Here is a 54,814-nt window from a genome sequence, read left to right as displayed (position 1 = left end):
GATATCTTGGATGTTATCTTTTCGGAATTCTGCATTGGAAAATGATTCACGTGAAACATATGCGTGAATTAAAACTCTAAAATCTATCTTGGGATAAAAATGTTTCACGTGAAACATTTCAGTGGAATCCATAAATGGCGCTTGACTCATTATAGAGCTTATGAGTCTCCATTCTCCACTATTAAGCCATTATTTTGGCTAGCGCAGTATGAAATATTTCAAAATTTTGATTAATAAGCAGGAGAGCCGTGCAATGAATTGCTCTATCTTTTTTTAAACGAACATGGCAAAGAGTCATTAATCAACTCTTCTAGTCAGGAATTTTTACCATGACTGTATCTTACGACGTCATTATTATTGGTGGCGGACATGCTGGCTGTGAAGCTGCCGCTGCTTCTGCGCGAGCTGGTGCACGCACTGCATTGGTCACGCATAAAGCGGATACGATTGGTGTTATGTCTTGTAATCCTGCCATTGGCGGTTTAGGGAAGGGGCAACTTGTTCGCGAAATTGATGCACTTGATGGATTGATGGGGCGAGTTACCGATCAATCAGGCATTCAGTTCCGTTTGCTTAATCGCAAGAAAGGCCCTGCCGTCCGGGGTCCAAGAACACAGGCCGACAGAAAACTTTATCGCCAGGCCATGCAGCAAGCAATTGCTGAGCAGGATAATCTCGTGGTTATCGAAGGTGGTGCCGACGATATCATTACTCTAGACGGTAAGATTACCGGCGTTAGACTGATGGATGGACGCGAGATTTCTTGCTGTTCGGTTGTCCTAACTTCAGGCACATTCTTAAATGGTTTGATTCATATCGGCGAAATTAATTTTCCGGCTGGTCGTATGGGAGAAAAGCCTGCACTTGGATTAAGTGATACTTTAAAGAAGCTGGGCTTTGCGTTAGGTCGGCTAAAGACGGGTACACCGCCACGGTTGTCCAGTAGAACAATTGATTGGGATAGTTTGGAAAAGCAATCGGCGGATGAACACCCACTGCCATTTTCCATGTTGACTGACCGCATTACAGTACCACAAATTGATTGTGGTATTACCAGAACAACTGCAGAAACGCACAAAATTATTCGTGCCAATCTTCATCGCTCTGCTATGTATTCCGGTAATATCGAAGGAATTGGTCCGCGCTATTGTCCGTCAATCGAAGATAAAATTGTCAAATTCGGCGATAGGGATGGCCACCAGGTTTTCCTGGAACCTGAAGGTTTAGATGATGATACTGTTTATCCAAATGGTATTTCATCATCATTACCGGAAGAGGCACAACTTGCGCTTTTGAAGACTATTCCAGGCCTTGAAAATGCACGCATGCTTCAACCTGGTTATGCCATTGAATATGACTATGTTGATCCGCGCGAACTCAGCCGAACTCTTGAAACCCGTAAGGTTGAAGGACTGTTCTTTGCTGGTCAAATTAATGGTACGACTGGTTATGAAGAAGCTGCAGCGCAAGGGTTGTTGGCAGGTGTGAATGCGGCTAGACGTGCCTCAGGTGATGAGCTTGTTATCATTCAGCGTACCGAAGCCTATATTGGTGTGATGATTGATGATTTAACATCACGCGGTGTGAGTGAACCATATCGTATGTTTACGTCTCGAGCGGAATTCAGATTGTCACTACGTGCCGATAATGCTGATGAACGCTTGACACCACTGGCTGAAAAATTAGGCATTTTATCAACGGTTCGTCGTGTGAAATTTGCTGCAAGACAGCAAGCGTTGACCTTCGCCCGTGATTTAGCTCAAACAATCAATATTAGCCCCAACTTGGCTGCAAGCCATGGTTTGCATTTAAATCATGATGGTGTGCGCCGTAGTGTTTATGATCTGCTTTCTTACCCGAATATTGATATGGATCGTATCATTTCAATTTGGCCTGAATTTGCAAACTTCCCTGAAGTGACGCGCGAAGCTTTGCAAACGGAAGCTCAATATGCCGTTTATCTGGATCGTCAGAAAAATGATATTGTTGCGATGGAGCGGGACGAAAAACTATTTATTCCGGAAAGCCTTAATTATGCTGGTATTTCTGGTCTTTCAAATGAATTGAAACAAAAGCTTGAAACCCGCAGACCGGCAACAATTGCTGAAGCACAGCGTGTTGAAGGCATGACACCAGCAGCTGTCGCACTGTTAATCGCGCAAATACGCAAGCACTTGCGTCGTACAGAAGCACTTGATCAGGCAGTGTAAGTGTTATTGTTAATTGATTTTATTTGAATGAGCAGGGGTAAAATGGGTCACTATTCGCAGTTGAAAACTGTTAGTCCGACTGTTTCACGTGAAACAGTAGAGCGCCTGATTGCCTTCGAACAGTTGTTTATTAAGTGGAATGCAAGTATTAATCTTGCATCACCATCGACGATTGCCGAGTTATGGCAGCGCCATATTATGGATAGCGCACAGCTCTATGAACTGGTTTTGAGCCGTAAAGCTGATGCTAAAAACTGGCTTGATTTGGGCTCTGGTGGTGGATTTCCAGGAATCGTGCTTGGTTGCATGATGAAGGAAAATACTGAAAGCCGGATAATTTTGGTGGAAAGTGTTGTGAAGAAGGCCGCTTTTCTGACCACTGCCACTGGTAGTCTGGATATTCCTGTTGAAGTATATGCAGAACGGATTGAATCTCTTTGGGATCGAATTTCAACACCGGATATTATTACTGCACGGGCGCTGGCCTCGTTGAAAAAACTTTTTTCATTGACAGAACCGTGGATAAAGAATGGAGCTGTGGCTTTTTTCCAAAAGGGCCGAGATTACCAGAGAGAAATTGATGAAACTTTGGATGAATGGGATTATGATCTGGTGAAGCATAACAGTGCTGTCGATGATAATTCAGTTATTCTCGAGATTAGTAATCTGCGTAAAAAAATAAATAATCCGGATCTATCTACGGATAGTGAACAGAAAGCAGCAGGGCGACAGGGATGATGAAACGTTCTCGAATCATAACTATTGCAAATCAGAAGGGTGGCGTTGGTAAAACAACAACTGCCATTAATCTGGCGACAGCTCTTGCCGCAATTGGTGAAACTGTTTTGATCGTCGATCTTGATCCACAGGGTAATGCCAGTACTGGTTTAGGTATTGACCGTTTAAACCGCCCGCTATCATCTTATGATGTGCTGACTCAGGCTGCGTCCGTGCCTGAGGCTGCTGTTGCAACTGATGTCCCTAATCTTCATATTGTGCCATCTACTCTTGATTTGCTCGGCATTGAAATGGAAATTTCGCAAGCTGCAGACCGTACACGGCGATTACGAGATGCGCTGAAATTCGATTCCAGCGTTGCTGAGGCTTATAGCTACATTTTGGTGGATTGTCCGCCATCGCTTAATTTGCTGACTTTGAACGCAATGGCTGCAGCAGACTCTGTACTTGTACCATTGCAATGTGAGTTTTTTGCACTGGAAGGTCTCAGCCAGTTGTTACAGACAGTTGAGCAAGTACGTTCATCACTGAACCCTGATCTGTCGATTCAGGGCATCGTGCTGACTATGTTTGACAGCCGTAACAATCTTGCTTCTCAGGTTGTGGATGATGTGCGTAGCTTTATGGGTGAAAAGGTCTATCGCACTGTTATTCCACGCAATGTACGGGTTTCAGAAGCGCCATCGCATGGTAAGCCGGCGCTTCTTTATGACCTGAAATGTGCAGGTAGTCAGGCTTATTTACAGCTTGCATCAGAAGTAATTCAACGCGAGCGGCATTTACAAGCCGCTTGAATTATCGATTCGACTACGTAACAATTTTTAGAAAGTAGCCGTGACTATGAACGACGATCCTTCCAAAAAACGCCTTGGTCGTGGTTTAGCCGCTTTGATCGGGGATATTGATCGTCCTGTTGAAGAGCGCAAAACGCCAATCTCAGCAGAACACAATGTTCCTATTGAATTTATTACACGCAATCCGCGTAACCCGAGACGTATGTTTGCCGAACAAGATCTTGCGGATCTGGCACAGTCTATTCGTGAGCATGGCGTTGTGCAGCCGATTGTGGTGCGTCCGGCGCCGGGTAATCCTGAGCATTACGAACTGATTGCCGGTGAGCGTCGCTGGCGCGCTTCGCAGCGTGCAGGCCTTACATCCATCCCTGTTATCTTGCGTGATGTGGATGATCGTATCGCATTGGAAATTGCGATCATTGAAAACGTTCAGCGCGCAGATTTAAACTCGATTGAAGAGGCGCTTGGTTATCAACAGCTGATCGATAATCATGAATATACACAGGCTGATCTGGCTCAGGTGATTGGTAAAAGCCGAAGCCATGTGGCTAATACATTGCGCCTGCTGAAACTGCCTTCACAAGTGCAATCATTCATTACTGATGGTGCTTTGTCGGCCGGTCATGCACGCAGTCTGATTACGATGGAAAACCCTGTGGCGATGGCTGAGAAAATCGTTAAGGATGGTTTGTCAGTCCGTCAGGTGGAAGCGCTGGCGCAGGCCGAAGCGCAGGGTGAAAATCCACGCAAAGCTGAAAAAGCGGCACCTGTGGAAAAAGATGCTGATACAAAAGCATTGGAAAAACTGCTTTCAGATGTCACCGGTATGAAGGTGGAAATCAATCACCGTGAACGGGGCGGTGAAGTGCGTATTCGCTATAGCTCGCTGGAGCAATTGGACGAAATCTGTCGTCGCCTGCAAAGTTGATGCAGCTTAAAACTATTATTTAAAAACGGCCGCTGACTTATGATCAAGCAGAGGTCGTTTTTATTTAAAATAATATTTATATTTCAAGGTGTTAAACGATTATCGTGCCCGACTGTTGCGTACGCCTTCCACAACAAGCGCCATCAGACATTGACGTATGATGGGAACAGAAAGATCACTGTTCTGACGACTTTCAAGCACCGCTTTTTGCAAGCGTTCACCTGCGCGTGAAATGGATGGTGCCTGCCAGCGCGACAAAGCTGTTTCCATCAGTTTACGTCTGGTGAAAAAGATTGGCGGACGGGCAGCTGCAATGATCGTTGCTGGTGCTTTACGTTCTACGTCAACGCTATGGCGCATGATTTGCAATTGCTGAAACTGGCGTATGGCCGCATTGAGAATGAGAAAAGGTGCGGTGCCTGAGGTGACAAGTCGATCGAAAGCACTGTTGAAGTTCTTCATGTCACCGATCAAAAGCGCATCGATGACTTCATCGGTTGAAGCGACACTGACATCGCCAACGGATGCGCGAACGTCTTCCAGTTCAATACGGGGTTTATCTTTGGCATAAAGGCAGAGCTTTTCCAGCTCGCCACGGGTGGCTAAGCGGTCACCGCCAAGGCTCATTCGCAGCAGTTGGCGTGCCTCGCCGCTGATTTGCAAATTGGCGGCAGACAGAACATCATCAATCACGCCGTCAATGCCACGTGCATCATCGCTATAGCAGGGCAGAGCCATAGCTGCTGAGCCGTTTTCAGCGGCTGTGCGTAAGGCCGCTCCTTTTTTTAAATCACCAGCTTCAATCAGGATAATGGCATCTTGCGGCGGCTCAGTGGCCAAATGTTTGATAGTATCAGCCATGCTTTTCTGGCTGGAAACATTACGAACCCAGATTAGTCTTTTGCCACCAAACATAGAAATGGTCATGGCTTCATCATAAAGCTTACCCGGGTTTTGATCGACCTCGTCGCCTTCCATACGGATGACGGTAAAAGGATCATCTAAAGGCAGTCCGGTGGCTTTGGCAAAAATCTTTGCACGCTCGCTCACCAAGCCCTTATCGGGGCCATAGAGCAGGATGATTGGAAAGCTGCTGCTTGATCGGTTGATAAAAGCATCAACCTCATGTGATTTTTTCTGAGCCATAAAGCCTGTTTAACCCATTCGGGTTTAAACTTAAACGGCAATTTGCGGCAAGCTCAGACAAGTTTCACGAATAGATCATATTCATAAAAAAGGCCTGATTTCTAATCAGGCCTTTAAGAGCGGTTTAGCCGATGAGCAGGGCATCATCATCAATGTTTTGCCCGCGCACATCGCGGAACATTTTGATGAGATCTTCTACGCCTAAATTCTTGCGCTGATCACCTTCCACATCAAGCAGTACGTCACCGGCATGCAGCATGATGGTGCGGTCGCCATAATCAAGCGCCTGACGCATTGAGTGGGTGACCATCAAAGTAGTAAGCTTGTTTTCGCTGACCAACTTGCGAGTGAGTTCCATGATAAACTCAGCCATGCCCGGATCAAGCGCGGCTGTGTGCTCATCAAGAAGCAAGACTTCTGATTCTGCCAATGTTGCCATCACAAGGGATAAAGCCTGACGCTGACCACCGGAGAGAAGCTCCATGCGATCCTGCATACGGTTTTCCAAGCCAAGCTTTAAGCCGGACACACGCTCACGAAATTCTGCGCGACGATTTGAGGAAAGGGCAGGTGAAAGACCACGCTTTTTGCCACGTGCAGCAGCAAGTGCAAGGTTTTCTTCAATGGTGAGTGTTCCACAGCTACCAGCCAGCGGGTCCTGAAACACGCGCGCTACCAATTTTGCCCGTTCTGCTGTTGCTTGCTTGGTGACATCTTTGTTGTTGATGACAACCTTACCGCTCGTCGGGATAACATCACCGGCGAGTGTGCCGAGGAAGGTGGATTTCCCCGCACCATTGGAACCGATAACAGTTACAAACGAACCTTGCTGCATGGTGAGATTGATGCCGTTGAGCGCTTGTTTTTCAAGCGGTGTACCACGGCCAAAAATCACATTCAGATTAGAAACTTCAATCATTTTCATGCACCTCCGCGGCGAAGACGCGGCAAGATCAGCGCCAAGGTTACAAGCACAGCAGTGACCAGATTAAGATCGGAAGCTTTGAGGCCTAAGAAATCACTGGTGAGTGCCAGCTGGATCGCAATACGGTAGATAATCGAACCGACGACACAGCCAATGAGTGTAACAAGGATAAGGCGTGAGCGCAGCACTGTTTCACCGATAATAACGGCTGCAAGACCAACAACGATAGTACCGACACCGGAGGTCACGTCAGCAAAGCCGTTTGTCTGGGCAAATAGAGAGCCACCAAGCGCCACCAGAGCGTTTGAAAGCGCCATACCGAGGTAGATTTGTCTTTCAGGGCGGACGCCTTGTGCGCGTGCCATACGTGGATTTGCACCCGTTGCACGCATAGCAAGACCGGTGTCACTTTCCAAAAAGCGCCAAACCAGGATCACTGCAATAACGACAAGCACAAAAATGAATAACGGTCGCACATAATATTCAGGCACTCCGTGACCGAAGAACGGCGAAAGCATGGTGTCTTGATTGATCAGTGCAATATTCGGACGTCCCATCACACGCAAATTGACCGAGAAGAGCGCGATCATGGTGAGAATGGAAGCGAGCAGGTTGAGAATTTTAAAGCGGACATTCAATGTGGCGGTGACAAGTCCGGCAAGTGAACCTGCAACCATTGAAATGGCAGCAGCAAGCCAAGGATTAAATCCGGCTAAAATCAGCACGGCTGTGACGGCAGCGCCTAATGGAAAAGAACCGTCAACGGTAAGGTCGGGGAAATCGAGAACCCGGAACGCCAGATATACACCCAGCGCAACAAATGAAAATATCAGGCCTAATTCGACCGCACCCCAAAAGGCGATCTGACTCACAATGCCATTCCTTTAAATCTGGCGTACACACATGCCTAATTGCTTGCGAGTTGGCCGTTCATTTGTCCAGCAAAGTTACTGGTTCTGTGAAACAGTAATTTTGCTTTTATGATTAAATTTTCAGTTGTTTATCAGGCGGACCACAACAACGGAAAACGAAGAAAACGGCTGTACGATTTTTTATCATGCAGCCGATCTATATTAGTCGATCTTTTTGGTTGCGCGGTCAATTACTGCCTGCGGCAGTTCGATGCCCATTTTCTTGGCAGCACCCAAATTAACAACGAGATCGGTGCCTTTAGCAACTTCGACATCGATGTCGCCAGGTTTTTCACCTTTCAGAATGCGGGCTACAACCACACCGGTCTGTTTGCCGACATCATAATAGTTGAAGCCGAGGGCCGCAACTGCACCACGGGTGACGGAATCTGTATCAGCAGTGAAAAGCGGCAGCTTGCCTTCTTCGGCAACAGTTACAGCGCTTTCAAGAGCTGAAACGATGGTGTTGTCGGTTGGCACATACATGGCATCGGCACGACCGATGAGAGCTTGTGCAGCGCCTTTTACTTCAGATGATTTGGTGGCAGCCGATTCAACAATCTCGATGCCTTCACTCGCTGCTGCTTCTTTCAAAACAGCCAGCAGGGACACGGAATTTGTTTCACCGGAATTGTAGAGATAGCCGAGCTTTTTAATATCCGGCATGATTTCTTTAATCAAAGCCACATGTTCGGCAACCGGCGAAAGATCGGAAAGGCCGGTGACATTGCCGCCCGGCTTTTCCATGGTTTTGACGAGCTGTGCGCCGATCGGGTCGGAAGCTGCGGTAAAGACCACTGGAATATCACGGGTGGCAGCAACAACAGCCTGTGCGGAAGGTGTTGAAATTGGAACGATCACATCTGGCGCATCGCCGACAAATTGACGTGCAATCTGTGCCGCGGTTGCAGGATTGCCCTGAGCTGACTGATAGGTAAATTTGTAATTTTCACCGTCTTTATAACCGGCTTCTGCCAGTGCATCTTTAACGCCGTCACGAACGGCATCAAGCGCTGGATGTTCAACAATAGCGGTAACCGCTACCAAAACATCTTTAGCCATGGATGGAGTGGTGGCGATAGCAGTGGCAGCCAACAGTGCCAGAAACATTGAACGCATAAAGATCTCCCTCTTAATCTTTTCATGTTTTGTAAAGAGAATTAATGCAGTTTTCAATCGAAAGCAACGCAGCCAAAGTGCTAAGGTGAAACTCGATATAAATGTAGCGTGCAATAATTTGCGAAGGCGTGAATGGCGGGTTTCACCGGTATCCGGTTGGGGGAAAATTTTTAATTTGGATGGGCGATTAAGAGGCTTGAAGAAGCTGCGCCAAAAGCCAGCCGGATCAAAACGCTGCTGGATAGATTAACGAAAGCAGCTGATAATCAAGCCTAAAGAGGTGGTGATCCCGACTGGATTCGAACCAGTGGCCTACAGATTAGGAATATGATTTCGACGTAATAATATCATAGGTTTAGATATTCATGTCGCGTCCATGTCGCGTTCTAAATACTCAACAGCCTCTTACTGAAGCAATGCAAGCTCTGCTGCTGCCAGTTCTTCATCATCATTGCGTGGGAATAGGTGACCGTAAGTGTCCATAGTCAGGATGATTGACGAGTGGCCTAGACGCTCTTGAACGACCTTTGGCGGTAATCCTAAGCCACCATCTTCACGGCGATTGATACACCATGAAGCATAGAAATGCCGTAGGGAGTGAAAGCCGCTATATTTGGCGGACATGATAGGATTGCCGTCAGCATCCTTCTTACCTGCATCTATGCACACTCCAGCTCTTACCTGTGTAGGCTGGAAACCACGCTGCATAATGGCCGATAGGGTTTCAACCTTTCCCAGACCGTTCGGGAATGCGAGCTGTTCAGGCTTAATCTCTTCTTGGAGGACATTACCGTCAGCGTCCTTCATCTTTGGACGAGGACAGGCTAGGCGCCATTCCTTGAGTGTATTAACGACAAGGGGAGGGATTGGTACTGTTCGCTCACCGGCTTCTGATTTCGGCCGGCCGATCACATTGAACCTGTCAGCTCTTTGATGAACGTGAATTTCACGCTTTTCCAAATCAATGTCAGCCCATCGTAGCCCACGTAATTCAGAGGCTCGAAGACCGGTAAAGATCGCAGTCAGAATAACAGGTCGCCATTTGCCTTCTAGAGCGGCTACTATGGCCTTGATCTCGTCACGGGCAGGTATATCAACCCCAAGCTTCAGTTTGCCCTTCTGTCGACGTTCTAGGCGCTTTTCTTTGCCCTTAACCCGCGTATGGCTCTTTTCTCTGACTGCATTTCGAATCACTAAGCCACGTTCTTGTGCATCGGATAGCAACGAACCAAGACTGACTATGACCTTGCGTGTCATCGAGGCAGACCGCCCTTCGTCAATCATCCAGTCTTCAAAAGCGCGTACAGTTGGCACGTTCAGCCGTGAGAGCAGTGTGGTTCCCAGATATGGGATTATGTGCAAATCAAGGTGCTGGCGATACTGAACGATTGTGCCGCGTTCTAAGCCATTTTGCTCGCCGCGCTTAATCCATAGCTCACCTGCTTCACGAACAGTTGCGCTGGCACTGTCAGCTACATGAATGCCTTCACGCACTTCAACCTTAGCCGTTGCCTCAAAAGCATCAGCTTCCTTCTTACGGGCAAAGGTTTTCAGGCGGCGCTTACCCTGCATGTCCACATAGTCAACGACCCACGCAGATTTCTTCTCGCCCTTTGGAGTTGTCCATTCACGCTTACGGATCGACATGGCTATTTATCGTCGTGATCTGGGAAGCCGGGATCATCATCATAATCTATTTGGGATTGCAGGTAACGAAACTCGGCTGCATCGCGTCTATCTCGTTCTTCCTTTATTTGTTCGTCATACCATTCATCTAGCGTTTGCCGAACTTGTGCTCTTGTATTTTCATCTACATTGGGCACACGGCCAGTAGCTATCGCTTCAACCGTATCCCGAACTGCGTCGGTAATACCGCTTATCGCCCCTTCATAGCCCCTTACTTTACGAAGTGCCGTGAATAGATCGAGTAGATGCTGCAGCTGTGAATCTAAATTCATAGGCTCAGGAAACTCTTTTTCCAAAACCCGGACAATTTCAGTGTTCATAGATCGACCGGTTAGCGACGCGCGATCTTTGATCCGGTCACGGAGCCCGTCAGGGAGTCTAAGGACGTATTTATCTTGGGGTTGTATAGGTTTTTTGCTCATAGTAGCTACTAGCCATAAAATTTTCATTGACACAATACTAGCTATCAGCCATGGTTAACAAGTGGCTACCAGCCATTACTAAAATTACTTTAATCAGGACGGCTTTCAATGGCAGACAGAGACGATAAAATTGAGATGATCTGGGGCATCAACGCAATCGCAAAGTTGATAGGCAGAACGGATCGGCAGGCTTTCCACATGGCAAGCTCTGGGCAAATCCCTGCAAAAAAAGTTGGGGGACGATGGTGTGCTGAACGTGGCGAATTGATCGCCTTCTTCAAGGGAAAAGCAGCATGACCCAGAAAACAAAAGGCTCGGCAGAGGCGGCAACCTCAAAACCGAGCCAAATTGAAATTCCCTGTTCTAAGAAAGAATTCAATATGCAGACAAATACCACGCGGTCACAGCGTGATCAAGTGATGGGTATGGAAGACCCTATCTGTGACATGGAGAGCGCCGTTTCAATTATGAACCGGTTACTACAGGATAACTTCACTGTGCTTCCTACTAAAGTCACTGGTAATCCTGATTATTGGCATCTGACACAACGAGACGTTTCAGACATGTTCTTTGCTGCTGCTTTGATCAGCACTTATAGCGACCAGATCAAAACACATTGGCAGTCAGCGTGTGAGGCAGCACAATGAGCAATGACAAGGCGATTATCTCTAGTCTCAAAGAAATTGAATATGATTTCCGAGCGCTCAAGTGCATGTCCGGCATTCTGGCTGAGTTGTTAGATAGCAGTGTTGGGGCAACGGCTCGATACGATACAAGCCACCGCATCACGATCACACCGGATGAACTAGGGCATCTGTGCTTTGCATGGAATGACGTGGTGAGCAGGTCGGAGAGGCTTGAGCGTGAGTTTATGGCTCGTTTGTACCCGCAAGCAGTTGAGGGCAAACAATGCGCTTAATCCGTGTGACCATAGCCCGTTTTATCCTCAAGGCCGCTCGTCGGCTTGCGCTGGCAATCTGTCCAGCGTTGGGAGGTGAAGCATGATGCTCTTATACATACTCCGTAACCGGTTCTGGCAGTGGCTTGCACTCTGGGCGTGTAAACGTGCTGACCGTGCTTATGCAGCCTTCATTGAGAGGTATGACCGATGAGCAACAAGTTTAAGAGGAAAGGCAAATCTAAATTCATCATGATTGATAGCTACGTGAAGCGTAGCCCTGCATGGAAGGCACTCACACCGGTTGAGCGTGCCGTTTATATTGAGGTGAAGTGGCGGTATGACGGTGTGAATAATGGCCGTATTGGGTTGGGTCTCCGAGAGCTTGCCGAAGAGATCAACATGGGGCGCGATACAGCCGGTCGCGCTCTGGATGCTCTGGTTGGTTACGGCTTCATTGTGAAGACTAAAGCTAGTGCATTCAATGTTAAAAACAGAGCTGCCACTGAATGGCGTTTGACTGAATATACATGTGATGTGACTGGCGAATTACCGACAAAAACATTTATGAAATGGGAGCCGAAGAAAAAACAACAGTCGCATGCATCGGACACACAGTCGCATGCATCGGACTGTACAGTTGAAAAAGTGGCTCAAAAAAGTGCTCACAGTCGCACCCATCGGACTGTGATGCCTATTTTTGACGTTTCACAGTCGCACCCATCGGACACATATATATATACCACAGGGAGTGAGGCTGACACAGTTACTGAGTACGCTAACTCAAGTGGCTCTGGTGATCCTTTTCCCAAGCTAAGTAATCCAGCTGATGCCAAGGCTTTTGTGAAGGCTATGCAAATTCCATCCAAGCATATGGAAATAGCAATTCAGCGCATCATGTCTGGAACTCTTTTCCCACGGGTCGTTGATAATTGGAAACGCGAAGCTAAGGGGGCGGTAGCATGAGCCAGCTAGATCTTTTCACATGGGCAGATGAGAAGCCTTCGAACGTGATTGATGCAATGCCTCGGATTATCCGTAAGGCGGCAATGGAAGTAATCTACGATATCCCAAATTACAAAGGTGACGGGCGAGTGGCTGTATTCCAAGAAAGGAAACGCGCATGACACGTCAAATTAATCCCCGTGTTGTTGAGGCTGGTCAATGGCTGGCTACTATTCCACAGCATCACAAGCCCCAGCCGATCATTCCTGAAATGATGAAGCTGTTTGATTTGACCATGCTGGAAGCAACCGAGGCTGTGGCAGAAGCAAACCTGATCAGAGCGAGGGCATTATGATTGCATATGACCCCAAAGTGAATGAAGCCGCGCATTGGGTGGCAACAACCCGCCATGCTTATGGAACCCCACTTGTGACTGTAATCCGTGAGCGATTTGACCTGACAGGGAAAGATGCCGTTTTGGCGCTGACTATTGCCAGACGCTTGAAGGTGGAGGATTGATTGTTGTGCTGAATTCAGCTATACACATTCGCAGAATTGATCGTTCTGCTCACTGGCTGGCCGGGAGCAAAGACGACAATCACCTTCGGCAGTATCGGCTACCAAACCGAGCGCGAAGCACAAAACGGGCAGTTTGCCCAGTGTTTCCACGTAACCGTAGGTGATAAATGAAAAACCCCCTACATATTAAAAGCTCTGTACAGTCCTTGCGACTGTCACCAACGCTCGAAGTTAAGTTCTCGTCCGGTTCGGAAGCTGGAACCATTGAGGGCTATGCCAGCGCGTTCGGCGGCAACCCAGACAGTTACGGCGAAGTTGTTCAGAAAGGTGCTTTCACTCGTACCCTGAAAGAGCATCGGGCAAACGGCACTATGCCGGCAATGCTCTGGAGCCATAACCAGACACAACCAATCGGCAAGTGGACAGACATGTACGAAGATGACTTCGGTCTGTTTGTTAAGGGTAAGCTCAATCTAGAAACCAGCCACGGAAAAGATGCTCATGCTCATATCGTACATGGGGATGCTACCGGGTTTTCTATCGGGTTTAGGACTGCACCGAACGGACAGCGGAAAGATCAAAATGGCGCAACACTTTTAACAGATGTTGATCTGGTGGAAGTCAGCGCAGTCGTATTTCCAGCTAATCGCCGCGCTCTCGTAACGAGCGTAAAGACGCTTCAATCAAAATCCGAACTGATCGACATGCTTCGCGAAAATGGTCTTTCACGCGCCGCTTCTACACGAATTGCAGCCGGTGGCTGGCAAGCGCTCGCTGGTGCCGATCATGAGAAAGCATTTGAACTGGCCGACATGATTGATCGCGCCACACAGCAATTGAGAAAGTTATAATATGAATCTGATTAAAAATCACACCACCACCGCAGCAATCACCCATCTTGCAGCATCGGCCGCACCACTTCGCATCAAGGATGGCGGCGACCCGCTTGAGAACATTGCGAAGAAATTTGGTGATCATGCCGCTGAAGTTATGACCAAGCTTGGTGCCAGCAATGACCGCATCAAATCGCTTGAAAAATACATGGATGAGATGGCGGTAAAAAATGCCCTTGGCAATGTTCCAGCTCCAAGTCGTGAAGATGATACTATCGGCTATAGCGTTATTCGCGATGAAGACATGCAGAACTTTGCTGAAAAGTCTGTATCGGGTCGTGGCAGCGCAAGCATTCAAATTAAGTCGACACTCACCTCGGCCACAACCGATGCTGCTGGCTCGGTCGGTGCCGGTGTAGTGCCTTACCGTGACAGTGATTATGTTGGTCTGCCAAAGCGCCGCTTAAGCATCCGTGATCTGCTTCCAGTCGTTCAGGTGAGCGGTAACAGCGTTGAAGTGCTGATGCAGGCAGGATCTAATAACAATGCTGCAATGGTAGCTGAAGGTGAGCTTAAGCCAGGCAGTGATATGCAGCTGGCGCTTGCAACGGTTCCAATTCGTACCTTGGCCCATTGGATGAAGGCATCGCGTCAGGTTCTCGATGACATGCCACAACTCATGAGCATCATTGATGGTGAATTGATCTATGGCTTGAAGATCAAAGAAGAAGCGCAATTGCTCTATGGTGACGGTACAGGTCAGAACCTGAAAGGACTTGTGCCAAGTGCAACAGCATTCGCTGCTCCTGCTGGTGTAGTGGCAGGCACTGCAAATAGCATTGATACGCTTGGCCTTGCTATCCTGCAAAACGCATTGGAAGATTTGCCGGCTGACGGCATTGTTGTTCATCCTGCTGACTGGATGCAGATGCGTTTGCTCAAGAACAAGAATGATGAATACCTGCTTGGTAATCCTGCCACGAACCCTGCACGTGTTCTGTTTGGTCTGCCAGTGGTTGATACTGCTTCAATGGTAAAAGGAACCTTCCTCGTTGGACAATTCCAATCAGCGGCCACGCTCTATGACCGCTGGGAAGCACGTATCGAAGTTGGCTATGTGGCTGATGACTTCACACGCAACCTTGTGACTGTTCTTTGTGAAGAACGTATCGGCTTGGCAGTTAAGCGCGGTGCAGCTCTTACGCATGGTTCATTCCCAACAACACCAACAGGCGAATAGCCCACACCTAGCGGGTTGTCATGCCCCGCGTGGGTTATGGGGCGGTGCGGATACTCCTTGGCGCACCGCCCTTTTTTTATTGGAGAATGGGAATGGCTAAGAAACTAAAGATGATCAAACCATTGCTTACGACTATGAAGCCGTTGCTTGGCCCCACACCGGGCAGTCAGCGCAGTCGTGATGAGCATCGAGTAAGGCAAGAGCCTTGGCGGCGGTGGTATCGTGTAGCGCGCTGGCAGAAGCTACGCCTGATGATATTCACGCGTGATCTGTTCACCTGCCAGATGTGCAAGCGCATTGAACCAGACACGTCTCAGCTTGTTTGCGACCACATCCAAGTACATGGCGGCAATGAACGCATGTTCTGGGATGAGACTAACCTGCAATGCCTTTGCAAGTCCTGCCATGACGGCGAGAAACAGCGCCAAGACAATCAGGCAAGGCTCTATCGATGATGGGGGGGGCGGGGGTGAAAGTCTGAAAAGGTCGATCAGCGCGTACCCGCGTTCCCCCCACGGAGATATTTTTTCCTGCTGATCAATTTTGTTAAGTCTGACAGAAATAAAACAACCCAGTTTTAGACTGAAACCCATCATTTGTAGGCTTTCCAGTGTGTTTGCCAGCGTTAAGACTTAACATTTTATTTTCGGCAGACTTAACAACTTAACAGTTACTGATTACTGGCAGTTTATCCGGTTCCAATGCCCCGACTTTTGATCTGAGCGCAGACCGGCGTGGGAGTTTTCCTTTTTCGCGCTGCGACGAGTGAGTGGAATTAACTTAAGTAGCTTCAACAAAAAGAATGAAATTTAAATTCCTTTCAGCATCATTATTAAATAGAGAATCCTGAACTAAATAAATAATAATCTAATTTAGGATGAAGTCAGGGGGAGGCAATGGACGTTAATATTTCGAGCGTAGAAGTCTTTACTCATGTGCGTGTCATTATGGGAATTGTGCTTGGTCTCAGTATTTCACGACTACTAATGGGCGTTGCTCGTATCATTCAACACCCACAGCGAAAGAATATATACCCCATTCATCTAGGGTGGGTTGTATTCACGTTTCTGACTGTCGTTCATTTTTGGTGGTATGAATTATATTTAAACCAGACACTGGTGTGGAGATTTGAGGCTTACCTTTTTCTTATTTTCTTTGCCAGTTTGCATTTTCTAGCCTGCAGCCTTTTATTTCCCGATAGTATGGAAGGCTATTCTGGGTTCGAGCATTATTTCATGTCACGCCGCAGTTGGTTTTTTGGCATTTTGATAGCGATTTTCTTGGTTGATTTTGCTGATACAGCTCTAAAGGGCATGGATCATTTCCATAAATTGGGAATGGGGTATCTATTGCGGAATGGTTTTTTTGTTGTGGTTTTTGGAGCTGCTATTTATGCGCGACAGCAGAGAATGCAATGGCTTCTCCTTATCACGGCAATTGTCTGCCAGATCAGTTTTATTTGGCTACTGTACGATATTATATAGAAAGCTTCGTGATTAGATTGATATTGTCAACTTAATGTATCTGAATAGAATTCTATTGTTCATTAAATGTGGTAGTGTTTATAAAGCCAACATTTAGCGAATAGGCCATATCAACATGATCACAGCTCATGAGCTTTGCGCAGAGTTCGACATAGAGATTATTCCCGCCACCAGATATCCCGAACCTGGTCAGACGAGAGCCTTGGCGACAATCAGCCGGCTGATAGCAAAACACGGTGAAGGCCATGCGCGCATTGTCATGGCTACTCTGGCCGAAACAGCTGGCAAGCAAGGGCTGATCGACCAATACAGCCTATGGGCTGTCAGTGACCTTGTGAGAGCATGTTCTGACTGGATCGAAACAGACATGAGCGGATGGCTTGAGGCGTGGGATCATGTCCCCATGGGCTTTATTATGTGGGAGTGCCGCCATCTGTCAGGATTTGTCGGCCAACGCCAAGGAATAGCTGGAATGCTGTTTCTGATGCTATCCATGCATCGTGAAGGCAAGCGGTCAAATAAAGCCCCCAATTACAAAACACTTATGCGAGCCTATGACAGCGAGAAAGCCCGCCACAGGGCAACGTCAAAGGATTTAGAGGGTATCGCGGCTTAAGTATGCGATATTACTAATGATTGAGATGATCTTTTAGGGTGAGCATTTAGTCGCATTAGAAAAATATATGATCAATTTGAGTTGACATCACACCCGATGTTACATAGCTCTTGTCATAACAGCGCCCAGACCTCTGTTATCGACTTGTTCGGTATCATGTTTGGGCCTTCGTTTTTTTGGCGAGATTTATCTCATATGGCGGCAGGCCCTAAACCATTTAAATCGTATGCTGATCTTTGCACCTTGTTAGAAGCAAGGGGCATGACAACAGCCAATCGCAATCGAATGGAGCGAAAATTAGCACAAGTTGGTTATTACCGCCTAAGTGGTTTTTGGTACCCGTGTCGCAGATTTAAAGTAGATGACTATGGTCAGACTGTCATCTGTAATGTCACTAACGCGCCTCTAAGAGATGATGACTTCACTGAAAACACTACATTTGAGAAGGTATTTGACTTATACCTCTTCGATAAAAAATTACGCATCGCTTTACTAGATGCGATCGAACGTATTGAAGTTCAAGTTCGATCGATTATTGCCCATGAAATGGGTTATCATGACCCTTTAGCATATCAAAACAGCTCCTTTATCAATCCGAAACAAACTAAAAATTTCATCAAAAAAGACGGCTCTATAGGGAATATATATTCTGACTGGATAGCGAGACAGAACAGTCAAGTCGGCCGTTCAAAAGAAGATTATATTCTTTGGCACAGAAGTAATGGTATCGTCATGCCTTTTTGGGTTGTAATTGAAGCTTGGGATTTAGGGACGATTTCGAAATACTTTGAAATATTGAAGGCTAGCCATCAAAACAGAATATGCCGTAGGCTTAATATCTCATCGCCCAAAATATTAGTCTCTTGGTTAAAAGAGATCAATATATTGAGAAATCGGTGCGCACATCATGCCAGAGTATGGAACCAGCGCCAATCAAGTGCCTTGGTTGTACCGAATGGGGACCCATATTTTCAAAAAATAAGTCTTACAACTGATGGGTTAAACCGAATTTATGGAATGATTGCTGTTATCTGGTACTTAGTACGGCAGATAGGACCTAACTCTCATTGGCTACTAGAAGTAGCAGACATTGTGAATAAAAAACCGGATATACCGACATGCCCATTTTCAAGTATGGGCCTCCCGGATGAAAAGGGTTTTCAAGAGGATCTTTTTATTTAGCTCGACGTAGGAACGAGGGCTACTAACTCCAGCCAATCACAGTTTCCTGCATGACCCAGGCTGTTTAACCTCGCACGCTGTCATGAGATTTATGGCGATAGTGGAGCAGGCTTAAACCTGCTCCTTGCATCAAACGGTAATGGCATTATAGAAAGATACTTCCCCGTATAGATCATCGACCTTTGCCACGTCGATCCAAGCGCACATGTCGCCGTTATCGATTTGCAAGAGCCTCTTTACAACACGGAAATAACTTTCATTGAGTTCAATGAGATCACCGACTAATGGTAGGTAGTCCAAGTTTAGAGTGGCAAGCCCACCGTGATCGAAATTGTCGGTATCAAAGAATTTTACCTGCATACTCCCTCCTATTTTATAAAAAGCTGTCAACGGTTTAGTAAATGATCAAAGATTGATGGCGTGCATCACATCCACTCTGTGACAGGGCGTTACGTCTGATTATGCTTGCTTCACTGCCACTTGTTCATCCGTGATGATCACGTTCATCTTGTAGCCAGCCTTGCTCCCACGCCGCTGCTTCTGGGCCAATGTCACCGTCGTAAGGATTTACATTATTTCCTTCGCGGCGATCTTTTGCACCACGTTCGAAAGCTTCTTGAATTAAATCCTCTTGATCTTTTTTAGGCATCATTAACTCCCCTCCGTTTCCCGTAAGCTGGCAGAGGCGCGGCGGGTGGTCAAGGGGGCTCAAACTTGCTCAGTCTATCTATTTTCGTTTGGAGTCATCATAGCTCAATCGTTGTTGGTTTTTTTCATTGAACCATTCAGCCCATGACCGATTTCGTTTGGCGTCGATAAGCATGTAGGCTTCCGCTACTTCAACAAATTCATTCAGTTTTTGGGTTATTTGGTTTCTCGCGCTATGATCGTATGGTGCAAGATAGCTGAGGTTGTAAATCTCATTAAGAATATCGTTAACATCTTTCCCGAATAGAAACCGTCCTTTGGCAACAATCTCATGCGGAAGAGAAATCTCGTTTTGTGGTAATTCTTTCATTTGCAGGTAAATGCTAGCTAAGCGTCTTACATCCATATACACAGCAAACCGTTTATCAAAAATATCCAATAAGATTTTATCCCGGGCAGTGCGCCATTGTCTCCATGCAACATATGCTACTGAGGCACCTATAAAAAGCGGACCGAGGGCTGCAACAATCCTAATAAAGTAAGGTAGATCATTTTCCATTCGTTACCCCTTGGTTCATTGTAAGGACTTGCAGAAGTGGGGAGAAACGTCAATCCATGTCGCTTTCAACCGTACGATTTGATCGTAAGGTTGCCCCGACTTAATGTCACCATGTTGCATTTCATGTCGCGTGGAGCCGCCGCGACTCAGTGTAACCCATTGGAATCTATGGATAGTCATTTGCAACATGTTGCAGCATGATTTTAAGGTGGGTATTTGTTTAAGTAATTGATTTTATTGGTGATCCCGACTGGATTCGAACCAGTGGCCTACAGATTAGGAATCTGTCGCTCTATCCTACTGAGCTACGGGACCATCGAGGCAACACATACTGTGTTTTGTCAATTTCGCCAACCCGAAAACCTGTGCCATCAATGAGAAATTGGCAGCACAGGCCTTGGGAAAGCGTAAATTATCAAGCAGCCAATGCGGTTTCAACAACTTGCACGAAATAGCTGATGCCATAAGGAATGGCATCATCATTAAAATCATAGGCCGGATGATGCAGTCCGGCGCTATCGCCATTGCCAAGGAAAATATAACTGCCCGGACATTTTTCCAGCATATAGGAGAAATCTTCACCTGCCATCATTGGCGGGGTTTGGGTATCCACATTGGCTTCACCAACAATCTGTTTGGCAATGCGGGCAGAAAAATCGGTTTCAGCATCATGATTGAGAGTAACCGGATAATTTTTCTGGTATTTGACTTCAATCGAAGAGCCGGTGAGGGTGGCGATACCGGCAGCGGCTGCGCGGATCGCCTCTTCAGCTTCTATACGGGTGGTTTTGCTTAAACTACGCACTGTTCCGGCAAGGCGTGCTTGCTGCGGGATGACATTATGGGCGTCACCGGCGTGGAACTTTGTCACCGACACAACGAGCGAGTCCAACGGGTTGGTGCGGCGTGAAACAATGGCTTGCAAAGTGGTGATTAATTGTGCGCCCGCTACAACCGGATCAATGGTGATGTGCGGCATGGCCGCATGACCGCCTTTACCGGAGATGATGATGTCGAACTCATCGGTTGCTGCCATGATAGGGCCTTTACAGATGGCAAATTCACCCAATGGAATGCCAGGCCGGTTATGCAAGCCATAGACTTCGCGGATCTGGAATTTTTCCAGTAAACCGTCTTCAATCATGGCAAGACCGCCCGCGCCACCTTCTTCAGCTGGCTGGAAAATCAATGCGACAGAGCCACGGAAATTGCGTGTTTCGCTTAAATATTGTGCAGTGCCGAGCAGCATGGCTGTGTGGCCGTCATGGCCGCAAGAATGCGCTTTGCCGTCTGTTTGGGAAGCCCATTCCACACCGCTGGTTTCCTGAATAGGAAGTGCATCCATATCGGCACGCAGACCAATAACAGGGCCGTCACCGTGGCGGCCTTTGATGATGGCCACAACACCGGTGCGTCCGATGCCTGTTACTACTTCATCGCAGCCAAAGCTTTTTAGCTTTTCTTCGACGAATTTCGCGGTGTTGAAAACATCATAGAGCAATTCAGGATTTTGGTGCAGATAACGGCGCCATTCAGAGACTTCCGATTGCATTTCAACGGCACGATTTAGCACTGGCATAGATGAGCTCCGAAATTGATCAGTAAACCGGCGTGGTCGCCGGTGACTCTTGGGTGGTTTCCCTGCCACAGACTATTACTTTTGCATCAATGAGAGCAATGCCTGTTTGCCTTTTCTATGCCACATGCCTTAGATACGTCATGCTGAATATTTTAAGCGGCACCAGAACGGAATTAAATTAATGTTATTGAAACTGATCAAATGTTGCCTCTCCATAACGGCCTTAACCGCAACTGTATTAAGTTGTGCGGCCTTAAATGGCGCGGTGGCAGCGCCATATATTGTGGTGGATGTGGCAACGGGCAAAGTTTATGACCATGAAGATGCTTTCCAGCGCTGGTATCCGGCTTCGCTCACCAAGATGATGAGCGCTTATGTTGCGTTCCGTATGCTGGAAGCAGGGCAGGTCACACCAGATACGCCGGTGCGTATCAGTGTAACCGCTGCCAAGGAACCGCCAAGCAAAATGGGCTATAAATCCGGCTCAGTGATGACGCTTGATACAGCACTGAAAATCATGATGGTCAAATCGGCCAATGACGTATCAGTGGCGGTTGCTGAAACCTTGGGCGGCAGCGTCAATGGTTTTGCCAAAATGATGAATACCGAGGCTGCACGTTTAGGAATGAGCAGCTCTCATTTTGTTAATCCGCACGGTCTTCCTGATCCGCAAAATTACACGACTGCACGTGATCTGGCGATATTGGGTATGGCACTGCGTCAGCAGTTTCCGCAATATGCGCATTATTTTAACGTTGAGGCGCTCGATTTCACTGATGGTCACCGTCAGGAGCTCAACGGTAATATTCTGCTTGGCCGTTATAATGGTGCAGATGGTATGAAAACCGGCTTTATTTGCGCTTCCGGCTTTAATCTGGTGGCTTCGGCAACGCGTCAGGGCAGAACAGTGATGTCGGTGGTGCTGGGTGCGGAACGTCAGGAAACCCGTGCTGCTAAATCTGCCGAACTGATGGAAACAGCTTTCCGCGGTAATGCAGCCAATGCACCGGATTTGCGAAGTCTGGCACCTTATGGTCAAAACATTAATGTTGCAGCGGATTTGCGGGCGCAGATTTGTAATCAGGAAGCGATTGCAGCGCGCTGGGATGGTCGTGAGGTGGAAGGGTATATGCAAATAAACTCCCCCTATATTCACGATATCAAGCATGAGCCACGCGCAATTACAGTGGGCTTGACGCAAAAGGCACCGGAAACCAAACCGGGCCAGTTGCATATTTCACAAGTGCCGATCCCGCTTCAGCGTCCGGCAAAGCGCGGTTCTTGAAACTGAAGTTTAAATTTTAATGTCCGTCAGGAAGTAAGATCAAGTCATGAGTGCGTTCAGCCATCCTATTCCCGTTTCCGTTCTGACAGGATTTCTCGGTTCGGGAAAAACCACCCTGTTAAACCGATTGCTGAAAGATCCTGCACTCACCGATACGGCTGTGATCATCAATGAATTTGGCGAAATCAGCATTGATCATTTGCTGGTCGAACAATCCAGCGATGGCGTGATCGAGCTTGCTGACGGTTGTATTTGTTGCACTGTGCGTGGTGAGCTGGTCGACACACTGGCCGATCTGATTGACCGCTTGCAAACCGGTCAGCTGAAAGCTTTAAAACGTGTGGTGATTGAAACCACAGGCTTGGCTGATCCGGGGCCGGTTCTGAATGCCATTATGGGGCATCCGGTTTTGTTGCAGGCTTTCCGCTTGGATGGTGTGCTGACAACGATTGATGCTGTCAATGCGATGGCTACCATGGATGCGCATGAAGAAGCGGTGAAGCAGATTGCGATGGCTGACCGTATCATTATCACCAAAACCGATCTGGTTGATGACAAGGTCGCTTATGAGCATTTGTTGCAGCGTATTCGCCTGCTTAATCCATCAGCCGAATTGTTGAATGTTTCAGATCAACGAACCGATTATGCAAACCTGTTTGAATGCGGTCTTTATAATCCGGAAAAGAAAACAGCCGACGTGCAGCGCTGGCTGAATGCAGATGTTTTTGATGATGAGGATCATCACAAACATGATCACGATCATGCGCATGATCATGTTTGTGGCGAAGATTGCAGCCATGAGCATCACCACCATCATCATGATACGGCTATTCGCACTTTTGCATTAAAGCATGATCTGCCGGTGCCGTTTTCTGCTTTCGAGATGTTTGTTGATCTATTGCGCTCAAGCCATGGTGACAAACTCTTGCGGGTCAAGGGTATTGTGCAGATTGCAGAAGATCCGGATCGCCCGCTGGTCATTCACGGTGTGCAAAAGATTTTCCATCCGCCTGCACGTCTGCCGCAATGGCCGGAAGGCAAGCCGCAGACTGTGCTGGTGATGATCGTCAAAGATCTGGATGAAAACTATATCCGCGATTTGTTCAATGCATTCTTAGGCCGGCCTGGCATTGACCAGGCAGATGGGGCTGCAATGACGGATAATCCGTTGGCTATTCCCGGCTTTAGACTGAAGTAAGTTCAGGCTTTTTCAATGCGGAAGATAAAGACAACACCATCATTTTCTTGATGAATGATGGTGTGGCCTTCATTTGTGCAAAAATGCGGAATGTCGAGGCGTGACATTGGATCAGTGGTGTGCACTTCCAGTACATCTTTGCTTGCCAGACCTTGCAATTTACGCCGTGTTTTCAACACTGGAAGCGGGCAGTTAAGCCCGCGTAAATCGTAAATGACGACCTGCTTCTTCTCAGACATATCCATTATTTTTTGAATATGCCCCAGAGGCTTTTTTTCTCAGGTACGGCACCGGTGACAGTTGTATCTGCCGGCTGGTTTGCTTCTTGCACCATAATACTGCCTTCAGCAGCTGCCGGTGTAACTGCCGGATTGCCAGAAGGGACAGGGACGCTCGCCGGAGTTTCGTTTTGAATACTGGCCGGCAGTGGCGCCGGAACACTTGCGGGCGTTGTGGCGGAAGGCGTTGCGGCTGGTGTAGCCGCTGGAACTGAATAGTTTAGGGATGGTGGTTCACGTGAAACTTTTTCACCGCGGGCGCGCGCTGCACTCCAGGTAGAAACCAGTTTAGCCTCAGCCAGTCCTGCAATGGAAGGTGACAGAGGTTTGCCGCTTTTGGTGGTTGCTGCACTAAATGCGGCTTCGTAAGTTTTGTGATAGCTGGTGAAGGCTGTGCTGATTGTTTCCGATTGCATGGTCGGCGGGCAGGCAGCCGTTGCCGGACTACCGCTAGGAATAGCATTATTATTGAAGACATAGCGCTTTTCGCACACATCCACTTTTGGCGGCACTTTGGTCACTTCAAAAGCATCATAGCCTTGCTTGAGCATTTTCCAGAATTCATAATTAGGATCGTTGCGATAGCGCGCCATATTGGCGGCAGTCATCCGGAAAGGAAATGCCTGAATTTGGAATGCACGCTGACCACCGACAAAGGCATCGCGGCCAAAGGCGTAAATTTCTGAAACTTGCTCATCGGTCATTGAATAGCAACCGGCTGACGAGCAGGCGCCATGTACCATCAAATGCTGACCGGTGCGGCCATGGGCACGATCATAAGCATTAGGGAAGCCCATATTAAAGGCCAGATAATATTGTGAGTTCGGATTCATCTGGCCTGGATAAACGGTGTAGAAACCTTCCGGCGCCTGACGGTCACCTTCCACAAATTTAGGGCCGAGTTTGCCCGACCATTTACAGATTTCATAGGAAGAAATCATGTCGTAGCGGCCATTATTTTTCTGTTTCCAGACCTCTAAAACACCTTCTTCTTTGAAAATACGAACCATGACAGGCGAAGTGCGGGTCATGCCCTTTGCCTTCATTTGATTGACGATTTTCTGCGGTAGCGGCTTTTCAGCTTTACGTGCGACATCGTCAAATACAGAGCCCTGACAACCGGCTAAAAGCACGGAAGCCATCAAGCTTGCAAAAATTGCGGTTCTGATTTTCATACCCGTCATGCCTACTTAACTCGTGCGACACATCATCAATATGACCGATTGATCGGCCTTTGGAAAGAAAAAGTCTAGCCTGAAAACCTTTCAGTTAGGTTGACAAACCGCTGAATTAGTTAGCCAAAGAAAGCTTTTTTAGCAATTCCCGCTATTTTTGGTTATTCCGGCGTAGTTTCTCATCCATAGTTTAAGTCTAAGTAATAATTGAATATTACGCAAATTAGACAAATCTATGAGCGATAATAAGCGAGGTAACAGTTTGTAACAGGCTGATATAATCGCATAAAAAAGCCCGGTATTGTGACAATACCGGGCTTTTTTAAATTTTAAATGGATAGGCAGAGATTAGATGTTTCTGCCTATTTCGAGGAACTTCTTGCGGCGTTCCTGCTTCAATGTTTCACCATCAACACCCTTCATCGAGCGCAAAGATGCGGCAATGATTTCGCCGGTGGCATCCATTGCTGCAACACGGTCACGATGCGCACCGCCCATAGCTTCAGGGATAATGCCGTCAATAACTTTCAGCTCGAACAGATCCTGCGCGGTGATACGCATATTGGCTGCTGCATCTTTAGCACGCGTCGAATCATGCCACAGAATGGAAGCTGCACCTTCCGGTGAAATAACCGAGTAGATGGAGTTTTCCAGCATGTAAACGCGGTTGGCAACAGCGATTGCAATCGCGCCACCCGAACCACCTTCACCAAGGATGATGGAAATCATCGGCACTTTCAGATTGAGGCTGGCAGCTGTTGAACGCGCAATGGCTTCTGCCTGACCGCGTTCTTCCGCGCTGATGCCCGGATAAGCACCTGCCGTATCAACAAGGGAAATAACCGGCAGACCAAAACGGTCAGCCATTTCCATCACGCGCACAGCTTTGCGATAGCCTTCAGGACGAGCCGAACCAAAATTGTGCTTCAAGCGGGTTTTGGTGTCATGGCCTTTTTCCTGACCAAGCACCGCAACAGCTTCACCGTTGAAACGGGCAAAACCAGCTTGCAATGCGTCGTCATTGGCAAATTTACGGTCACCGGCCAGCGGCGTGAATTCGGTGAACAGATGATTGATGTAATCCAGGCAATGCGGACGATCTGGATGGCGGGCAACTTGTGTTTTCTGCCATGGTGTCAGCTTGCGATAAAGATCGCGCAAAGCATCTGAAGAACGCTTTTCAAGGCGTTTGATTTCGTCGCTCATATCGACGCTGCCATCTTCTTCACTGAGCTTTTTCAGCTGGAGAATTTGACCTTCAAGATCGGCGACTGGTTTTTCAAAATCGAGGTAATTGTACATATGGCCTGACTGTGTATGCGTTTTTCAAAGCAAACGTGTTGGGTCTCATGAGGACTGAGCCTCGACAAGTTATAGATATTCATTCTTACCCCAAAGTGCAAATCCGAGGCAAAAGTTTTTTCTTCTCATACCTTCCGCGAGCTCAATCGGCAAGCGGGTGGTGATCATTTACAAGTTTGTGCAGTCTTTCTTCGAGAACATGGGTGTAAATTTGTGTCGTAGAGATGTCCGAATGTCCTAATAATTGCTGAACCGCGCGTAAATCAGCGCCATTTTGCAATAAATGACTGGCAAAAGCATGGCGAAGAACGTGAGGCGATACACTATTTGCAGAAATACCGGTGCGTGCGGCCAAGGCTTTTAAATCACGGGCAAAGACCTGACGCGCCAAATGGCCGCTTTCGGATGGTGCCGGAAAAAGCCAGGGATTATCTTCATAATCAGCACGTGCACCGCGCAAATCCAGATAAAACTGTAAAGCATCACGCGCTTTTGATGATAATGGGACGATCCGTTCTTTGGAACCTTTACCGCGTACCAGCAAAAAACGCTGGTCGGAACGCGCCACACTCACCGGCAGACTAACAAGTTCGGAAACGCGCAAACCTGTCGCGTATAGTGTTTCAAGCAACGCATAAAGGCGCACGCATTGAAACTTTGTCAGCGGTGGCGGTGGTGTTTCAGCCTCTGCTTGCGCGCGATCCAGCAGTTTGGAAACCGTATCTTCGCTCATGATTTTAGGCAAAGACATTTGTTTTTTCGGCGCATCGAGCGTGCCGGTCGGGTCATCGCCACGCAGGTTTTCTGTATAAAGAAAGCGGAAGAACTGTTTGAGAGACGAAAGACGGCGCGCCTGCGAACTGGCTGCAAAACCCAAAACTGCCATTTGATTGAGGCAATCGCGCAAATCCTGCGGCTGTGCTTCTACCAGATTGACGGACTTTTCCTTCAAAAAGTCTGCACAAGCCTCCAGATCGCGCCGATAGGATTCAAGCGTGTTTTGTGCAGCACCTCGCTCGGCACTCATCATTTCCAGAAAGCTTTCAATCGCAACAGCTGCACGCATGTTCAATCTTTTTCCTCAGATAAAGTATCATCTTCATCATTACTTGAAACTGGTGCAACAGGGGGAGAAAGTGGCACAGGATTAAGGTCTTTAGCCGGAATTTTAATGGTGATATCAGTTTGTACCGGTTTCACATAGGTAACCAACGCCAACATGATACCATAAACGGCAGCGGCGATCAGAGCGAGAACCAGAACCAGACGTGTCAGTGTGGGCATAAGGTTTTTATGCTCGCAAGCTCTTCGGAAAGCAAGGCTCTCTATTATTGAACCGTATTATAATGCGTTTTTGCGGCGAAAGCCCGATAAAGCAATTGACGTAGGCTGTGTTTTCATGTGGAACCAAATCAGCAGACCGGATGAGGGCAATGACAAGCAGTAATAAAAATACACATCTCCATGAGAATGCTGAACGGGTAAAAGAATTGCTCGGTTCTCGCGTTCTGGTTCTCGTGGGGCTTATGGGAGCGGGCAAGTCCACTATCGGCAAAAAGATAGCGACGATGTTGGGTTTGGCTTTTAAAGACGGCGACAATGAAATTGAAGGCGCTTCACGTATGAGCGTGACCGAACTTTTTGAAAGTTACGGTGAGGTGGAGTTTCGTGATCTGGAACGTCGCGTGATCCTGCGTTTGCTGGAGGCAGGCCCGATGGTGCTGGCCACCGGTGGTGGCGCTTATATGAATGCTGAAACCCGTCAAAGCATTGCAGATCACGGCATTTCTTTATGGCTTGATGCCGAGCTTGATGTGTTGATGGAGCGTGTTTCAAGACGCCAGAACCGGCCGCTTTTGAAAAATGCCGACCCGCGTGGTGTGATGAGCCGCCTGATTGATGAACGCTATCCGGTTTATGCACAGGCAAATTTGCGTTTCATGTCGCGAGAAGACCGCAAAGACGTGATTGCCAGCGAAGTAATCGATCTGTTGCTCGAACATCTTGAAGCTGAAAAGAACTGAATAAGACAGCTAACTGCCCCAGAGGAGACACAAGAATGAATGCCCCGCATACAGACGCAACAAATAACAATGTTGATACCGTGACAGTTCCGGTTGTGCTGGGAGATCGTTCTTATGACATTATCATCGGTGACAAGCTGATTGAGCGCGCGGGCGCGGAAATCGCGGCACGTCTTGGTAAAATCCGTGTTGCCGTGGTGACAGATGAAAATGTCGCCAAACATCATCTGGAGCGGTTGACTGCAAGTCTTGCGCATAAAGGTATTGAGGCAACGCCGATTATTGTATCTGCGGGTGAAAAATCCAAAGCTTTTGCCACGCTGGAAACTGTTACCAATGCTGTTCTGGCGGCACGTCTGGAGCGCGGTGATGCCGTAGTCGCCCTTGGCGGCGGCGTGATTGGTGATTTGAGCGGCTTTGTTGCGGGCATTGTGCGTCGCGGCATGAAGTTCATTCAAATCCCGACATCTTTATTGGCGCAGGTCGATTCTTCCGTTGGCGGAAAAACCGGCATCAATACGGCGCATGGTAAAAATCTGGTCGGTGTTTTCTATCAGCCTCAATTGGTGCTGGCCGATACCGGTGTTTTGAACACTTTATCCCCGCGCGAATTTCGTGCCGGTTATGCGGAAGTGGCCAAATATGGTCTGATCGACCGCCCAGATTTCTTTGCATGGCTAGAGCAGAATTGGAACGATGTGTTTGCCGGTGGTACAGCGCGTACCCATGCCATTGCGGAATCCTGCCGCTCCAAGGCTGCCGTTGTGGCGCGTGACGAGCGTGAACATGGTGACCGGGCTTTGCTGAATCTTGGCCATACATTCGGCCATGCGCTGGAAACAGCAACCAATTACGACTCATCCCGTCTGGTTCATGGAGAAGGTGTGGCAATTGGTATGGCGCTGGCCTATCGTTTTTCTGCCCGTATGAACCTATCTTCGGTGGAAGCAGCCGAACGTGTGGAAGCTCATTTGCAGGCTGTGGGTCTGCCGACAAAGCTTTCACAGGTGCCGGGTGGTTTGCCGGACGCGACAAGCCTGATGGCTTCCATTGCGCAGGATAAAAAAGTGTCGCGCGGTGCACTGACATTTATTTTGACCCGCGGCATCGGTGAGAGTTTCATTGCCAAAGATGTGCCACACTCTGCCGTATTAGAGTTTTTGAAAGAAAGCCTGAACCGTTAAATTCTGCTTTTTTACTGCTTTGTAAATGTTGTTTTTGTATTGCCGCAGTTGCTGCGTTAAAACCAATTGAGCCAGCAAAGCTCATGAATACGGAGAATTCCGATGACGGCCACATTATGGATCATGTGCGGTATTATCCTTTTATGTGTGATTTTCTCAGGCTTTTTCTCAGGCTCTGAAACGGCACTCACCGCAGCTTCACGTGCTCGGATGTTGGGTTTCGAGCAGCAGGGTGATGAACGCGCCACAATCGTTCAGCGTTTGATTGCGCGGCGCGACCGTCTTATCGGTGCATTGCTGATCGGCAATAATCTGGCTAATATCTTGGCGTCTTCTTTGGCGACCAGTATTTTTATGAGCCTGTTTGGTGATGCAGGCGTGGCTTATGCAACGATTGCTATGACGATCATTCTGGTTATTTTTGCAGAAGTGTTGCCAAAATCATGGGCAATTTCCACACCTGATCGGTTTGCTTTAGCTGTAGCCCGCCCAACCTCAGTTGTGGTTAGCATTATTGGCCCGCTTTCCAGTGTGGTGAACTGGATTGTCCGTGTGATTTTAAAACTTTGCGGCGTTAATCTGGCGACTGGCAGCTCGATGCTTTCTCCGCAGGAAGAGCTGCGCGGTGCGGTGGAAGTTTTGCACCGTGATGGCTCAGTGATCAAATCCGACCGTGACCAGTTGGGCGGTTTGCTCGATTTGCGCGAGCTGGAAGTCAGCGATGTGATGGTACACCGCACCGCTATGGGTACAATCAATGCCGATGATCCGGCTGACGTTTTGGTGAAAGAAATTCTGGCCAGCTCGCATACGCGTATGCCGTTATGGCGCGATGATATTGATAATATTGTCGGCATCATTCACACCAAAGATCTGGTGCGTGCGCTTTATGATGTCGATAATGACTTTTCCCGTATCGACATCATGAAAGTTGCTACAAAACCGTGGTTTGTGCCGGATACAACCACATTGCAGGATCAGCTCAACGCCTTTTTGCGCCGCAAAGCCCATATAGCCATTGTCGTGGATGAATATGGTGATGTGCAGGGTCTGGTCACATTGGAAGATATTCTGGAAGAGATTGTCGGCGATATTGCCGATGAGCATGATATCGATATGCAGGGCGTGCGTCCGCAGCCGGACGGCTCATATATTGTTGACGGTTCATTGCCGATCCGTGACTTGAATCGAGCGCTTGACTGGTCATTGCCTGATGAAGAAGCCACAACCATTGCAGGTCTCGTCATTCATGAGACGCAGTCCATTCCGGATGTGAAGCAGGCTTTCACATTCCACAACAAGCGTTTTACCGTTTTGAAGCGGGAAAAGAACCGGTTGGCGCGATTGCGAATCGTGGCACTGGATGCAGAAGGCAAGCCGACCAATGCCAATCAACCGGCTGAATATGAAATCTGAGGGAGCTTGCATATCAGCTCCCTTAAGGTAAATGTTTGGAAAATTAGCGGCGGGTTGCTTCACCCGGCGCGCTTGGTTCAAGCGCTAAAGCATGAACGCCATTGTTGAGCTCGTCGCTCAGTAACTCGTTGATGGCACGATGGCGGGCAATACGGGAAAGACCGATAAATTTATCAGTGATGATAATGACACGAAAATGTGTCTCTCCGGTGCCGTCATAGGTCTCATGATGGCCGTTTTCTTCGTGATGATGGCCAGCATGCAGGTGGCTTTCATTGCGTACTTCTAGAAATTCAGGAGAGAAAGCCTGATTAAGTTTCTGTTCAATGGTAGTTTGTATGCTGTTATTCATGGACATTTGCTCAACTTCTCCCCATATAGGTACTAACTCCCATATAAGTGACGTGATTACGTCTTGATGTGGGGCAAATCCGCACAGGAAGCAGATGTTTCGTCCTCGCTTTATCATGAATCTGCATCATGATAAAAAGTCAATTCTTGTTTGAAAACTCTTTATCCGCATAATTTGACATCATGACAATCAATTCAAAATATTTCGACAGCATTCGTATTGGTGGTAAGAAGAAGGCCGAGGCTAAGTCGTCGGTGCCTGATTGCCGATGGGATGGATGCCTCAAACCTGGAACGCATAAAGCGCCGGTCGGACGTGATCGTGAAGGTGAGTATTTTCATTTTTGTATCGATCATGTCAGGGAATATAATAAGAGCTTTAACTATTTCTCCGGCGTTTCAGACGGTGAAATTGCACGTTTGCAAAAGGAAGCTCTGACCGGCAACCGGCCTACTTGGACAACCTCGTCTAACTCAGCATCCGGTGCTTCCCGCACTTCGCCCGATATGGCACGAATGCGCTCAGGGTCGGCGGCTTATCACAACCGTATACGCGATCCTTTCAACTTGTTTAAAGACCAGAAGGATAATGCCCGCGCAGCGGCACAATTGCGCAAACCACGTGCTTTGGAGGCAAAAGCGCTTGGGACATTAGGATTGGATGCCAGCGCTTCAAGCGATGACATCAAAACCAAATATAAGGAATTGGTGAAGCAGCACCATCCCGACCGTAATGGCGGTGATCGCGCTTCGGAAGACCGCTTCCGTGATGTTATTCAAGCCTATCAATTGTTGAAGTCATCGGGTTTTTGCTCGTAAAAGCTTCAATAATGAATGTAACACTGCTTTATATTTGAGTATTTATTGCTCTTTTGGTTAAAACAGTGAAATAAATATCTGATCACGGCACGAGTTCAGCTTGAACCGTGACAGTTCAGACGTTAGAAAAAATGTGAAGTACAGACGGACATTTTTTGTCGCATAGCGTTATCTACAGCTCATGCCAAGATGCCCGCATTATTTAACAGGGCATCCCGTTGTTTAAAAAACGCGGATAGCTTGCGAGAAAGCAAAAGGAATGAGCGGCTGGTTCTCCTCCCCTGCCGCTTTGGAGGCATGATGAATAAGGTTGAGCGGGATATCACCAATTTGCCGGATACAACAGTATCGGTACGCGAAGTATTCGGGATTGATTCCGATTTGCAGGTTCCTGCATTTTCGATGACTGATTCGAATGTGCCGGACATCGATCCTGATTATCTATTTGATAAACAAACAACATTGGCGATCCTTGCAGGCTTTGCCTATAACCGCCGCGTTATGGTGTCGGGCTATCACGGTACTGGTAAGTCCACCCATATCGAACAGGTTGCAGCACGCCTCAACTGGCCTTGTATCCGCGTCAACCTCGACAGTCATGTCAGCCGTATTGATCTCGTCGGCAAAGATGCAATCGTTGTCAAAGACGGTATGCAGATTACCGAATTTAAAGATGGTATTCTGCCTTGGGCTTATCAGCGCAATGTTGCGCTGGTGTTCGATGAATATGATGCCGGTCGCCCTGATGTGATGTTCGTGATCCAGCGCGTGCTGGAAGCTTCAGGCCGTTTGACACTGCTCGATCAGAGCCGCGTCATCAATCCGCACCCATCTTTCCGTTTGTTTGCGACCGCCAACACTGTGGGCTTGGGCGATACGACCGGTCTTTATCACGGTACACAGCAGATCAACCAGGCACAGATGGACCGTTGGTCAATCGTGACCACCTTGAACTATCTGCCGCATGACAATGAAGTTGCAATCATTTTGGCCAAAGCCAAACATTACCAGAATGAAGAAGGCCGCGACATCGTCAATAAGATGGTGCGCGTTGCCGATATGACCCGTCAGGCTTTCATCAATGGCGATTTGTCCACCGTGATGAGCCCGCGTACAGTAATTACTTGGGCTGAAAATGCTGCAATCTTCAATGATGTGGGCTTTGCTTTCCGCGTAACATTCCTTAACAAATGTGATGAGCTGGAACGCGCGATTGTGGCTGAGTTCTACCAACGTGCATTTGGTGCTGAATTGCCAGAATCGGCAGTTAACGTCGCTCTGGCTTGAAAGCGGTGAATTGTGATGGCCGGAATAGGGGCAGGTGCAGGCGATAATTCGCGGCAGAGGCGGCAAACGCCAATCGATTCGGAACCGTTCAAACGGGCAGTAACCGCATGTATGCGGGCTATTGCCGGTTCCAACGAGTTCGAGGTCGGTTTCAGTAATGATCGTCCGGCTTTGACCGGCAATCGTGCCAGATTGCCGGATCTGCCGAAGCGACCAACCGCGAATGATATTGCTATCACGCGTGGTTTGGGCGATTCGATGGCGTTGCGTCAAGCGCGCCATAATCCGCGCATTCATGCAGGTCTGGCACCGGAAGGCAAACAGGCGCGCGCTATTTTTGACGCGGTTGAACAAGCGCGCGTTGAAGCCATCGGCGCACGTGCCATGGTTGGTGTCGGCGATAATTTAAGCTCTATGCTGGCCGATAAATATGCTCGCGCCAATTATACAGCTGTCATGGAAAAAGAAGAGGCTCCTCTCGAAGAGGCTGTTTCTTTGCTGATCCGTGAAAAGCTGACCGGTCGTGAGGCGCCGAAAGAAGCCGGCAATTTGCTGGATTTGTGGCGCGACTGGATCGAAGACAAAGCCGGTGCGGATATCGAGCATTTGGTCGAAAACCTAGAAGATCAGGATGCGTTTGCGCGTGTTGTGCGCAATATGCTGGCTTCGATGGAAATGGCGGAAGACTTATCACAAAATCCTCAAGACGATAATAATGAGGAACAGAGCGACGATACGCCAGACCCGGAAGAAAACGAAGACGGCGGTGCTGAAGAGCAGGAAGGCTCTGACCAGACGGAAAACGAAGAATCGGAAGATTCCAGTGATGACGGCGAACAGGGCGAAATGGAAGCCACTGACGCTAATTCGGACGATCTGGATGACGGCGAGGAAATCGATGCCGAAACGCCGGGCGAAGCCCGTCGTCCGGGGCAACCGTTTGATAATCTGGCGCAGCAGCTTGATTATAAAGTTTTCACCCGTGAGTTTGACGAAACGGTGGAAGCAACCGATCTGTGCGATGAGGCAGAGCTTGAGCGCTTGCGCGGTTTTCTCGACAAGCAGCTTGCCAATTTGCAAGGCGTTGTTGGCCGGCTTGCCAACCGTTTACAACGTCGTTTGATGGCGCAGCAAAACCGTTCATGGGATTTCGATCTGGAAGAGGGCTATCTTGATACCGCACGTTTGATGCGTGTGGTGATCGACCCGACTCAGCCGCTTTCTTATAAATGGGAACGCGATACGGATTTCCGCGATACAGTGGTGACACTGGTGATTGATAATTCCGGCTCAATGCGTGGTCGTCCGATTACTGTCGCAGCAACTTGCGCTGATATTCTGGCACGCACTCTGGAGCGTTGCGGCGTTAAAGTCGAAATTTTGGGCTTTACCACCAAAGCATGGAAGGGCGGTCAATCGCGTGAAGCATGGCTTGCGCGTGGCAAGCCAGCAGCACCAGGTCGTCTGAATGACCTTCGCCATATCATTTATAAGGCTGCAGACGCCCCGTGGAGACGTGCACGTCGCAATCTTGGCCTGATGATGAGGGAAGGGCTGCTGAAAGAGAATATCGACGGTGAAGCGCTTATTTGGGCACATCAGCGTTTGCTGGCGCGTTCTGAGCAGCGTAAAATACTGATGGTAATCTCTGATGGTGCGCCGGTTGACGATTCTACGCTTTCGGTTAATCCCGGCAACTATCTTGAACGTCATTTGCGTGGCGTGATTGAAGAGATTGAAACGCGCTCACCGGTCGAGCTGATTGCAATTGGTATCGGCCATGACGTGACCCGTTACTATCAGCGCGCGGTGACGATTGTCGATGCCGAAGAACTGGCGGGCGCGATGACCGAACAGCTTGCTTCACTCTTTGAAGAACAGGGACATAAAGGCGGTTCAAAACGCTGATCTGAGTCTCAGACCTATTAAAAAAGCCTCCGGAAGCAGTTCGTTTCCGGAGGCTTTTTTATGTTTCAGTCTTTAATTCACGCTTGTTGGCGTGTTGAAGCCAGCACAATTTCCCGGATACAAACACCCTGCGGTTGCTCATAAGCATAGAAAATGGCACGCGCGACATCTTCAGGACTCAACACGGATGCACCCATATTTTTCTTCCAGTCTTCATAGCCGGCTTTGATGATTGTGCCATGCTGACGCTTAACCATTGAGCCTGCCACCGCATGGATGCCATTAAGCAATCCTTTGACATTGACCTCCAGCATACGATCCCATTCATCAGGGTTTTGATTGGTCATATCGCCCAGCAACATGACGCCTGCATTATTGATGATTACATCGGCTGCACCATAGAGGCTTTCAGCCTGTTTAACCGCCTCAATCAAGCCTGCGCGATCAGTCACATCCACAGCCTTGCATAGGATGTGCGGCAAATGCAGCGCTTCCATGATTTCAAGACGGCGCGCCAAGAGCACCAACGGATAACCGCGCTTTGCAAACAGTTTCGCCGTGGCAAGGCCAATGCCGGAGCTGGCACCGGTTATAATCACGAGACGAAGCTTTTGTTTGTGCAAAGACATTTAAAAAAATCCTTATCTGAAAAAAGAAAACCGGTGCAGAAACATTTGATTGAAAGCTCTAGTAAAGCGTAAAATCAGCGTTTCGGCAAACCGGTTTGGAAATTTCATCAGATAAAGAAGGAAGAGCCGCTATTTTGAAACAAGCGGCTGAGAATGTATTTTTAACGGGTTTTGTCAGGTGAATAAACCGCTGGCATGAAGATTGCCAGAATCGCGCCATAAGGCACCAGCATCAGCGTGCCCATGATAACTTTGATGAGGAAATCACCAATCGCCAGCGACATCCACAGCGCTACCGGCTGGCCTAGAAATGGCACAATTTCGGTGAGTGAAGAATCAGTGTGGCCGGTCATCTGGTCGATCCACGCAAATTGCGCGGCAAAAGCGATGGAGAAAAACAAAATAGTATCCAGCACCGAGCCAAGCATAGCGGCGGCAAAGGGGGCTTTCCACCATGATAAACGGCGCAAACGGTCAAAGACGCTGATATCGAGCATTTGCGCGAATAAAAATGCACTGCCGGATGCAATAGCGATTCGCGGTGTTGCCAGCCAGATCGACATAATCACGCCAAGCACAAAACCTGCCAACACCACTTTACGCGCAGCCTGCGGGCCATAGCGGCGATTGGTGAGGTCATTGACGAGGAACGCCAGCGGATAGGTGAAGGCACCCCAAGTGAGAATATCGCCAAGTCCGAAATAGTTGAACTGATACTGGACAAGGATATTGGAGGCGGCAACAGATACGCACATTGCCAAGATAGCCGGCAGCAGAGCCAAAACAGCTGGAATCAAAGTGCGGGTATTTAAAGTTCGTTCACTGAACATTTTTTTATCCTGGGTAATGGAACCAGTTGCAGATCTGGGATCTTAGGACAGCAAAAAGGGTCGACCAAGGCCGACCCCGCGATTATTTGGCCATAAAAGGCTTAAATATTAAGCGCTTACAGCTTCAGCTTGCTTTTTAGCAATCTGGCGCTTCAGAAGACGTGCGCGCTGTGACAGCTCTTTGTCGTCTGATTTAGCAAGGAATGAATCCAAACCACCGCGATGTTCTACGGAACGCAGAGCATGGGCGGAAACACGCAAACGATAGCTCATGCCCAAAGCATCGGACATCAGGGTTACGTTGCAAAGGTTTGGCAAAAAGCGGCGACGCGTCTTGTTGTTCGCGTGGCTGACATTGTTGCCGTATTGGACCGCTTTACCGGTCAATTCACAAGCGCGGGACATTTTGGTCTCACCTTCAAAATTCTGTTTCTCAAGGCCCCGACCTGAATGCCCGAACTAATACACATCACAGCTAAAACTGCTGCTGGCGCGCAATATCGGACAGGCGGCCTAAAGGGAAAGTTGCGTTTCTATAGTGTCCGGAGCGCAAACAGTCAAGTCGCTTTGCAACGTCAAGGCTATTTTGCTTGGTCTTACTTGCCACAAAAGATCGGCTTGACGCTCTTTATGCGGGATAAGTTAACGAAACATAACTTTGCCTATTTTAGCTGTTTCACACTTCAATACAAGTTTTAAAGGATAAATTTGCTGCAAATATGGTTTGAATCACCGAACGGAGGCCTCTTTATGTCGATTATAAAATTTTTATTGGTGGGGTCTGTCGGTTTTGCAAGCTTAATGTCGCAAAATGCTTCAGCGTATGCTGATGATGTTTATGCCACCCAATACAGGATTTCTATCATTGGTTTGACGATTGCCCGCGCCAATACGCAGACCCATATTGGCCAGAATGATTATATTTTGAAAGGTGATTTTGCCAGTTCGGGAATCGCTCGTATCTTCGATCAGACCGATGGCACCTTGTCGATCAACGGCAAAATGGCTAAGGGCAGTTTTTGGCCAAGCTCTTATCATTTGCAATATCAACATAAGAAAAAAGCCAAATCGACGACGATCCGTTTTGCTAATGGCCGTGTAACAGATACCAAAAATTCACCGGCAGTAAAAAAACGCGATCCTTGGGTAGCGCTGACCGAAGTACATTTGAAAAACATTTCCGATCCGATTTCAGCGATGATGATTAGGGCAAAATCACCGCAGGATGTTTGTGCACAAGTCTTGAAAACCTTTGATGGTCAGACGCGGGCTGATTTACGTTTGACCTATTCGGGAAAGGGCAAATATTCCACTAAAGGTTTTAAAGGTGAAACCGTGGAATGTACCGCTCGCTTTGTGCCGCTGGGTGGTTATCAAAAGGACAAAGAATCAATTAATTATCTGGCCAATAAGAGTAAGATCAGTATAAGTTTTGCAACACTTGGAAATTCAGGCATTTATGCCCCGGTAGAAGCACGCATCGGCACAAAAATAGGAACGGTTAAAGTTTCAGCCACGCGTTTTGAAAAAGTAAACTGATCGCATTCCAGTCAGTGAACTGACAACACAGGGGACGTGTGGTCAGGGGGAATTGAAACGGGAGGGGACGTGGCAACTCTGGTTGGCTTTGCAGCCATTCTTATGTGGGCTTTGCTCGCTTTATTCACGGCTGCGTCAGGTCAGGTGCCGCCATTTCAGCTTTCAGCCATGAGCTTTGCTATTGGAGCTTGTTTAGGGATCATTTCCTGGATTTGGCGACCGCAAGCGATCAAAAATCTTCGCCAGCCAGCTGTTGTGTGGCTGGTGGGCGTGGTCGGGCTGTTCGGCTACCACTTTTTATATTTTACCGCATTGCGCAATGCGCCGCCCGTCGATGCCAGTCTGATCGCTTATCTGTGGCCACTCTTGATCGTTGTTGGCTCTGCTTTGATGCCGGGTGAGAAATTGAAATATTATCACATTGCCGGAACGCTGCTGGGGCTTGGCGGTATGGTGCTGGTGGTGACCAAAGGTGGCGGCATTGGCTTTGATGCCCGTTATGGCTTTGGTTATCTGGTGGCGGCACTTTGTGCGGTGACGTGGGCCACCTATTCATTGTTGTCTCGCCGCTTCAAGCAAGTGCCCACCGATGCTGTGACCGGCTTTTGTGCAGCAACTGCGGTTTTATCACTGCTTTGCCATTTGATGCTGGAACAAACCGTCTGGCCGGAAAATACCAGCCAGTGGGTGGCCATTTTGGGCTTGGGGCTTTTGCCGGTGGGGGCGGCCTTTTATGCATGGGATTATGGTGTCAAGCGCGGCAATATTCAGGTCTTGGGTGCAGCCAGCTATGCAGCGCCTCTATTATCCACGCTTGTGTTAATTGTGGCGGGTGCTGCCGAACCGAGCTGGCGTATTCTGGCCGCTTGTTTACTCATTACTGCCGGTGCGGTTCTGGCAGCAAAGGACATGATTTTCAAACGTAAATCATGAGGATTGGTGGTGAATGCACTCGTCATGATTGCTTAAAACTTCAATGACACGGCATTCATCCACGCGGCCATGAGCACAGCTTTCCAGCATTTTTTGCAATTCTGCTTTTAAAGCCATTAATTTAGCAATGCGCTTCTCCACATCAATCAGCCTTTCACGCGCCAATTGATCTGCAATGGTGCAGGGCTGACCGGGATTATCCTGCAAGTGCAGCAAAGCACGGATAGCTTCGACTTCAAAGCCGAGCTCACGCGCGTGCCTGATAAAGATCAATCGGCGAATATCGGCCTGTTCATAAAGACGGCGGTTGCCTTCACTTCGTTCCGGTGCCGGCATAAGACCGGACTGTTCATAATAACGGATTGTCGGCACTTTGACGCCGCTGCCAGCCGAAACTTCTCCAATAGTGAAATTTGCCATTTTTACTCTTGCTCCTCTAGTCACTAGAGGAAGTAGGCTGTCTCCAATTAAGATTCAAGGAGTAGTCATTATGGCAGGGGATTCGAGCAGAAGCAGCCAGCAAATCCGCTATCAGATTGAAGGTATGGATTGTGCATCCTGCGCAACCAAAATTGATACAGCCGTGCGTCGTGTTGAAGGCGTGGAGGATGTTTCGGTGTCGGTCACGAGTGGTTCCATGAAGGTTAGCACTCAGGGTGACCGTGACGCTGAGATCATCCGTAAAGTGGAAAGTCTTGGCTATAAAGTCAGCCGCGATGCACCACAGACAAGCGGCATTACTGAAAAGCGTTTTCAGATCGAGGGCATGGATTGCGGATCCTGTGCTGGTAAGGTGGAAACAGCCGTGCGCCGCATTAAAGGCGTTGAGGCAGTTTCGGTATCGGTTACCAATGGTTCGATGACCATCAGCACAGACGGCAATCTGGATGCCGAGATTATGAAAAAAGTGCAAAGTCTGGGCTATAAAATTGCTCTGACCGATTCGCCTCTTGCCAAGACAAAAAAACAACCACATTGTCACGATCACGATCACGATCACGATCACGATCATGGCCATTTACACGCGACAATACCTGTCGTCGCGGTGGTCAAAAAAATACCGCCAAAATGGTGGCAAACGGCCAAAGCCAAGCTGATGTTTATCAGTGGTGGTGGTCTGGTCGGGGCTTATATTATCGGTCTTCTTTATCCGCCTGTTGCACTCTATGCGTTTTTGGCTGCCATGCTGCTGGGGTTGGTGCCGATTGCCCGTCGTGCGGTAATGGGTGCATTAAATGGCACTGTCTTTTCCATTGAAATGCTGATGACGATTGCCGCTGTCGGCGCGATCTTTATTGGTGCGGCAGAAGAAGCCGCAGCCGTGGTGTTTCTCTTTCTGGTGGGTGAATTGCTGGAAGGTGTGGCAGCCGGTAAGGCGCGCGCCAGCATTCAGTCTTTGAGCGATCTGGTGCCTAAAATTGCTTATCTGGAGCAGGGCTCTGCAACGGTTGAAGTTCCTGCCGATCAGTTGCAGCCAGGCAATATGATTGTCGTGCGTCCGGGCGATCGTATTCCCGCCGATGGTGAAATTGTCGCTGGTGAAAGCGCCATTGATGAAGCCCCTGTAACCGGTGAAAGTACGCCGGTGAATAAAGGCGAGGGCGAAAATATCTTTGCCGGCACGATTAATGGTGACGGCGTTTTGCGTGTCCGTGTAACCGCTGCGGCAGCTGACAACACTATTGCGCGTGTGGTGAAGCTGGTGGAAGAGGCACAGGATGCCAAGGCACCAACCGAGCGTTTCATCAACCGCTTCTCTACTTATTATACACCCGGTGTTGTGGTTGTTGCAGCTTTGGTAGCAATCATTCCGCCATTGTTTTTTGGCGGGATTTGGAATGAGTGGGTCTATAAAGGTCTGGCAATTTTGCTGATCGGTTGCCCGTGTGCACTGGTGATTTCAACCCCGGCTGCCATCGCAGCCTCGCTTTCATCAGGCGCCAAGCGTGGGCTATTGATGAAGGGTGGCTCGGTGCTGGAAACCATCGGCAAAATCACCGCTGCCGCTTTTGACAAGACCGGAACACTCACCGAAGGAAAACCTAAGGTGACCGATGTGGTGGCCGGTGAATTGTCTGAAGATGATGTGCTTCGCTTAGCAGCCGCCCTTGATGCAGGCTCCAGCCATCCGCTGGCGATTGCTATCGTCAGCGCTGCTGAAGCCCACAGCCTGACATGGCCGGATGTGGTCGAGGGCAAGGCGATTGGCGGCAAGGGCGTGGCAGGTCAGGCGCAGGGCATGGAATTGTTCTTGGGCTCGGCCAAGGCAGCACGGGCTCAGGCCACGATGAGCGATGCGTTTGCAGCACAGCTTACAGTTTTAAACGATGACGGTAAAACTGTCTCTGTGTTGGTGGCTGATGGTAAGATTGCTGGTGCGATTGCCATGCGTGATGAGCCGCGTGCTGATGCGCTTGCGGGGCTGAAGCGCTTGAATGCTGCCGGTATCCGCACCATCATGCTGACGGGTGATAACCGCCGCACGGCAGAGGCGGTTGGCCGCGATATCGGCATTGAAGTGCGGGCAGAATTGCTGCCGGAAGACAAGCAGAAGATCATTGCCGATTTGCAAAAAGAAGGGCTGATCATTGCGAAAGTCGGTGACGGCATCAATGACGCGCCAGCGCTTGCCACCGCTGATGTGGGTATTGCTATGGGGGGCGGCACCGATGTGGCGCTGGAAACCGCTGACGCTGCCGTCTTGCATGGCCGTGTGTCGGATGTGGCCGAGATGGTGGATCTGTCGAAGCGCACCATGCGTAATATCTTCCAGAATATCACTATTGCTCTTGGGTTGAAGGCGGTGTTTCTGGTGACAACCGTGATGGGAATTACCGGCCTTTGGCCTGCCATTTTGGCTGATACCGGTGCAACCGTTTTGGTAACCATGAATGCGTTGCGACTGTTGCGAGCCCGTTAAACATTAAAAGCGGGCATGAAAAAGCCGCCCTGAATTTTCTGTTCAGGGCGGCTTTTTATGGCGCAAAACTTATTCGCCCAATAATTGCAGGATACGCTCCTGATAGAGCTTGGCAAATTCCACATGTTCCGGATTGATACCTTTCAGCTCATCAACCATTTGCTCTTCATCTTCGGCCTCGGCACCGGCCAGACCGCTCATCAAGGCAAAATAGCCGGTAATGTAATCATGTGCCGACAGTTCATTTTGATTGAGGATCGCTATAATTTCCGGCTTGGCCTCAACCCCTTTAATCAGCATGGCGATACTTGGGTCTTCTTCGCTGTCCGGCTCAGCCATAGCCGATAAATCAAGCCCGTTGAGTGCTGTCTGCACCGCTTCCATTTTGCTTAAAAATTCCGGTGTCAGTTTAAACGCATTGACCTCTGCCGGAATAGGTGGCGGAGCAACTTCGGAAAAGCTTTGTGCCTGTGCTGTTAAAGGCACAAATGACAGGCTGGCAGAGCTAAGCATGACGGCTGTAAAAGCATGAAGCAAGAATGATTTTTTCAGCATGGGATTTCTCTTAAAAATGATCTTTTAAAGCACGGATGCGGGTAAAAACTTGTTCATCGCTGGCATTAATCATTGAAAGATGAGCGCGGATTTGAGTGTCTGATGCGCGCAAGAATGGATTGGTTGTCAGTTCCTGCGCCATGCTTGTTGGCAATGTCAGTTGATCTTCCGCACGCAGGCGCGTGATTTCTGCGGCACGCTGTTGCAAGGCTTTATTGTGCGGATCAATAGTCAGTGCAAAACGGGCATTGCTGGCGCTATATTCATGGCCGCAATAAATGGCAGTATCGGCGGGAAGCGCGCTTAAAATTTTCAAAGATTGGAACATTTGCGCTGGTGTTCCTTCCAGCAAACGGCCGCAACCAAGCGAAAAGAGTGTATCGCCGGTAAAGGCGACTTTGGCTTGGGGAATATAGTAAGAAATTTCGCCCCTCGTGTGGCCGGGGGTGCTGAGCACCTGCACTTCAAACTGGCCGAAACGAAATGTGTCACTACCATCTAAAGCCACATCAATATCTGGGATTTTATCACTTTCCGCGCTTGGACCATAAATTTTCAGGTCGAATTTTTGCTTTAAAGCAAAATTGGCTTCCACGTGATCATTGTGGTGATGGGTGGTGAAGATATAATCCAGCTTCCAGCCGCGACGTTGCAGCGCTGCCAGTATCGGGGTTTCTTCCGGCGCATCAATGGCAGCGGTCAGATTATTGATCGGGTCGTGGATCAGCACGCCGATATTATCGCTGCGGCAGATGAATTGTTCGATTTCGAGGACGCCCATTTCCATCTCCGTTCAATGTTTTTCAGCGGCTCACCTGAACCGCTGAAATCTGACAAGCCGAAATGGCTAATCTGTGGCGAAAAAATTAGTTTTTCACTTCTTCCGGAATTGTGTGTTTTTGAATAAGCGGCATCTGGAACAGGGTGAATAAAACCGTGATTGGCATAATGCCCCACACTTTGAACCATACCCATGTGTCAGTGGAAAAGCCGCGCCACACCACTTCATTGACCACGGCTAAAAAGATGAAAAATACACCCCAGCGAAGCGTCAGTTTGCGCCAACCTTCGGCATCCAGCTTGAAAGCGGAGGCAAAAACATAGCCGAGCAGCGATTTTCCAAAGGCAAGACCACCAAGCAAAATGACACCAAACAAGGTATTGACGATGGTCGGCTTCATTTTGATGAAGGTATCATTATGGAGGTAAAGTGTGAGCGCGCCAAAAACCAGCACGACAATACCAGATACCAAAGGCATCACCGGCAGGCTGCGGGTGAGCACCCATGAAATGGCCAGAGCAATAATGGTTGCGCCCATAAACAAAGCCGTTGCCATAAAAATCGGTTCGCCGATGGAGGCTAAAATCGGGAATTTTTCCCGAAGCATTTCACCACGCGCATTGGTGAAGAAAAACACCAGCAACGGGCCGATTTCCAATGCGAGTTTCAACAGCGGATTGATATCTTTATTGTCTTTGCCTGCTGTTTGCGAAGGATCGCGCTCAAAAATAGGCTGGTTCATGACGCTACTCCTGCAATTGCATTGGCAAAATCTTTGGCGGCAAATGGTTCAAGGTCATCGATACCTTCACCCACCCCAATAAAATAAACCGGTAATTTATGTTTGGCGGAAATTGAAACCAGAATACCGCCGCGCGCCGAGCCGTCCAGCTTGGTCATGACAAGGCCGTTAACGCCTGCGATATTCTTGAAGATTTCTACCTGATTAAGGGCGTTTTGACCTGTGGTGGCATCCAGTGTTTGCAACACGGTATGCGGGGCTTGCTCGTCATGCTTGCCAAGAACACGCACCACTTTGGCAAGTTCTTCCATCAGCTCGGCTTTGTTTTGCAAACGGCCGGCTGTGTCGATAATCAACACGTCACTGCCGGCTTCTTTGGCTTTTTCCCATGCATCATAAGCAAGGCCTGCCGCATCGGCACCAAGCTTGGAGGAAACAACCGGAGAACCGGTGCGCTCACCCCAAATATGAAGCTGTTCAATCGCTGCTGCACGGAAGGTGTCACCGGCGGCAAGCATGACTTTCAAGCCGCCAGCGGTGAGTTTTGCCGTCAATTTGCCGATTGTCGTTGTCTTGCCGGTGCCGTTGACGCCGACAACCAAAATAACATGCGGCTTGTGCGACAGATCAAGTTCCAGCGGTTTGGCAACAGGTGTCAGCACTTTTTCGATTTCTGCGCTCATAATGGCGCGCACTTCATCGGTGGAGACATCTTTGCCGTAGCGGCTGGCAGAAAGGGCATCGGTCACGCGCATCGCTGTTTCAAGGCCAAGATCGGCTTGGATCAACACATCTTCCAGCTCCTGCAAGGTGTCTTCATCAAGTTTGCGCTTGGTGAAAATGCCGCCGATCGAATCGCTTAAATTGCTGGAAGAGCGTGCCAGACCTTGGCGCAAACGTTCATACCATGAGAGTTTCTTTTCAGGTGCAGCGACTGGTTCCGGCTCATCTTGCTTGACGGCAACAGCTTTGCTGACCTGCACTTTTAGCGGCTTTGGAGCGTCCGGTGTCGGTGCTACTGGCGCAGGTTCGGGTTGTGGATCCAGCTCCTCAACAGGTTCTTCTGCCTCAGAGATAATCGTCTCAGTGCTAGCTTCCGGCTCAATCTTCTCTGGCTGTGGTTCTGGCGCGTGCGTGACAGAGGGAGCTTTGGCAACGGTTTCTTCAACCTCACTTGGTGCAGGAGCAGGGGCTTGTTCTTCAACAGCTGCCGCATTTTCTGTAACAACACGATCATCGACTTGTTCTTCAACAAGTTCAGCCTCCTTCTTGCCGAAGGAAAACATTTTTTTGATAAAGCCGATTGCCATGTTCTGTCTTTTTCTTGTTCTCTTGAAGCTGCTGTTTCACACTCTTTAAAGGGTGCTGGCTTTAAAGGGTGTTTGTCAGCAGCTTATCTTTATCATGTCCGATAATGCGGCGCTCGATGATTTTACCCGGCACATTCTCAGCATCATCTGCCATAAATACCGCCATGGTAAAGCCTTCTGTGCGACCGATACCAGCTTGTCCGTTGATGCTTTCCCGTTCAATCAGCAATTTCTGCACACTGCCGTTCAAAGCCTTCAAATGTGCAGCATAAGCACGATCTGCCTGCCCACGCAAACGCGCAGCGCGTTCTTTGACGATATCACGTCGTACTTGCGGCATTCTTGCTGCCGGTGTGCCTTCACGCGGGCTATATGGAAACACGTGCAGATGAGTTAGACCGCAATCTTCAACGATCTTTATCGAGTTTTGGAACATGGCTTCAGTTTCGGTCGGGAAACCGGCAATAATATCAGCTCCAAACACAATATCAGGGCGGATTTGGCGCACTGTTTCGCAAAACTGGATAGAATCATCACGTAAATGGCGGCGTTTCATGCGCTTTAAAATCATGTCGTCGCCCGATTGCAGCGACAAATGCAGATGCGGCATCAGGCGGCTTTCATTGGCAAGTGCGTCCATCAGATCATCATCGGCTTCGATAGAATCAATGGAGGACAGGCGAAGACGTTGCAAATCCGGCACTTGGGTAAGAACGGTTTTGACCAGTTTACCAAGGCGTAGATTGCCCGGTAAGTCAGGGCCATAGGAGGTCATGTCAACGCCGGTGAGCACGACTTCTGCATAGCCATTATCAACGAGACGCTTGACCTGATCGATAACGCCGCCCATCGGCACCGAGCGGGAATTGCCGCGGCCATATGGAATGATGCAGAAGGTGCAGCGATGGTCACAGCCATTTTGCACCTGCACAAAGGCACGCGCGCGGCCTTCAATAGCATCAACCATATGGGAAGCGGTTTCGCGCACTTCCATGATATCGTTGACACGTACTTTTTCAAACTGGTTGACGCCAAAATCCGGCAACATACGGTAGGAATTGGATTTCAGCTTTTCTTCATTGCCGAGCACCATATCCACTTCGCCCATGGCGGCAAAGTTTTCTGCCTCTGTTTGTGCAGCACAGCCGGTGACGATAATACGCGCTTCCGGATTTTCACGTCGGGCTTTGCGGATGGCTTGGCGAGCTTGGCGCACAGCCTCGGAGGTGACCGCGCAAGTGTTGAAAATAATCGCGCCGTCTTTCAGCTCACCCAAACCGGCTGCATCGGCTTCGCGTTTCATCACTTCGGATTCATAGGTATTGAGACGGCAGCCAAAAGTTACGATTTCTACAGCCATTACGCAGTACCTTTATTCGTCAATTGTCCAAAACGGCCGGAGGGTGAGGAGGCAGCAGAGGACTGCTCATCCTTACTCCAGTGGCCGGTTTGCGGATCAAAGAGGCCGGAGAATTCCCATTCAGCCGGCCCTGTCATGATGATGTGATTATCATCGGGCCATTCAACGGTTAAATCACCGCCCGGCAAATGCATGGTCACATGTCGTTTTGTTTTATTTGTTCTGACCGCAGATACCGCCGCCGCACAGGCCGCAGAGCCGCAAGCGCGTGTCAATCCGGCGCCGCGCTCCCATGTGCGTAAAATGATGTCGTGCTCTGATGTGACTTTTGCAATCGAAACATTGACGCGCTGCGGAAACAACGGGTCATTTTCAATGATTGTGCCAAACTCTTCCAACGGATAAGACCAGACATCATGATCCACCCAGAAAATGATATGTGGATTGCCGATTGAGGCAAGGGCGGGCATTTGCAGGCCGTATTTTTCACGTAAATCTTTGAAAATTTCGGCTTGCGCTGTGTCGCCTAGCTCATGGCTCAACGGCAAATCCTGCCAGCCAAAACGCGGGCAACCCATATCAACACTGATTTGAGTGTCGTCCTGCATATGGGCGGTTAAAACACCGGCAAGCGTTTCGAAGGTGAATTTTGTCTGTTGGTTTTCCGCATGGAGTGCCTGCACCACACAGCGTGTGCCATTGCCGCAAGCTTGTGCTTGGGTGCCGTCACAATTGATGATCTCGATATAATGATCGGTGTTTGCTGTGCGGGCATCATGGATCGCCATGATCTGATCAAATCGGGTGGCGGGATCTTGCGCTAAATAAACGGCAGCAGCAGGCGTGATGCGATCGGCACGTCCGCGCATATCGGCAACAATAATTTGATTGCCTAATCCATTCATTTTGGCAAAAGGCGCCATCTTGTTCATTTAGATTTCCGGTTTGATGATGAAAACAGGCTTCTATATGGGGGAAAAGACATGAAATTGCCAGTGTCTTGAATAGGCTTTGACAGGATCGCCAAGCTTGATTCTGAGATAAAAACCGTTTTTGGCGACAAAATTGCTTTTTTGAGCTTGCGGGACTGTGGCGGTTAAGCCCCAGTTGGTTTCAAAAATAGCGATCTGACCGTTAAGTCCGGTTTCGGCCTTAAAAAACCCATCAACACTGTTGCATTTTTATCTTATGCCTATTTTATTAGTAACTTGTAGATTATGGCAGGTGGAATATCATTCCTCTGACGCAATGGAGATCCGTATGGGAATTTCAAAAGCTAGTTTGCTCACTGTTGCAGTAGCGGGCATCCTGATGGCCGGTTGTCAAAGTTCCCGGTTTGATAATCAGAATTCAAACTATCCGGCAGCACCATTGCGACCTGCTCCTTCGGGAACAGTGCAAAAGCAACCTTTGACACCTGCCGATCCGAATCAATTTCCGACTGCCCCGACCACCGGTATGGATGGCAATATGAATGCAGGTCTGCCTGAAGGCGGCCAGCAGGTTGCAAGCCTGCCGCCGGAAACAGCACCAACACTGACCGCTGGCAGCGTCGCCGGTGTATGGAATGCAAATCTCGGTGGTCAGAGCTGTAAGATTGCGACACCACAAACCAAATTTGGGCAGGGCTATCGCGCCGGTCCGCTGCGTTGCCCGGGTGAGCTGGCAAGTCTGGCCTCATGGGCCGTGAACGGCAAGCAACTCAACCTTTATAATGCAAATGGTGACACTGTGGCCTCGCTTTACTCAAGCGGTTCAAGCCGTTTTGATGGACAGACTTCCAGTGGTCAGCCTCTTAGCCTTTCACGCTAATATCGCTTGTCGATTGGCTGTGTGAAAACAAAGCAAAAGGTTGTCATGTCAGGGAGCTTTCATTCGTTCCCTGAAATAGCACAAATAGGGCACTAGTTTTGATATGTCTTTTGATGGCAATTTGAAGGCTTTCCCTTCTGTGCGCGAGCGCTATGAAGCAATGGTTCAAGCCGGTGATGTGGATATGGATCCCGCCCAGCTTGAATTGACCGATCTTTATGATCAGCTGATTATAAATATTTGCAATAAGCGATTATCACGCAAATCGAGTGCGCTTGGATGGTTGTTCGGGCGCAATAAACAAACGCAGGCCATTATTCAGGGGCTATATGTCCATGGAGAAGTCGGGCGTGGCAAAACCATGCTGATGGATATGTTCTTTCAGCTTTTGCCGGTCGAGCGTAAACGTCGTGCGCATTTTAATGATTTTATGGCGGATGTGCATGATCGTATTCATGCTCATCGTCAGGCATTTAAAAACGGTACTACCAAAATCGAAGACCCGATCCCGCCGGTGGCTGGTGCGCTAAGCGAACAGGCATGGGTTTTGTGTTTTGATGAATTTACTGTCACCGATATTACCGATGCGATGATTTTGTCGCGTTTGTTTGCAGCCCTTTTCGAGCGTGGTGTGGTGCTGATTGCCACTTCCAATGTGGCACCGGATAATCTTTATCGTAATGGCTTGAACCGGCAGCTCTTTTTGCCGTTTATCTCTTTGCTGAAGCAATATGTGCGGGTGATCAATTTGGATTCACGCACCGATTATCGTTTGGAAAAACTCGATCTCCAGCCAGTTTATCTCTCGCCCTTAAGTAGCGATGCTGACATGCAGATGGATGCAGCATGGGAAGCGCAAAAAGGCGGGGCAAAGGAAGAACAGGCGATTATCCGCATCAAAGGGCGTGAAATTGTAGCTTCACGCAGTGTTGACGGTGCTGCACGGTTTTCCTTTGATGAATTGTGCGCCAAGCCATTGGCTGCTGCTGATTATATTGCCATTGTCAGTAAATTTCCGACTATATTTCTCGATCACGTGCCGGTGCTGGATTTGCCCAAGCGCAATGAAGCCAAGCGCTTCATTCTGTTGATCGATACTTTATACGATCATCACGCAAAATTGTTTGTCTCGGCTGATGCCGCGCCTGAGAAACTTTATGTTGCCCGTTCCGGCACGGAAGCTTTTGAATTTGACCGGACAGCATCACGTTTATTTGAAATGCAGAGTGCGGAATATCTAGCAGCAGTTGAGCTCGCATAGACCAGAATTGCAGCCTGAATGACTGTAAAAGCAGGTTGAGCGGAGCAGGGTGCCCGCCGGTTGTGATTTTATGCTAACTGCTCTATTCTACGAAAAATAAATTTGCCCAAGAGCCGGTTTTTCCGTCTTTTTGGCATGTTTTATCAATGTCGTGAATGACTGAGCCTAAGCGCTTTGGCTGATGCTGGAGCGCGGCAGCTTTATTATACTGATAGTGCTGTAGTTTTTAAAAGACAAAGGCCGGTTTCATATTTGTCTTATAAAGCTGCTTTAATGCTTTGGTCGGGCTGGAATTTATTCCAGCTTTATCGGATGTATAGCGTTGTCCGGCATGGGCGCGTGCTTGCAGGAGGTTTGTAAGCAGCGTTTTAAAGTTTGGATGTATGGAAATCGAAGTTTTGCGGTTTTTATACGGGAGTTGAAACATCAGTCAGGGTGCAAGCCACAGATTGATTGGAATTTGAGTGGGATGTCACGTAAAAATTCCATTTTGAACTTGGGAGGTCTGAGCAATTCGAAGATCTGCTAACAGCATGAAACAGCTGTCTGTTTCAGATTTTGAACCCGTCCGGAAAGATGTCCGGAGGTCACAATTTTGCTGAAATTTTCCCGCACCACTTCGATGGAAATTTTGAAATCCGACACAGAAAAATGCTGTTTGGAGAATCAAAATTTTGACGTTTACGTAAGAACTAATAAATCTAACCGATTGAAATCATTGAGGTGAAATTTATTAGTTGAGTTATTCCCGGAAAGGGCTTAGTGAGCATCAGCGCTAAAGCTATTTCCGGGCTGTCGCCGGAGCATGTTTCGGCGTTTCTGTGAATCACAGCTTGAGGAAGAAACTGACATGGCACGCAGCAAGATTGCCCTAATTGGTTCTGGTATGATCGGCGGTACGCTGGCTCACTTGGCCGGCCTGAAAGAACTCGGTGATGTCGTATTGTTCGATATTGCTGAAGGTATCCCGCAGGGTAAGGGGCTTGATATTGCAGAATCGTCACCTGTTGATGGTTTTGATGCGAATTATTCCGGTACCAACGATTATAAGGACATCGCAGGCGCTGATGTTGTAATCGTGACCGCAGGTGTACCACGTAAGCCAGGCATGAGCCGCGATGATCTTTTGGGTATCAACCTGAAGGTTATGGAGCAGGTTGGTGCCGGCATTAAGCAGTACGCACCCGGCGCTTTTGTTATCTGCATCACCAACCCGCTCGATGCGATGGTTTGGGCATTGCAGAAATTCTCCGGTCTGCCGGCCAACAAGGTTGTAGGTATGGCCGGTGTGCTGGATAGCGCACGTTTCCGCTACTTCCTTTCCGAAGAATTCAAAGTTTCCGTTGAAGACGTCACAGCATTCGTGCTGGGCGGCCACGGCGACACCATGGTTCCGCTGACCCGCTACTCCACTGTTGCCGGTATTCCTTTGCCGGATCTGGTGAAGATGGGCTGGACAAGCCAGGAAAAGCTGGACCAGATCGTTCAGCGTACCCGTGACGGCGGTGCGGAAATCGTTGGTCTGCTGAAGACCGGTTCTGCATTCTACGCGCCTGCTTCTTCTGCCATCCAGATGGCTGAATCCTACCTGAAGGACAAAAAGCGCGTTCTGCCTGTGGCAGCACAGCTTACCGGTCAATATGGCGTCAACGATATGTATGTCGGTGTGCCGACCATCATTGGTGCCAACGGTGTTGAGCGCGTTATCGAGATCGAAATGAACGAAGCTGAAAAAGCCGAGTTCGAAAAGTCGGTCGCTTCCGTTGCCGGTCTTTGCGATGCTTGTAAGGGTATTGCGCCAGCACTCAAGTAATTTGCTGAAAATGGCCGGTGGTATCGCTGGCCATTTTTAAGCTTTTTCTGAAACGATCCTTGAAAACAAGGGATCGGGAAATCCGCAAAGGACATCCAGATGAATATTCATGAATATCAGGCCAAGCGTCTGCTGCACTCGTTCGGCGCGCCAATCGCCAATGGTGTGGCTGTTTATTCCGTTGAACAGGCGGAAGAATGGGCAAAAACGCTTCCTGGTCCGCTTTATGTGGTCAAGAGCCAGATCCACGCAGGTGGTCGCGGTAAGGGCAAGTTCAAAGAACTTGGGCCCGATGCAAAGGGCGGTGTACGCCTTGCCAAATCGGTTGAAGAAGTTGTTGCCAATGCCAAAGAAATGCTCGGCAATACACTGGTAACCGCCCAGACCGGTCCTGCCGGTAAGCAGGTTAATCGTTTGTACATCGAAGATGGTGCAGACATTGAGCGCGAATTGTATCTCTCGATCCTGATTGACCGCACCGTTGGTCGTCCTGCATTCGTGGTTTCCACTGAAGGCGGTATGGATATTGAAGCTGTTGCAGAAGCAACACCTGAAAAAATCATCAATGTTGCGATTGCACCTGAAGATGGTGTGACTGCAGAAGATGCAAACAAGCTTGCTGATGCGCTGAAGCTTGAAGGTGAAGCACGTGAAGATGCACTGAAGCTCTTCCCTGTTCTTTACAAAGCCTTTACTGAAAAAGACATGAGCCTGTTGGAAATCAACCCGCTTATCGTCATGACAGACGGCCGCATGCGCGTGCTGGATGCCAAAGTATCGTTTGATGGCAACGCTTTGTTCCGTCATGCAGATATTCTGGAACTGCGTGATACAAGCGAAGAAGATGCCAAGGAAATCGAAGCATCGAAATATGATCTGGCTTATGTAGCGCTTGATGGCAACATCGGCTGCATGGTCAATGGTGCAGGCCTTGCAATGGCCACCATGGATATCATTAAGCTTTACGGTGCAGAACCTGCAAACTTCCTCGATGTTGGCGGCGGCGCTACCAAAGAAAAAGTAACCGCAGCTTTCAAGATCATCACAGCTGATCCGGCTGTTGAAGGCATTCTGGTCAACATCTTCGGCGGCATCATGAAATGCGATATCATCGCAGAAGGCGTGATTGCGGCTGTTAAGGAAGTTGGTCTGAAAGTTCCTCTCGTTGTTCGTCTTGAAGGCACCAATGTGGAACTGGGTAAGAAAATCATCAACGAGAGCGGTCTGAATGTTATTTCAGCTGACGATCTCGACGATGCGGCGCAGAAAATCGTCGCAGCAGTGAAGGGAAATTGAGGCATGTCCATTCTGATCAACAAGGACACCAAGGTTCTCGTACAGGGTCTGACCGGTAAAACCGGTACATTCCACACCGAACAGGCGCTGGCTTATTACGGCACCCAGATGGTTGGCGGTATTCACCCGAAAAAGGGTGGTGAAACCTGGACTGGTGCAGGTGGCGAAACTCTGCCGATTTTTGCGAGCGTTGCAGAAGGCAAAGAGCGTACACAAGCTGATGCTTCCGTGATTTACGTTCCGCCGGCAGGTGCCGCTGATGCTATTATCGAAGCCATTGAAGCTGAAATCGGCCTCATCGTCTGCATCACCGAAGGTATTCCGGTTATGGATATGGTACGTGTGAAGGATCGTCTGATCCGTTCAAAATCACGTCTCATCGGCCCTAACTGCCCGGGCATCCTGACCCCTGAAGAATGCAAAATCGGCATTATGCCGGGCAATATCTTCAAAAAAGGTTCGGTTGGCGTTGTGTCGCGTTCGGGTACACTGACTTATGAAGCCGTGTTCCAGACCTCCAATGAAGGCCTCGGCCAGACAACTGCTGTTGGTATTGGCGGCGACCCTGTGAAGGGTACTGAATTCATCGACATGCTGGAAATGTTCTTGGCTGATGATGAAACCAAGTCGATCGTCATGATCGGTGAAATCGGTGGTTCGGCTGAAGAAGAAGCTGCACAGTTCATCGCTGACGAAGCCAAGCGCGACCGTAAAAAGCCAATGGTTGGCTTTATTGCAGGCCGCACCGCACCTCCAGGCCGCACCATGGGTCACGCCGGTGCCGTCATCTCCGGCGGTAAAGGCGGAGCGGAAGACAAGATTGCTGCGATGGAAGCTGCGGGTATCCGGGTATCACCATCACCGGCACAGCTTGGCAAGACGCTCGTTGAAGTGCTGAAGGGCTGAGGATGAACGGCTCTCGTTAAATATTTCCCGGTTCCGGCTTTTAAGCTGGTGCCGGGATTTGCGCAATAAAGCGAGATTTCTCAGTTTCGGACTAACTATTTGAATATCTATATGAAACTGCCCTTAAATCGGCCTGATTTTTGAAGTTTTATATAGTCTTGATGTCAGGGGTGCCGCACAGTTCCGCCCTGACCGCGTGAGGGGAGAAGATTTCAACCCGCGCGAAGATGAACTGCTAAGAGGAGACGGGGCTCGGCCTCCGGATAAGTTATGGCAAGGCAAGAACAGGCTAACGACGTTTTCGCCCTCACTTCGTTCCTTTACGGCGGCAATGCCGACTATATTGAGGAACTATACGCTAAGTTTCAGGATGATCCGAACTCTGTCGATCAGCAGTGGCGTGATTTCTTCTCAGAACTGAATGATGATGCTGATGATGTGCGCAAGAATGCGCAAGGCGCATCATGGACAAAGCCGAATTGGCCTTTGGCTGAGAGCGGCGAATTGGTTTCAGCGCT

Annotated in this window: 60 protein-coding genes, 1 tRNA gene and 2 pseudogenes (2 of these 63 running past the window's edge); 36 read left to right on the top strand and 27 right to left on the bottom strand. The window is 48.7% G+C overall.

Annotation, left to right across the window (positions count from 1 at the left end):
* The 5 genes from mnmE to ACI0FR_RS00940 form a co-directional block, all read left to right on the top strand.
* On the top strand, window positions 1-45 hold the final stretch of the coding sequence (gene mnmE / locus ACI0FR_RS00960) for a tRNA uridine-5-carboxymethylaminomethyl(34) synthesis GTPase MnmE (RefSeq protein ID WP_404906778.1). It extends 1,290 nt beyond the left edge of the window; only the last 45 of its 1,335 coding nucleotides appear in the window; the start codon falls outside the window, past its left edge; the stop codon is at window positions 43-45.
* Window positions 46-329: 284 nt separating this feature from the next.
* Entirely contained in the window at window positions 330-2,210 is a 1,881-nt protein-coding gene (mnmG, locus tag ACI0FR_RS00955; RefSeq protein WP_404906779.1) for a tRNA uridine-5-carboxymethylaminomethyl(34) synthesis enzyme MnmG, read from the top strand.
* A 42-nt stretch (window positions 2,211-2,252) separates the two neighbouring features.
* Window positions 2,253-2,948 (top strand): 16S rRNA (guanine(527)-N(7))-methyltransferase RsmG, encoded by a 696-nt coding sequence (gene rsmG, locus ACI0FR_RS00950; protein WP_404909735.1) that lies wholly within the window; start codon window positions 2,253-2,255, stop codon window positions 2,946-2,948.
* A complete protein-coding gene (locus tag ACI0FR_RS00945; protein WP_374828835.1) occupies window positions 2,945-3,742 on the top strand; it encodes a ParA family protein in 798 nt (265 codons plus the stop codon). Before rsmG ends, ACI0FR_RS00945 begins: the two co-directional genes overlap by 4 nt.
* Window positions 3,743-3,788: 46 nt before the next feature.
* The gene (locus ACI0FR_RS00940) at window positions 3,789-4,670 is read left to right on the top strand and encodes a ParB/RepB/Spo0J family partition protein (RefSeq protein WP_404906781.1); all 882 of its coding nucleotides are present in this window, start codon (window positions 3,789-3,791) and stop codon (window positions 4,668-4,670) included.
* Window positions 4,671-4,769: 99 nt separating this feature from the next.
* Here ACI0FR_RS00940 and holA read toward each other — a convergent pair whose 3' ends face one another.
* The 6 genes from holA to ACI0FR_RS00910 all read right to left on the bottom strand — a co-directional run bounded on the left by holA (window position 4,770) and on the right by ACI0FR_RS00910 (window position 10,879).
* Window positions 4,770-5,816 carry a DNA polymerase III subunit delta gene (holA, locus tag ACI0FR_RS00935; protein WP_404906782.1) on the bottom strand — a complete coding sequence of 349 codons (1,047 nt, stop codon included), beginning with the start codon at window positions 5,814-5,816 and terminating at the stop codon, window positions 4,770-4,772.
* A 124-nt stretch (window positions 5,817-5,940) separates the two neighbouring features.
* Window positions 5,941-6,735 carry an ABC transporter ATP-binding protein gene (locus ACI0FR_RS00930; RefSeq protein WP_404906783.1) on the bottom strand — a complete coding sequence of 265 codons (795 nt, stop codon included), beginning with the start codon at window positions 6,733-6,735 and terminating at the stop codon, window positions 5,941-5,943.
* A 2-nt stretch (window positions 6,736-6,737) separates the two neighbouring features.
* Window positions 6,738-7,613 (bottom strand): ABC transporter permease, encoded by an 876-nt coding sequence (locus tag ACI0FR_RS00925; RefSeq protein ID WP_374828831.1) that lies wholly within the window; start codon window positions 7,611-7,613, stop codon window positions 6,738-6,740.
* 201 nt (window positions 7,614-7,814) lie between these two features.
* Window positions 7,815-8,771: an ABC transporter substrate-binding protein gene (locus ACI0FR_RS00920; protein WP_374828830.1), complete on the bottom strand. Its 957-nt coding sequence runs from the start codon at window positions 8,769-8,771 to the stop codon at window positions 7,815-7,817.
* Window positions 8,772-9,176: 405 nt separating this feature from the next.
* A complete protein-coding gene (locus ACI0FR_RS00915) occupies window positions 9,177-10,418 on the bottom strand; it encodes a tyrosine-type recombinase/integrase (protein ID WP_404906784.1) in 1,242 nt (413 codons plus the stop codon).
* Between the two features lie 2 nt (window positions 10,419-10,420).
* Complete coding sequence (locus tag ACI0FR_RS00910; protein ID WP_461667866.1) at window positions 10,421-10,879, bottom strand: Arc family DNA-binding protein; 459 nt, start codon at window positions 10,877-10,879, stop codon at window positions 10,421-10,423.
* A gap of 108 nt (window positions 10,880-10,987) precedes the next feature.
* Here ACI0FR_RS00910 and ACI0FR_RS00905 point away from each other — a divergent pair, with 108 nt between their 5' ends.
* The 13 genes from ACI0FR_RS00905 to ACI0FR_RS00845 all read left to right on the top strand — a co-directional run bounded on the left by ACI0FR_RS00905 (window position 10,988) and on the right by ACI0FR_RS00845 (window position 18,596).
* Window positions 10,988-11,176 (top strand): DNA-binding protein, encoded by a 189-nt coding sequence (locus ACI0FR_RS00905; RefSeq protein WP_404906786.1) that lies wholly within the window; start codon window positions 10,988-10,990, stop codon window positions 11,174-11,176.
* On the top strand, window positions 11,173-11,526 hold the full coding sequence (locus ACI0FR_RS00900; protein WP_404906787.1) for a hypothetical protein: 354 nt from the start codon (window positions 11,173-11,175) through the stop codon (window positions 11,524-11,526). Before ACI0FR_RS00905 ends, ACI0FR_RS00900 begins: the two co-directional genes overlap by 4 nt.
* Window positions 11,523-11,798: a hypothetical protein gene (locus ACI0FR_RS00895; protein ID WP_404906788.1), complete on the top strand. Its 276-nt coding sequence runs from the start codon at window positions 11,523-11,525 to the stop codon at window positions 11,796-11,798. The genes ACI0FR_RS00900 and ACI0FR_RS00895 overlap by 4 nt, the downstream gene beginning before the upstream one ends.
* A gap of 189 nt (window positions 11,799-11,987) precedes the next feature.
* Window positions 11,988-12,743, top strand: a complete 756-nt coding sequence (locus tag ACI0FR_RS00890) for a hypothetical protein (protein WP_404906789.1) — start codon at window positions 11,988-11,990, stop codon at window positions 12,741-12,743.
* Window positions 12,740-12,904: a hypothetical protein gene (locus ACI0FR_RS00885; RefSeq protein WP_404906790.1), complete on the top strand. Its 165-nt coding sequence runs from the start codon at window positions 12,740-12,742 to the stop codon at window positions 12,902-12,904. Before ACI0FR_RS00890 ends, ACI0FR_RS00885 begins: the two co-directional genes overlap by 4 nt.
* The gene (locus tag ACI0FR_RS00880; RefSeq protein ID WP_404906791.1) at window positions 12,901-13,077 is read left to right on the top strand and encodes a hypothetical protein; all 177 of its coding nucleotides are present in this window, start codon (window positions 12,901-12,903) and stop codon (window positions 13,075-13,077) included. Before ACI0FR_RS00885 ends, ACI0FR_RS00880 begins: the two co-directional genes overlap by 4 nt.
* On the top strand, window positions 13,074-13,241 hold the full coding sequence (locus ACI0FR_RS00875; protein WP_404906792.1) for a hypothetical protein: 168 nt from the start codon (window positions 13,074-13,076) through the stop codon (window positions 13,239-13,241). The genes ACI0FR_RS00880 and ACI0FR_RS00875 overlap by 4 nt, the downstream gene beginning before the upstream one ends.
* A gap of 167 nt (window positions 13,242-13,408) precedes the next feature.
* Window positions 13,409-14,092, top strand: coding sequence for an HK97 family phage prohead protease (locus tag ACI0FR_RS00870; protein ID WP_404906793.1), 684 nt, complete (start codon window positions 13,409-13,411; stop codon window positions 14,090-14,092).
* Between the two features lies 1 nt (window position 14,093).
* The gene (locus ACI0FR_RS00865) at window positions 14,094-15,314 is read left to right on the top strand and encodes a phage major capsid protein (protein ID WP_404906794.1); all 1,221 of its coding nucleotides are present in this window, start codon (window positions 14,094-14,096) and stop codon (window positions 15,312-15,314) included.
* A 92-nt stretch (window positions 15,315-15,406) separates the two neighbouring features.
* Window positions 15,407-15,769: an HNH endonuclease gene (locus ACI0FR_RS00860; protein WP_404906795.1), complete on the top strand. Its 363-nt coding sequence runs from the start codon at window positions 15,407-15,409 to the stop codon at window positions 15,767-15,769.
* A 441-nt stretch (window positions 15,770-16,210) separates the two neighbouring features.
* Window positions 16,211-16,798: a hypothetical protein gene (locus ACI0FR_RS00855; RefSeq protein WP_404906796.1), complete on the top strand. Its 588-nt coding sequence runs from the start codon at window positions 16,211-16,213 to the stop codon at window positions 16,796-16,798.
* Between the two features lie 115 nt (window positions 16,799-16,913).
* Window positions 16,914-17,414: a hypothetical protein gene (locus ACI0FR_RS00850; RefSeq protein WP_404906797.1), complete on the top strand. Its 501-nt coding sequence runs from the start codon at window positions 16,914-16,916 to the stop codon at window positions 17,412-17,414.
* Between the two features lie 195 nt (window positions 17,415-17,609).
* On the top strand, window positions 17,610-18,596 hold the full coding sequence (locus ACI0FR_RS00845; protein ID WP_404909737.1) for an Abi family protein: 987 nt from the start codon (window positions 17,610-17,612) through the stop codon (window positions 18,594-18,596).
* Between the two features lie 129 nt (window positions 18,597-18,725).
* Here ACI0FR_RS00845 and ACI0FR_RS00840 read toward each other — a convergent pair whose 3' ends face one another.
* The 5 genes from ACI0FR_RS00840 to ACI0FR_RS00820 form a co-directional block, all read right to left on the bottom strand.
* Entirely contained in the window at window positions 18,726-18,956 is a 231-nt protein-coding gene (locus tag ACI0FR_RS00840; RefSeq protein WP_404906799.1) for a hypothetical protein, read from the bottom strand.
* Window positions 18,957-19,080: 124 nt separating this feature from the next.
* Window positions 19,081-19,248 (bottom strand): ribosome modulation factor, encoded by a 168-nt coding sequence (locus ACI0FR_RS00835; RefSeq protein ID WP_404909739.1) that lies wholly within the window; start codon window positions 19,246-19,248, stop codon window positions 19,081-19,083.
* Between the two features lie 75 nt (window positions 19,249-19,323).
* Window positions 19,324-19,803, bottom strand: a complete 480-nt coding sequence (locus ACI0FR_RS00830) for a hypothetical protein (protein ID WP_404906801.1) — start codon at window positions 19,801-19,803, stop codon at window positions 19,324-19,326.
* Between the two features lie 238 nt (window positions 19,804-20,041).
* Window positions 20,042-20,118, bottom strand: a tRNA-Arg gene (locus ACI0FR_RS00825).
* A 100-nt stretch (window positions 20,119-20,218) separates the two neighbouring features.
* Window positions 20,219-21,382 carry a M20 aminoacylase family protein gene (locus ACI0FR_RS00820; RefSeq protein WP_404906802.1) on the bottom strand — a complete coding sequence of 388 codons (1,164 nt, stop codon included), beginning with the start codon at window positions 21,380-21,382 and terminating at the stop codon, window positions 20,219-20,221.
* 181 nt (window positions 21,383-21,563) lie between these two features.
* Between ACI0FR_RS00820 and ACI0FR_RS00815 the strand changes: the two genes are divergently transcribed.
* On the top strand, window positions 21,564-22,667 hold the full coding sequence (locus tag ACI0FR_RS00815; protein ID WP_404906803.1) for a D-alanyl-D-alanine carboxypeptidase family protein: 1,104 nt from the start codon (window positions 21,564-21,566) through the stop codon (window positions 22,665-22,667).
* A gap of 46 nt (window positions 22,668-22,713) precedes the next feature.
* Window positions 22,714-23,865 carry a CobW family GTP-binding protein gene (locus ACI0FR_RS00810; RefSeq protein ID WP_404906804.1) on the top strand — a complete coding sequence of 384 codons (1,152 nt, stop codon included), beginning with the start codon at window positions 22,714-22,716 and terminating at the stop codon, window positions 23,863-23,865.
* Window positions 23,866-23,867: 2 nt separating this feature from the next.
* Here ACI0FR_RS00810 and ACI0FR_RS00805 read toward each other — a convergent pair whose 3' ends face one another.
* From ACI0FR_RS00805 to ACI0FR_RS00785, 5 genes are all read right to left on the bottom strand, one after another.
* Window positions 23,868-24,104, bottom strand: coding sequence for a sulfurtransferase TusA family protein (locus tag ACI0FR_RS00805; RefSeq protein ID WP_404906805.1), 237 nt, complete (start codon window positions 24,102-24,104; stop codon window positions 23,868-23,870).
* 5 nt (window positions 24,105-24,109) lie between these two features.
* The gene (locus ACI0FR_RS00800) at window positions 24,110-25,318 is read right to left on the bottom strand and encodes a hypothetical protein (protein ID WP_374828825.1); all 1,209 of its coding nucleotides are present in this window, start codon (window positions 25,316-25,318) and stop codon (window positions 24,110-24,112) included.
* 348 nt (window positions 25,319-25,666) lie between these two features.
* Window positions 25,667-26,620: an acetyl-CoA carboxylase carboxyltransferase subunit alpha gene (locus ACI0FR_RS00795; RefSeq protein ID WP_374828824.1), complete on the bottom strand. Its 954-nt coding sequence runs from the start codon at window positions 26,618-26,620 to the stop codon at window positions 25,667-25,669.
* Window positions 26,621-26,762: 142 nt separating this feature from the next.
* Window positions 26,763-27,686 carry a site-specific tyrosine recombinase XerD gene (gene xerD / locus ACI0FR_RS00790; protein ID WP_404906806.1) on the bottom strand — a complete coding sequence of 308 codons (924 nt, stop codon included), beginning with the start codon at window positions 27,684-27,686 and terminating at the stop codon, window positions 26,763-26,765.
* A gap of 2 nt (window positions 27,687-27,688) precedes the next feature.
* On the bottom strand, window positions 27,689-27,904 hold the full coding sequence (locus tag ACI0FR_RS00785; protein WP_374828822.1) for a recombinase: 216 nt from the start codon (window positions 27,902-27,904) through the stop codon (window positions 27,689-27,691).
* Window positions 27,905-28,053: 149 nt separating this feature from the next.
* Here ACI0FR_RS00785 and ACI0FR_RS00780 point away from each other — a divergent pair, with 149 nt between their 5' ends.
* The 3 genes from ACI0FR_RS00780 to ACI0FR_RS00770 all read left to right on the top strand — a co-directional run bounded on the left by ACI0FR_RS00780 (window position 28,054) and on the right by ACI0FR_RS00770 (window position 31,244).
* Window positions 28,054-28,644 carry a shikimate kinase gene (locus ACI0FR_RS00780; RefSeq protein ID WP_374828821.1) on the top strand — a complete coding sequence of 197 codons (591 nt, stop codon included), beginning with the start codon at window positions 28,054-28,056 and terminating at the stop codon, window positions 28,642-28,644.
* 35 nt (window positions 28,645-28,679) lie between these two features.
* Window positions 28,680-29,828, top strand: coding sequence for a 3-dehydroquinate synthase (aroB, locus tag ACI0FR_RS00775; RefSeq protein ID WP_374828820.1), 1,149 nt, complete (start codon window positions 28,680-28,682; stop codon window positions 29,826-29,828).
* A gap of 102 nt (window positions 29,829-29,930) precedes the next feature.
* Entirely contained in the window at window positions 29,931-31,244 is a 1,314-nt protein-coding gene (locus ACI0FR_RS00770) for an HlyC/CorC family transporter (RefSeq protein WP_404906807.1), read from the top strand.
* A gap of 43 nt (window positions 31,245-31,287) precedes the next feature.
* On the opposite strand, the gene ACI0FR_RS00765 is transcribed toward ACI0FR_RS00770, so the two are convergent.
* On the bottom strand, window positions 31,288-31,602 hold the full coding sequence (locus ACI0FR_RS00765; protein WP_374828818.1) for a BolA family protein: 315 nt from the start codon (window positions 31,600-31,602) through the stop codon (window positions 31,288-31,290).
* Between the two features lie 176 nt (window positions 31,603-31,778).
* Between ACI0FR_RS00765 and ACI0FR_RS00760 the strand changes: the two genes are divergently transcribed.
* The 3 genes from ACI0FR_RS00760 to cobT all read left to right on the top strand — a co-directional run bounded on the left by ACI0FR_RS00760 (window position 31,779) and on the right by cobT (window position 35,609).
* Window positions 31,779-32,414 (top strand): J domain-containing protein, encoded by a 636-nt coding sequence (locus ACI0FR_RS00760; RefSeq protein ID WP_374828817.1) that lies wholly within the window; start codon window positions 31,779-31,781, stop codon window positions 32,412-32,414.
* Window positions 32,415-32,714: 300 nt separating this feature from the next.
* Window positions 32,715-33,701, top strand: coding sequence for a cobaltochelatase subunit CobS (gene cobS / locus ACI0FR_RS00755; protein WP_374828816.1), 987 nt, complete (start codon window positions 32,715-32,717; stop codon window positions 33,699-33,701).
* A gap of 15 nt (window positions 33,702-33,716) precedes the next feature.
* Window positions 33,717-35,609, top strand: a complete 1,893-nt coding sequence (cobT, locus tag ACI0FR_RS00750; protein WP_404906808.1) for a cobaltochelatase subunit CobT — start codon at window positions 33,717-33,719, stop codon at window positions 35,607-35,609.
* 77 nt (window positions 35,610-35,686) lie between these two features.
* Here cobT and ACI0FR_RS00745 read toward each other — a convergent pair whose 3' ends face one another.
* From ACI0FR_RS00745 to rpmB, 3 genes are all read right to left on the bottom strand, one after another.
* Window positions 35,687-36,238, bottom strand: coding sequence for an SDR family oxidoreductase (locus ACI0FR_RS00745; RefSeq protein WP_404906809.1), 552 nt, complete (start codon window positions 36,236-36,238; stop codon window positions 35,687-35,689).
* Between the two features lie 161 nt (window positions 36,239-36,399).
* Window positions 36,400-37,068 (bottom strand): queuosine precursor transporter, encoded by a 669-nt coding sequence (locus tag ACI0FR_RS00740; protein ID WP_374828813.1) that lies wholly within the window; start codon window positions 37,066-37,068, stop codon window positions 36,400-36,402.
* Window positions 37,069-37,176: 108 nt separating this feature from the next.
* Complete coding sequence (rpmB, locus tag ACI0FR_RS00735) at window positions 37,177-37,473, bottom strand: 50S ribosomal protein L28 (protein ID WP_343802514.1); 297 nt, start codon at window positions 37,471-37,473, stop codon at window positions 37,177-37,179.
* A gap of 345 nt (window positions 37,474-37,818) precedes the next feature.
* Here rpmB and ACI0FR_RS00730 point away from each other — a divergent pair, with 345 nt between their 5' ends.
* Entirely contained in the window at window positions 37,819-38,607 is a 789-nt protein-coding gene (locus tag ACI0FR_RS00730; RefSeq protein WP_374828812.1) for a DUF3108 domain-containing protein, read from the top strand.
* Window positions 38,608-38,709: 102 nt separating this feature from the next.
* Window positions 38,710-39,540, top strand: a complete 831-nt coding sequence (gene yddG / locus ACI0FR_RS00725; RefSeq protein ID WP_404906925.1) for an aromatic amino acid exporter YddG — start codon at window positions 38,710-38,712, stop codon at window positions 39,538-39,540.
* Here the strand turns inward: yddG and ACI0FR_RS00720 are convergent.
* Window positions 39,535-39,960, bottom strand: a complete 426-nt coding sequence (locus ACI0FR_RS00720) for a MerR family transcriptional regulator (RefSeq protein ID WP_374828811.1) — start codon at window positions 39,958-39,960, stop codon at window positions 39,535-39,537. The two genes, yddG and ACI0FR_RS00720, sit on opposite strands and share 6 nt — an antisense overlap.
* A gap of 70 nt (window positions 39,961-40,030) precedes the next feature.
* Between ACI0FR_RS00720 and ACI0FR_RS00715 the strand changes: the two are divergent.
* Together ACI0FR_RS00715 and ACI0FR_RS00710 are read left to right on the top strand one after the other, a co-directional pair.
* Window positions 40,031-40,249, top strand: a pseudogene (locus ACI0FR_RS00715) (cation transporter); the annotation flags it as partial.
* A gap of 39 nt (window positions 40,250-40,288) precedes the next feature.
* Window positions 40,289-42,460, top strand: a pseudogene (locus ACI0FR_RS00710) (heavy metal translocating P-type ATPase); the annotation flags it as partial.
* 69 nt (window positions 42,461-42,529) lie between these two features.
* Here ACI0FR_RS00710 and ACI0FR_RS00705 read toward each other — a convergent pair.
* The 6 genes from ACI0FR_RS00705 to dapF all read right to left on the bottom strand — a co-directional run bounded on the left by ACI0FR_RS00705 (window position 42,530) and on the right by dapF (window position 48,140).
* Complete coding sequence (locus ACI0FR_RS00705) at window positions 42,530-43,015, bottom strand: hypothetical protein (protein WP_404906810.1); 486 nt, start codon at window positions 43,013-43,015, stop codon at window positions 42,530-42,532.
* A gap of 10 nt (window positions 43,016-43,025) precedes the next feature.
* The gene (gene gloB, locus ACI0FR_RS00700; RefSeq protein ID WP_404906811.1) at window positions 43,026-43,796 is read right to left on the bottom strand and encodes a hydroxyacylglutathione hydrolase; all 771 of its coding nucleotides are present in this window, start codon (window positions 43,794-43,796) and stop codon (window positions 43,026-43,028) included.
* Window positions 43,797-43,881: 85 nt separating this feature from the next.
* Window positions 43,882-44,538, bottom strand: coding sequence for a septation protein A (locus tag ACI0FR_RS00695; protein ID WP_404906812.1), 657 nt, complete (start codon window positions 44,536-44,538; stop codon window positions 43,882-43,884).
* The gene (gene ftsY, locus ACI0FR_RS00690) at window positions 44,535-45,848 is read right to left on the bottom strand and encodes a signal recognition particle-docking protein FtsY (protein WP_404906813.1); all 1,314 of its coding nucleotides are present in this window, start codon (window positions 45,846-45,848) and stop codon (window positions 44,535-44,537) included. Before ftsY ends, ACI0FR_RS00695 begins: the two co-directional genes overlap by 4 nt.
* Window positions 45,849-45,909: 61 nt before the next feature.
* A complete protein-coding gene (gene mtaB, locus ACI0FR_RS00685; protein WP_404906814.1) occupies window positions 45,910-47,208 on the bottom strand; it encodes a tRNA (N(6)-L-threonylcarbamoyladenosine(37)-C(2))-methylthiotransferase MtaB in 1,299 nt (432 codons plus the stop codon).
* Window positions 47,208-48,140, bottom strand: coding sequence for a diaminopimelate epimerase (dapF, locus tag ACI0FR_RS00680; protein ID WP_404906815.1), 933 nt, complete (start codon window positions 48,138-48,140; stop codon window positions 47,208-47,210). Before dapF ends, mtaB begins: the two co-directional genes overlap by 1 nt.
* Before the next feature lie 328 nt (window positions 48,141-48,468).
* Between dapF and ACI0FR_RS00675 the strand changes: the two genes are divergently transcribed.
* From ACI0FR_RS00675 to ACI0FR_RS00650, 6 genes are all read left to right on the top strand, one after another.
* On the top strand, window positions 48,469-49,020 hold the full coding sequence (locus ACI0FR_RS00675; protein WP_374828803.1) for a protease inhibitor Inh/omp19 family protein: 552 nt from the start codon (window positions 48,469-48,471) through the stop codon (window positions 49,018-49,020).
* A gap of 103 nt (window positions 49,021-49,123) precedes the next feature.
* Complete coding sequence (gene zapE, locus ACI0FR_RS00670) at window positions 49,124-50,281, top strand: cell division protein ZapE (RefSeq protein WP_404906816.1); 1,158 nt, start codon at window positions 49,124-49,126, stop codon at window positions 50,279-50,281.
* 850 nt (window positions 50,282-51,131) lie between these two features.
* Complete coding sequence (mdh, locus tag ACI0FR_RS00665; protein WP_404906817.1) at window positions 51,132-52,094, top strand: malate dehydrogenase; 963 nt, start codon at window positions 51,132-51,134, stop codon at window positions 52,092-52,094.
* 99 nt (window positions 52,095-52,193) lie between these two features.
* Window positions 52,194-53,390, top strand: coding sequence for an ADP-forming succinate--CoA ligase subunit beta (gene sucC, locus ACI0FR_RS00660; RefSeq protein WP_374828801.1), 1,197 nt, complete (start codon window positions 52,194-52,196; stop codon window positions 53,388-53,390).
* A 3-nt stretch (window positions 53,391-53,393) separates the two neighbouring features.
* Window positions 53,394-54,296 (top strand): succinate--CoA ligase subunit alpha, encoded by a 903-nt coding sequence (gene sucD / locus ACI0FR_RS00655; protein ID WP_404906818.1) that lies wholly within the window; start codon window positions 53,394-53,396, stop codon window positions 54,294-54,296.
* A 270-nt stretch (window positions 54,297-54,566) separates the two neighbouring features.
* Window positions 54,567-54,814, top strand: partial view of a 2-oxoglutarate dehydrogenase E1 component gene (locus tag ACI0FR_RS00650; RefSeq protein ID WP_374828799.1) — the 5' portion only. It continues 2,743 nt past the right edge of the window; only the first 248 of its 2,991 coding nucleotides appear in the window; its start codon is at window positions 54,567-54,569; its stop codon lies beyond the right edge, outside the window.

It is taken from the genome of Paenochrobactrum sp. BZR 201-1 (genome assembly GCF_044987585.2).
In the GTDB taxonomy this organism is placed as follows: domain Bacteria; phylum Pseudomonadota; class Alphaproteobacteria; order Rhizobiales; family Rhizobiaceae; genus Paenochrobactrum; species Paenochrobactrum pullorum.
This window is presented reverse-complemented; position numbering and strand designations above follow the sequence as displayed.

What these genes read in the sequence shown, in the direction of transcription:
- ACI0FR_RS00765 (WP_374828818.1), bottom strand. Translation starts at nt 31,602, where the DNA reads ATGTCCATGAATAACAGCATACAAACTACCATTGAACAGAAACTTAAT.
- ACI0FR_RS00730 (WP_374828812.1), top strand. Translation starts at nt 37,819, where the DNA reads ATGTCGATTATAAAATTTTTATTGGTGGGGTCTGTCGGTTTTGCAAGC.
- ACI0FR_RS00820 (WP_404906802.1), bottom strand. Translation starts at nt 21,382, where the DNA reads ATGCCAGTGCTAAATCGTGCCGTTGAAATGCAATCGGAAGTCTCTGAA.
- ACI0FR_RS00795 (WP_374828824.1), bottom strand. Translation starts at nt 26,620, where the DNA reads ATGTACAATTACCTCGATTTTGAAAAACCAGTCGCCGATCTTGAAGGT.
- mtaB (WP_404906814.1), bottom strand. Translation starts at nt 47,208, where the DNA reads ATGGCTGTAGAAATCGTAACTTTTGGCTGCCGTCTCAATACCTATGAA.
- ACI0FR_RS00890 (WP_404906789.1), top strand. Translation starts at nt 11,988, where the DNA reads ATGAGCAACAAGTTTAAGAGGAAAGGCAAATCTAAATTCATCATGATT.
- ACI0FR_RS00850 (WP_404906797.1), top strand. Translation starts at nt 16,914, where the DNA reads ATGATCACAGCTCATGAGCTTTGCGCAGAGTTCGACATAGAGATTATT.
- zapE (WP_404906816.1), top strand. Translation starts at nt 49,124, where the DNA reads ATGTCTTTTGATGGCAATTTGAAGGCTTTCCCTTCTGTGCGCGAGCGC.
- ACI0FR_RS00855 (WP_404906796.1), top strand. Translation starts at nt 16,211, where the DNA reads ATGGACGTTAATATTTCGAGCGTAGAAGTCTTTACTCATGTGCGTGTC.
- ACI0FR_RS00875 (WP_404906792.1), top strand. Translation starts at nt 13,074, where the DNA reads ATGATTGCATATGACCCCAAAGTGAATGAAGCCGCGCATTGGGTGGCA.
- ACI0FR_RS00770 (WP_404906807.1), top strand. Translation starts at nt 29,931, where the DNA reads ATGACGGCCACATTATGGATCATGTGCGGTATTATCCTTTTATGTGTG.
- ACI0FR_RS00910 (WP_461667866.1), bottom strand. Translation starts at nt 10,879, where the DNA reads ATGAGCAAAAAACCTATACAACCCCAAGATAAATACGTCCTTAGACTC.
- ACI0FR_RS00830 (WP_404906801.1), bottom strand. Translation starts at nt 19,803, where the DNA reads ATGGAAAATGATCTACCTTACTTTATTAGGATTGTTGCAGCCCTCGGT.
- rpmB (WP_343802514.1), bottom strand. Translation starts at nt 37,473, where the DNA reads ATGTCCCGCGCTTGTGAATTGACCGGTAAAGCGGTCCAATACGGCAAC.
- dapF (WP_404906815.1), bottom strand. Translation starts at nt 48,140, where the DNA reads ATGAACAAGATGGCGCCTTTTGCCAAAATGAATGGATTAGGCAATCAA.
- cobT (WP_404906808.1), top strand. Translation starts at nt 33,717, where the DNA reads ATGGCCGGAATAGGGGCAGGTGCAGGCGATAATTCGCGGCAGAGGCGG.
- ACI0FR_RS00870 (WP_404906793.1), top strand. Translation starts at nt 13,409, where the DNA reads ATGAAAAACCCCCTACATATTAAAAGCTCTGTACAGTCCTTGCGACTG.
- ACI0FR_RS00860 (WP_404906795.1), top strand. Translation starts at nt 15,407, where the DNA reads ATGGCTAAGAAACTAAAGATGATCAAACCATTGCTTACGACTATGAAG.
- ACI0FR_RS00810 (WP_404906804.1), top strand. Translation starts at nt 22,714, where the DNA reads ATGAGTGCGTTCAGCCATCCTATTCCCGTTTCCGTTCTGACAGGATTT.
- ACI0FR_RS00675 (WP_374828803.1), top strand. Translation starts at nt 48,469, where the DNA reads ATGGGAATTTCAAAAGCTAGTTTGCTCACTGTTGCAGTAGCGGGCATC.
- ACI0FR_RS00945 (WP_374828835.1), top strand. Translation starts at nt 2,945, where the DNA reads ATGATGAAACGTTCTCGAATCATAACTATTGCAAATCAGAAGGGTGGC.
- holA (WP_404906782.1), bottom strand. Translation starts at nt 5,816, where the DNA reads ATGGCTCAGAAAAAATCACATGAGGTTGATGCTTTTATCAACCGATCA.
- ftsY (WP_404906813.1), bottom strand. Translation starts at nt 45,848, where the DNA reads ATGGCAATCGGCTTTATCAAAAAAATGTTTTCCTTCGGCAAGAAGGAG.
- ACI0FR_RS00900 (WP_404906787.1), top strand. Translation starts at nt 11,173, where the DNA reads ATGACCCAGAAAACAAAAGGCTCGGCAGAGGCGGCAACCTCAAAACCG.
- ACI0FR_RS00840 (WP_404906799.1), bottom strand. Translation starts at nt 18,956, where the DNA reads ATGCAGGTAAAATTCTTTGATACCGACAATTTCGATCACGGTGGGCTT.
- ACI0FR_RS00745 (WP_404906809.1), bottom strand. Translation starts at nt 36,238, where the DNA reads ATGTCTTTGCACAAACAAAAGCTTCGTCTCGTGATTATAACCGGTGCC.
- ACI0FR_RS00940 (WP_404906781.1), top strand. Translation starts at nt 3,789, where the DNA reads ATGAACGACGATCCTTCCAAAAAACGCCTTGGTCGTGGTTTAGCCGCT.
- ACI0FR_RS00865 (WP_404906794.1), top strand. Translation starts at nt 14,094, where the DNA reads ATGAATCTGATTAAAAATCACACCACCACCGCAGCAATCACCCATCTT.
- ACI0FR_RS00920 (WP_374828830.1), bottom strand. Translation starts at nt 8,771, where the DNA reads ATGCGTTCAATGTTTCTGGCACTGTTGGCTGCCACTGCTATCGCCACC.
- xerD (WP_404906806.1), bottom strand. Translation starts at nt 27,686, where the DNA reads ATGCGTGCAGCTGTTGCGATTGAAAGCTTTCTGGAAATGATGAGTGCC.
- ACI0FR_RS00805 (WP_404906805.1), bottom strand. Translation starts at nt 24,104, where the DNA reads ATGTCTGAGAAGAAGCAGGTCGTCATTTACGATTTACGCGGGCTTAAC.
- ACI0FR_RS00845 (WP_404909737.1), top strand. Translation starts at nt 17,610, where the DNA reads ATGGCGGCAGGCCCTAAACCATTTAAATCGTATGCTGATCTTTGCACC.
- mnmG (WP_404906779.1), top strand. Translation starts at nt 330, where the DNA reads ATGACTGTATCTTACGACGTCATTATTATTGGTGGCGGACATGCTGGC.
- ACI0FR_RS00880 (WP_404906791.1), top strand. Translation starts at nt 12,901, where the DNA reads ATGACACGTCAAATTAATCCCCGTGTTGTTGAGGCTGGTCAATGGCTG.
- cobS (WP_374828816.1), top strand. Translation starts at nt 32,715, where the DNA reads ATGAATAAGGTTGAGCGGGATATCACCAATTTGCCGGATACAACAGTA.
- ACI0FR_RS00905 (WP_404906786.1), top strand. Translation starts at nt 10,988, where the DNA reads ATGGCAGACAGAGACGATAAAATTGAGATGATCTGGGGCATCAACGCA.
- ACI0FR_RS00785 (WP_374828822.1), bottom strand. Translation starts at nt 27,904, where the DNA reads ATGCCCACACTGACACGTCTGGTTCTGGTTCTCGCTCTGATCGCCGCT.
- ACI0FR_RS00915 (WP_404906784.1), bottom strand. Translation starts at nt 10,418, where the DNA reads ATGTCGATCCGTAAGCGTGAATGGACAACTCCAAAGGGCGAGAAGAAA.
- gloB (WP_404906811.1), bottom strand. Translation starts at nt 43,796, where the DNA reads ATGGGCGTCCTCGAAATCGAACAATTCATCTGCCGCAGCGATAATATC.
- ACI0FR_RS00720 (WP_374828811.1), bottom strand. Translation starts at nt 39,960, where the DNA reads ATGGCAAATTTCACTATTGGAGAAGTTTCGGCTGGCAGCGGCGTCAAA.
- rsmG (WP_404909735.1), top strand. Translation starts at nt 2,253, where the DNA reads ATGGGTCACTATTCGCAGTTGAAAACTGTTAGTCCGACTGTTTCACGT.
- ACI0FR_RS00930 (WP_404906783.1), bottom strand. Translation starts at nt 6,735, where the DNA reads ATGATTGAAGTTTCTAATCTGAATGTGATTTTTGGCCGTGGTACACCG.
- ACI0FR_RS00740 (WP_374828813.1), bottom strand. Translation starts at nt 37,068, where the DNA reads ATGTTCAGTGAACGAACTTTAAATACCCGCACTTTGATTCCAGCTGTT.
- ACI0FR_RS00835 (WP_404909739.1), bottom strand. Translation starts at nt 19,248, where the DNA reads ATGATGCCTAAAAAAGATCAAGAGGATTTAATTCAAGAAGCTTTCGAA.
- ACI0FR_RS00780 (WP_374828821.1), top strand. Translation starts at nt 28,054, where the DNA reads ATGACAAGCAGTAATAAAAATACACATCTCCATGAGAATGCTGAACGG.
- ACI0FR_RS00760 (WP_374828817.1), top strand. Translation starts at nt 31,779, where the DNA reads ATGACAATCAATTCAAAATATTTCGACAGCATTCGTATTGGTGGTAAG.
- ACI0FR_RS00800 (WP_374828825.1), bottom strand. Translation starts at nt 25,318, where the DNA reads ATGAAAATCAGAACCGCAATTTTTGCAAGCTTGATGGCTTCCGTGCTT.
- sucC (WP_374828801.1), top strand. Translation starts at nt 52,194, where the DNA reads ATGAATATTCATGAATATCAGGCCAAGCGTCTGCTGCACTCGTTCGGC.
- ACI0FR_RS00895 (WP_404906788.1), top strand. Translation starts at nt 11,523, where the DNA reads ATGAGCAATGACAAGGCGATTATCTCTAGTCTCAAAGAAATTGAATAT.
- ACI0FR_RS00705 (WP_404906810.1), bottom strand. Translation starts at nt 43,015, where the DNA reads ATGCTGAAAAAATCATTCTTGCTTCATGCTTTTACAGCCGTCATGCTT.
- mdh (WP_404906817.1), top strand. Translation starts at nt 51,132, where the DNA reads ATGGCACGCAGCAAGATTGCCCTAATTGGTTCTGGTATGATCGGCGGT.
- ACI0FR_RS00885 (WP_404906790.1), top strand. Translation starts at nt 12,740, where the DNA reads ATGAGCCAGCTAGATCTTTTCACATGGGCAGATGAGAAGCCTTCGAAC.
- yddG (WP_404906925.1), top strand. Translation starts at nt 38,710, where the DNA reads ATGTGGGCTTTGCTCGCTTTATTCACGGCTGCGTCAGGTCAGGTGCCG.
- ACI0FR_RS00695 (WP_404906812.1), bottom strand. Translation starts at nt 44,538, where the DNA reads ATGAACCAGCCTATTTTTGAGCGCGATCCTTCGCAAACAGCAGGCAAA.
- ACI0FR_RS00815 (WP_404906803.1), top strand. Translation starts at nt 21,564, where the DNA reads ATGTTATTGAAACTGATCAAATGTTGCCTCTCCATAACGGCCTTAACC.
- sucD (WP_404906818.1), top strand. Translation starts at nt 53,394, where the DNA reads ATGTCCATTCTGATCAACAAGGACACCAAGGTTCTCGTACAGGGTCTG.
- aroB (WP_374828820.1), top strand. Translation starts at nt 28,680, where the DNA reads ATGAATGCCCCGCATACAGACGCAACAAATAACAATGTTGATACCGTG.